Genomic DNA, 50,784 nt, shown 5'->3' with positions numbered 1-50,784 from the left:
AAGCGGCAAGGACGACCGCAACCTACCGCGCAATGAGTCTATACCCCCGCGAGGGTTGCGAGAAGTGCGGGCTGTGAAGCGGCAAGGACGACGAGGGAGTAAAATGTTTTTATTGTACGAATACGTAAGGTGAGATCATGGAAGACAGAAAAGTAATATTTTTGGTTCTGATTACCGGTCTTGCAGCGGGAGTCATCGGTTCTTTTTATATTCATTTAATGCATTTTGTACAGCATCTTGTATATGCCTATTCTACGGCTGATGGGTTGGATTTCGGACAGGCTGTGGCGCGAGTATCTCCCGAACACAGACTGGCGGCTCTCTTCGGGTGCGGTCTGGTTGTCGGCATAGGGTGGGTGCTTATTCATCGTTACGGTTCACCGCTGGTGGATATTAAAACGGCTATTCAAGATGAAAAGAAGACCATGCCCTTAGTGACGACTCTGGTTCATGCGACCTTACAAATTATTACCGTCGGTGCCGGCTCACCGCTGGGACGAGAAGTGGCCCCGCGGGAAGCCAGTGCCTGTATTATGAGTGCGCTTGTAAAGCACAATAATCTAACGAGGGATAATCGGGCCTTGATTATTGCCTGTGCAGCCGGGGCCGGTTTGGCTGCCGTATATAATGCCCCTTTGTCGGCTGCCGTATTCATTTTGGAAACTCTCGTTATGACTTGCAATGTAAAGGCTGTCGGTACAGCCTTGTTATCGTGCGGATTGGCGGCAGGTATTGTACGCTTTGTCGTAGGAGATGCGGTTCAATATGCCTTACCTATGCCGGATGTAACGGGAAGTTACCAAACCTTTGCCGTTATCTTGGGAATCTTTACGGCTGTAACTGTTCGGCTCTTTAATCAGACCGTAACCGCTTTACCGAAGTTTGACAGAAAAAGTCCGAAAATGATCGTTATTGCCGTAGGGGCATTTGTTTTCATCGGTCTCATGGCCGTGTATTTTCCTGAAATTTTAGGGAACGGTAAGGCGGGAAATGAGCTGACCTTTACGGATGCCATCGATTGGAAGTATGCGGCAGGGTTGTTCCTGACGAAGTGGTTGGCTGTTTTGGCAGCTCTTGCGGCAGGTGCCTACGGTGGCCGCATTACTCCGTCTATGATGCTGGGGAGTACGTCGGCCCTTGTCTTAGCTGCTTTGTGGGGTGTTTGTATCAGTCCCGTATCTTTGTCTTTTGCAGCCTTTGTAGGAGCTGTCGTATTTTTGGGATTGGCACAGAAAATGCCTCTGACAGCCTGCGTATTTATGTTGGAAATATCTCGATTTTCAACTGAACTTTTTTATCCTATGGCTCTGGCTATGGGAACGGCCTTGATAACGCAACGATTTTTACAAAGAAAATATTAATGCAGTCGACCGGAACAGATAGAAGTCATATATGACTATGGCTTCTATCTGTTTTTTATTTAATGCCCGTTGGTTATGGGGTAACTTAAACGTTTGATTTATGTAGACCGCCATACTATACTATTACTAAATAGAAATATTAAAATCTAATTTAATCATCTTAGGATTGAGGCGGCAGAAAGAAAACGGAAAGACAAGTGATGCAAGCAGCTTGTCGGAAAGGAGTCAAAATGCCGAAGGGATCTCCGGAGTTAACACGGGCGCGTAGGGAAGAAATTATTAATGCATGTGAGAAGCTATATGAGGTAATGAGCTTTAAAGAGGTAACAATTAAGGAAATTTCCAAGTATACATCTTTTACGAGGCCTTCCATATACAATTATTTCAGCACGAGAGAAGATATTTTTCTGGCCTTATTACAGCGCGAATACGAAGCGTGGATTCGTTATCTGGAAGCGGTAAAGCCGACGTCAGACGAAAAGACAGCGTCCGGTTTTGCCGGCATGCTGGCTGAATCGCTCTCGACACGACCGATCTTATTGAAGCTTTTGGCCATGAATCAATTCGATATGGAAGAGCATAGCGACGTTCGTTGCTTGGCCGAGTTTAAAAGCGTCTGTATGGCGGCCAGAAAGGCTGTGTGCAGCTGTTTGGCACGATATATCCCCTACATGGGGATTGCCGAAGCGGAAGCTTTTGCTTATGCTTTTTTTCCTTTTATGTTCGGAATTTATCCGTATACAACGGGTACAAAAAAACAGGCGGAAGCCTTGGAGTTGGCTAATGTTGCTGCCATGCAAATGAGTGTATATGAATTGGTTTATAATTGTGCCGCCCGTCTTTTAAAATAGACGAAATCCGGAATTTCTGTTGTAGCAATAATATAGAAAATGACGAAAGTCGCATCATTTATGGATGCGACTTTTTGTTATGGCCGTGATGTTTGTTCGAGACGATGCTTTGTGGTACACTCATGTGGATGAAAGCGGGCGATAATAGTGGAAATCAGACGTGCAGTTATTGTAGACTTGGCATCTATGGAACAGATATATGCAAGGGCCAGGAAGTTTATGATTACTACGGGAAATCCTGACCAATGGGAGCCTTCTTACCCCGGCCGAGAACTTTTGGTGAAAAATATTACCGATGGCCAAGCTTATGTATTGGAAGAAAAAGGAAGGGTTCACGGTGCTTTTGCATTTATTGTAGGAGAAGAACCTACGTATACGAAGATTTGTGACGGACAGTGGCGTAAGAATGAAACGTACGGAACGGTTCATCGCTTAGCTTCGGACGGGACTGTAAAGGGAGCCGGTCGGGCCTGTCTTACCTATTGTTCAGACCGGAAGCCTTATTTGCGGATTGATACGCATAAGAATAATCTTCCTATGCAAAAGGTCATAGAGTCGTTCGGGTTTAAACGGTGCGGAATCATAACTGTAAGAGGCGGAGAACTGATAGCTTATGACTATATTCGTTCGGAAAATAGGTAAGACGTCTATGTCTGTACAAGCAAGGCGTCTTATTTTACAATAAAATGATGAGCAAATAGACCGCATAAGGCATAAGGACGGTGGAAAGTATGAAGTTGTCGGACATAGGAGAGTTCGGGTTTATAGACAGAATAAAAAAAGACACGATTGTAAATCCCGCATCAGTCGTTGTCGGTATAGGCGATGACGGGGCCGTATATAAGACAACGGAAGGCAAGGAACAAGTGGCCGTTATAGATACGATGATTGAAGGTCGACATTTTATTATCGGTAAGACGGCTACCTGGTACGAAGCGGGATATAAGGCCGTGGCGTCCAATTTAAGTGATATTGCGGCAATGGGGGCTGAACCGACGCACCTGGTTCTGTCCGTGGCTCTGACACCGCAGATGGATGCGGCGCAAACGGATGAATTGTATAGGGGAATGAAGGATATTTGCCGTCATTACGGTGTTAATATTCTCGGTGGAGACACGGTAGTGTCATCTGAAGGTGCCGTGCTTACGGTGGCGGCTTTCGGTGAAATTGAGGCGGGTAAGGCCGTCTTACGAAGCGGCGCCGTACCGGGTGATATTGTGGCTGTTTCCAATACGTTGGGAAATTCTGGAGCCGGGTTGGATGTCCTCTTGGCAGGAGATGCAGGGTACGCGGCCATGAAGAAGGCACATGCTATGCCCGTGCCGCAAGTAGAACTGGGACGATTGGCCGTAAAATACGGGTGTCACAGTTTAAATGATATTAGCGACGGCTTAGCCAGTGAAAGCAATGAAATTGCAGCGGCCAGTCATGTAGATCTGATACTGGACAAGTTGCAAATCCCCCTGTCTGATGAACTCCGCCGATGGTGCGAAGTGTCGGGAAAGGATCCGTATGCCTACGCTCTTGCGGGCGGTGAAGATTATGAGCTCGTGCTGACTATGGCACCCGACGATTTTTATTTACTGAAAGAGGAGTTTTCCTCTCTTACGGTAATCGGAAAGGTTCAAGCAGGGAGCGGTAACGTATATTTGAAAGACGGACACCATACGCAGGTATTGGCACCGTCGGGATGGAATCATTTCAGCGGAGGCGAATAAGGTGATTACTCTATATACCCGTAGTGAAGCCGAAACTATAGCCTTCGGCGAATGTGTGGGCAAGGTTTTAAAACAAGGGGATGTCATCGCTCTCAAGGGGGATTTGGGGGCCGGTAAGACGCATTTGGTCCAAGGAGCGGCTAAGCAAATGGGAATTACTTCACCCGTTGTCAGCCCCACCTTTTCTCTTATGAATGTATATGACCATGTACCGCCTTTGCATCATTTCGATTTCTATCGTCTTGAAGAAGAATATGAGCTGGATTCTATCGATCCGGAAGAATATTGGGAGACGGGGATTTCTTTTGTAGAATGGTCGGAAAAGTTTCCTCATCGACTTCCTGATGATGCGGCAGTGATTACCATCAAAAAAACAGGTGATACTCAGCGGGAGATTACAGTAGAAGCAGATGCATCCCGTTGGAAAGATTTATTGAAAGAGGTAGAAGGATATGCTCTTGGCCATTGAGACATCTTGTCTCGTTTCAAGTGTCGCACTTTTGCACGAAGGCGTATTAAAGGCGGAAGTAACCGTTCAGGCACGATTAACTCATTCGGAACAGCTTATGCCGCATATTGCGGATATGCTTACCAAGGCGGCTGTCAGTAAGAAGGATATTGACGGAGTAGCCGTATCCGTCGGGCCCGGGTCTTTTACGGGTTTACGCATCGGTCTGGCTACGGCCAAGGGACTGGCTTTTGCTTGGAAGGTACCCCTTGTGGGGGTTGAAACGCCGCGTAGTCTGGCGTGGAATTTTGTCGATTCGGCTTATGCCGTATGTCCGCTTATTGACGCACAGAAGGGGAATGTATATGTATCCGTGTATTCGTGGCGGCAGGGAAAGCTGTATGAAGATGAAGCCGTTACGGTTATGGCGGTAGCGGATATTATTAACCGCGTATCTGAAGGAAATCAAAAGGTTGTGTTTTGCGGTGACGGAGCCTCTAAGTTTGCCGATTTGATTGCATCCGGCGGAGACAAGTGTTTGCTTGCTCGACCGCACCAAATTATTCCCAGAGCCGGAGCTTTGGCAGTAGCGGCACAGGAACGTTTTGACAAGGGCGATACGGATGATTGTATGACCTTGACACCGGCTTATAAGCGGCGCAGTGAGGCGGAAGTTCTCTGGGAGAAACGGCACGGTGATCCAATATGTCCGTAATTGTTCGTAAAGCCGTACGGACCGACGACAAGGGAATTTTTGAAGTGGAACAGGATTCTTTTTCCATTCCCTGGTCGTTACAGGCTGTGCAACGGGAATTGGAGTCCGAACGGGCTCTTTACTATGTACTGGAGCAAGAAGACGGTACGATCGTCGGGTATGCCGGGTTGTGGCAGGTTCTTGATGAAGGGCAGATTACCAATATTGCCTTGCGCAAGGAATTTCGTCAACAAGGGTACGGCGAATTGCTGGTGCGTGTTTTGATGGAAGCCGCATGGGAAGCAGGTTGTACTGAAATATTTTTGGAAGTGCGCATTTCCAATCAGGGAGCCATTCACCTATATCGAAAATTGGGCTACGAGGTATTAAGTGTACGAAAGCATTATTATTCCGACCCCGTAGAAGATGCCTATGTTATGGATTGTAAAAAAGAAGCCTACCCTTGGGTACGCTGATGAAGGATAGAGATAATGTATACATTAGCTTTGGAAACGAGTTGTGATGAAACCTCCGTGGCTGTCATTGAAGACGGTCGTCGGATTTTATCCAATATTATATCTACGCAAGTACCGATTCATCGTAAGTTCGGCGGCGTCGTGCCGGAAATCGCTTCACGACAGCACATTGAATATGTTATGCCTGTTGTAAAAGAAGCGTTGGAAGAGGCTGAAATCACGTTGAACGATGTCGACCATATCGGAGTAACCTACGGCCCCGGTCTGGTAGGGGCCCTTTTAGTCGGGGTGGCTACGGCTAAGGCCTTGAGCTTTGCCGCCGACAAACCCTTGGTAGGGGTCAATCATATGGAAGGGCATATATTTGCCAACTTTCTCAGTCATACAGAATTGGAACCGCCCTTTTTGGCTCTTGTCGTGTCGGGCGGCCATACTCAGCTTGTAAAGGTGCTGGGCTATAATCGATTTGAACTCATGGGACAGACGCGGGATGATGCGGCGGGAGAGGCTTTTGATAAGATAGCCCGCGTCATGGGGTATCCCTATCCGGGAGGTCCGCAAATTGATAAACTGGCAGCCCTCGGAAATGCCGATGCCGTTGTTTTTCCTAAGGCCTTGCATGAGAGAAACAACTTTGAATTCAGCTTCAGCGGCTTGAAGTCGGCAGTACTCAATTATTTGCACACGCAGGAGCAACGCGGTGAAACGTATAGTCCCGAGGATGTTGCGGCGTCGTTTCAAAAGACGGTTGTAGAAACACTCGTTGAAAAGACTGTCAATGCGGCGGAATTATCGGGGCTTCGCACCGTCGTCCTGGCCGGCGGCGTAGCGGCTAATCACGGCTTGACACAGGCTATGGAAACGGTGTGTAAAGAAAAAGGATATACTTTTTATAAGCCTGAGCCGATTTTATGCACGGATAACGGGGCTATGATCGGCTGTCGTGCGTATTACATGGCTCAAGACGGCCGTTTCGCAGATATGACTTTGAATGCGAAACCGGCATTGTCTCTAACGGGAACGGAGACATAGGAACGTATGCCTACTATAGCGGATATCTGTCATAGTGACAGTCACTTATCGGACGTACAAATTCATATTTTGGAAAAAAGTGAGCCTTTCCTTCAGTTTGCCGCCGATTTGGCGCAACGAAGGTTGGCTCTTTTCGTACCGTCATCCAAAGAGGGGTTTCTCGTGTCGGCAGCTGTGCGTAAACCCTTATTTGCAGCGGAAGGTAAGGCGGATACATCGGTCGGTGCTATCGTAGCTTGCGGGGATGAGCCGGTTATTGCCGATGTGTTTACGCAAAGGCGAAGCTTGACAGCACACAAGGAAGTGGATTACGGTCGTACGGAATCCATGACGGTCTATCCTTTTGTCGATAACGGCGGCAAGGTCATTGCCGTACTGTCTTTTACGGGGGAGGTGGCGGCCGATAAACAGCTGTTGACGGAAACGGCTTTCAGTATCTTACAAGTGCCCGCTTCGGCCGATGAAGCGGGATTATACGGTCGCCTGTCCGTTCAGGACGGAGTCATCATTGTGGATAAAGGCGGACGGATTATTTATGCCGATGACACGGCGGAAAAAATCATGAGATTACGGGGGCGTACGTCGCCGCTTAAGGGAGAAAGCGTTTTTACGGATTTTGCTGATCTAAGTGCTGCACGCCACGCCCTGGTAACACGGCAGGGAACGACGGAAGAGATTAACAGCCCCGAATCGTCGTTGACTTTAAGGGCTATTCCTCTTGTGCGAGGCGGAAAACTCTTTCAGCTGGTTCTCGTCTTAACGGAACGGACGGAAATAAGAAGAAAAGAAGAAGAACTGCAAGTAAAGCATTCGGTTATTAAAGAAATTCATCATCGTGTGAAAAATAATTTGCAAACCGTTGCCGGTATTTTACGCATGCAAATGCGGCGTGTCGAGCATGAAGAAGCACGGAACGCATTGCAGGAAGCTTTAAATCGTATCCTCGGTATCGCGTTGGTTCACGATACGTTGGCATACGGGGAAGAAGAACGAATAGATTTGGCTAAGTTAGGGGAGAGTTTATTGGGATTGACCGTTTCCAGTCTCACGGAAATCCGAGAACGAATAAGGACACACTTTAACGGTGAAGTGATTTTCGTGTCATCAGGCGTAGGCGTGTCGGCGGCTTTGATTTTAAATGAGCTGCTTACCAATTCCGTGTTACACGGATTTTCAGACGACGGTTGCGGTGATATTTATCTTTCCGTCAAGAGGCGAAACGGGCAGTGTATACTTGTCGTTACGGATACGGGGAAAGGTATGGAACCCGGAATAGACGGTAAAAAACGCTTGGGTCTGGAAATCGTGAAAACTGTGGCGGAAAAAGATTTACACGGCAGTTTTTCTATCTGCGCCAATCAACCGTGCGGGACAACGGCGACCGTAACTTTTCCTTACATAGAGGAGTGATGAAAATGTCTTATCGCATAGTCATTGCCGATGATGAAGCCCTTATTTGCATGGATTTGAAAGAAATGCTGGAAGAAAGGGGTCATGTCGTCGTTGCGGAAGCGGCTGACGGAGTGCAGGCGTTGGAAGCGGTGCGCAGAGAACGACCCGATTTGGTTTTTCTGGATGTGAAGATGCCGCGGCTTGACGGAATTCATACTGCAAAGTTGATTCATGGTGAAAAATTGGCTCCCGTTATCTTACTGACCGCCTATAGTCAGCCGGATATTGTAGATGAAGCGGCTAAGTCGGGTGTATTCGCCTATTTGGTGAAACCTGTAAATCCCGCCAATTTGTATCCGGCCATGGAAGTGGCCGTATCTCAGTTCAGGAGCCAACGTCAAAAGGATGAGGAGTCATTTCGGCTGAGAGAAGAGAAACAGCTGCTGAAACTGTCGGCGAGGGCCAAAGAAATTTTGGTAAAAAGATACGGTATTACGGAAGGAGAGGCACAACGGCGTCTTCAACAGTATTGCATGAAGCACGGCATCTCTATGAAAAAGGCGGCGACCGATTTAATTCGTGCAGAAACGAATAAAAATAAATCTTGACTTTTTCACCTTTAATGGGTAATATAAGTCTTGTGGTTAGCACTCATAAAACTTGAGTGCTAACAATGAAGATGGAAATGAATGATATGAGGAGGAACATACAATGATTAAACCGTTAGGAGATCGTGTAGTAATTCGTGTATTAGAACAGGAAGAAAAGACGGCGAGCGGTATTTTCCTGCCCGATACGGCTAAAGAAAAACCGAGCCAGGGGGAAGTTATTGCCGTAGGCACAGGTAAATTACAGGACAACGGTACGCGTACTCCCTTGGAAGTAAGCGTAGGCGATAAAATTATTTTCTCGAAATATGCAGGTACGGAAGTTAAATATGACGGTGTTGATTATTTAATTGTCAGTGAACGTGATATTTTAGCGACTATATAATATAGCATTTCTTATAAGGAGTGACTCATAATGGCAAAACAGATTTTGTTTAACGAAGAAGCACGCCGTGCGCTGGGCAACGGTGTAGATGCATTGGCAAATGCAGTAAAAGTAACGTTGGGACCTAAGGGTCGTAACGTAGTATTGGATAAGAAATTCGGCGCACCTACCATTACGAATGACGGTGTTACGATTGCTCGTGATATTGAATTGGAAGATCCCTTTGAAAATATGGGTGCACAGCTCGTAAAAGAAGTAGCTACGAAGACAAATGACGTGGCAGGCGACGGTACGACGACAGCTACCTTATTGGCACAGGCTATGATTCAGGAAGGCATGCGTAATGTTGCAGCCGGTGCTAATCCTATGATTTTGAAACGCGGTGTAGAAAAGGCTGTCAAACGCTTGGTAGAAGAAATTCAAAAGCGTGCTATTGAAGTCAACGATAAAGAAGCCATTGCACAGGTCGCTTCCATTTCCGCGGGAGATGAAGAAGTAGGCGGCTTGATTGCCGATGCTATGGAAAAGGTCGGTAAAGACGGCGTTATTACGGTTGAAGAATCGAAAACTATGGGTACGCAGTTGTCCGTTGTAGAAGGTATGCAGTTCGATCGCGGGTATATTTCTCCGTACATGGTAACGGATCCGGATAAGATGGAAGCCGTTATGTCCGAACCGTATATTATGGTAACGGATCGTAAAATCGCATCCATTCAGGAAATGTTGCCGACCTTGGAAAAAGTAGTACAGGCAGGTAAGGAACTTCTGATTATTGCCGAAGATGTAGAAGGCGAAGCTTTGGCAACTCTCGTAGTCAACAAGTTGCGCGGTACATTTAAAGCCGTTGCTGTAAAGGCTCCCGGATTCGGGGATCGTCGCAAGGCTATGTTGCAGGATATTGCAACCTTGACAGGTGCTACGGTTATTACGGAAGAAGTAGGCCGTAAGTTGGACAGCATCGGCATTGAAGACCTCGGTACGGCACGTCAGGTACGTGTAACGAAGGACGAAACGACTATTGTCGAAGGTCATGGCGATGCTGCGGCTATTAAGGATCGTGTAGCACAGATTAAAGCACAGATTGCCGAAACGACGTCCGACTTTGACAAAGAAAAATTACAGGAACGCTTGGCTAAGATGTCCGGCGGTGTAGCCGTTATCGAAGTAGGTGCTGCTACGGAAGTTGAATTGAAAGATAAGAAGCTTCGTTTGGAAGATGCTTTGAACGCAACTCGTGCAGCCGTTGAAGAAGGTATTGTTGCCGGCGGCGGTACGACCTTTATCGATATTCTTCCCGTGTTGGATGAATTCAAAGAAGAAGGGGACGTACAGACGGGTATTAATCTCGTTAAGCGAGCTGTTGAAGAACCGGTTCGCCAGATTGCGCATAACGCCGGGTTGGAAGGCTCGGTCATTGTTGCCAAGGTTATGGATTCTCCCGACGGTGTGGGCTTTAATGCACTCAAGGAAGAATATGTGGATATGGTTAAGGCCGGCATTGTCGACCCTGCTAAAGTAACGCGTACGGCTTTACAGAACGCCGCTTCTATTGCGTCTCTCGTACTTACGACGGAAACGCTTGTTTCGGATAAACCCGAACCGGCAAGTGCGGCTCCCGCAATGCCCGGAGGTATGCCCGGCGGCATGCCCGGTATGATGTAAGCCGACATATATAGCCTATAAATTGTCTGCTCACAGGCGATGTGAAATCAGGAAGGCCGAGTCCTCTTTCGAGGGATTCGGCCTTCTTTTGTGTTTTGCCCGTAAGCATTCAATTTTGGTGTTGCTTTTTGTACGGTTCTTTGTTATAATTCTTATTGTTCCGTATGGAACACGTTGTTCCTCAATAGCTCAGTCGGTAGAGCAATCGGCTGTTAACCGATTTGTCGTAGGTTCGAGTCCTACTTGAGGAGCCATGGCCCCTTGGTCAAGCGGTTAAGACACCGCCCTTTCACGGCGATAACATGGGTTCGAATCCCGTAGGGGTCACCACACTCGGGCGATTAGCTCAGCTGGGAGAGCGCTTGCCTTACAAGCAAGATGTCGGCAGTTCGATCCTGTCATCGCCCACCACAGCGAACAAAATCGAACTATTTATTCTTACCGGATTGGTGAGGATAGGTAGTTCTTTTTTGTAGTTGTACTGAATTTCAATATAATCATCATAAATGACCACACAGCGGACCATAGTCGAGAGTAGCAAGCTCTTGAACTTGGTCTCTTTTTTTGTGCGCTGAACAAGCCGCTCAAAGAAGAACCGGATCATATCTTCGTCGACTTTAAGGTCGTTGTCTTTTTCGAGTTCGTCAGAAAGCTCCGAATTTAGCTCTACAAGGCGTTTTTCATACATGGGTATATTCTCGGCTATGGTTTGCGACATAATACCGTTTTCAACGGCCTGAACGCAGTTTTTGAGCTTCTTGGATAACTCTTTTATTTCTTCTTTAATAGCCGGGATAGAGGATTGCGCTCGATTCTCTTCTTGTGCCGCAATGGCTTGCTTGGCAATGTATTCTATGGCTGTATCATCAGACAGGATATTAATTGTCGTATCGACAACCAATTCTTCGAGTTTATCGGCACGGATATTTTTCGTATGGCATTTTCCGATGCGGTTACGCCGATTACTGCAAGCATAGTAATAATAGGGAAGGCCTGTCACAGACCGCCCTGACATACCTATCATTTTTTCGTGACAGAGCCCGCAGAATAAACGGCCTGATATAAGATAGTTATCACTACATACTCGGCTGCGAGTTTTCTTGCGATTTTTTAAAATCTTCTGAACTGCGTTGAACATGTCGTTGGTGATAATGGCCGGAATGGCATTTTCTTTGTGAATGTCCTTCCAGACGAACGTACCCGTGTAGCGTTCGTTTTTAAGGATTTTTTCCAAGCTGTTCTTGCGAAACGGTTTGCCGGCTGCGGTTTTCAAATGTCGGGCATTTAATTCATCAATAATAGTAGATGTACGCTTGCCGTCGATAATGGACTGGAATATTTCACGTACAATGAACGCCTTGTCATCGTCTATAACAAGGTGCTTGTCCTTATCGAGCTTAAATCCAAGTGGTACGATGCCACCGGGCCATTTGCATTCGAGGGCATTTTCCGTCATGCCTCGTAAAACATTTTCAGCAAGTTCAGCACTATAGTATTCGGCTAAGCCTTCAATCACAGACTCTAATAAAATGCCGCTAGAGTCTTCGGCTATATTTTCCATAGCTGAGATGACACGGATCCCGTGTTGCTTTAGCACGTTTTTATACCTAGCGCTGTCATAACGACTGCGTGCGAAGCGGTTTAATTTGTAGACTAAGACGTAATCGAAGTCCTGCTTTTTAGCATCTTTAATCATGGCCTGAAATTCAGGTCTCTTATCGGTTTTGCCGGTCATGGCACGGTCGCAATAGACCCTAATTACGGTAATGCCGTTTTTCTTGGCATATGCCTTGCATTCTCGGATTTGTCCTTCTATAGACTCTTCTCGCTGACGGTCCGAAGAATAGCGGGCGTAGATTACTGCAATTTTCGACATAAAAAAATCAGTCCTTTCTGTTGTAAAAAGGGCCGATGTGATATACTTATAGCGTAATCGACCCTTTTGGGAGGGGATTATGGATTGCCCTCGATGTGCTGCAACACATCGGGGGATTTTTTTGTTTAACGATTTGTTAATTTAGAAACATCTTTTATGATCTCAATAATGTGGGCCGAGTCATCTGATGAGCCGTCTTCTTTTAAATATCCGCTTTGGGGATTAGAGAAAATTGCTTTTGTGGTTTGCAATAACACCGCATTACGAATTTCTTCGTTGCTACTAGCATTTACAAAGGTCTCAAATGTACTTAGTGCGTTTTGTTTGTTTTTATTTATGATATAGTTATGTGCTTGGGCTCTGTAATTTCTACTGCAAATTGTTAGTCCATAAAACAATACTACCAATCCAGTGAACCTAGGCAAGGCTGCTTGCAAAAAGTGGTATAAGTAAGGTTCTTCTAACTGTATCGGGCAATACCAAAAAGATACTAGCGAATATGCTACAATCACGATACTAAGCCAAAGTATCCGTCTAGCCCAATAGCCCTTTTCCATCTCAAAAGAAGTGGCAGCCTCTTGGAAATTTACGGTGTGATTCGTTACACCGACAGAATGAGCGGCTTTTTGTACAGCGGCTATTATTTCATCTGTCTGTTGTTTTGTTTCTTCACGCTCTGTCTTTGCTTGCTTTAATTCGGCAACAATATCATCCCTCGCCTGTTGTGCCTGTCGCTTTAAAGCATCATAATCAGTGTCTGCCTTTATGCAATATGCAATGACGGGTGAGATATCGTTAAACCATCCATTGTAACTATTGATAATATCGTTTATCAAGCTTTGTCTTGTATCGACGCCTTGAGTAGACGAGAAGTCCTTTATGGCTTGAATGCAACTAATAAAGTTGTCCATATCACTAATTAGAACCATAACTCTTGACGGAGGAATCCGGGTTATATCAATGTCGAGCAATCCTTTGAAAAGTCCGATAGCAGATTCAAAGTCATCCTCGGCGTCAGCAAAGCTCATTTCCGCTCCCAACTCATCACGTCGGACGAGATCCTTTGCGTTAAATTCTTTTATAGTTGAGAGCGAATTATTGTATGCAGCTAATGTATCATCAGATAATTTTATAGACATAATGAGAACACCTCCGGCAGACCATTTTATATTTTAAGTGACCCTATAATTTCCAACGATGCCCACACTTCAAGCATACGCCAACTCGTCTGTTCCGGTTATGCCAACCGGCAGCAATACCGATCCCACCGGTTAACAACCCACCAACAATAGCCTTGCCGGCTTGGAATCCTTTCTTGTCGAACTCAATATGTTTTGAGTGGCATTTAGGGCAACGCAACTCACCATCTATAGGCTCCTTGGGTTCGTCCGAGGTATTAAATGATACCGACATACCCGATTTATATGCGGTTACCATTGCCTTCAATGTTTCGTCAGTGCGAACTTGTTCCGTGATTTTGGCGGCCTTAAAAATTCCGCACCCTGTCAGCTTCCGGACAGCTTGGCTAAAAGCGAGAGTGCCGGCACTTCCTTTTTGCCAGGGATCCGTTTCTAAAGCAACCTCAAAGGCATTGAAAGTAACGCCGTTTACTTCCTTGTTGTAAACAGGCAACGTTTTTTCAGCACTCGGTTGTTCAACGAGGGCATTTTCGGAATTAGCAGAAGAAGATAGCGTTGAGTCTATGGGGTGTTCAATCTGCACCTCTTCACACATCTGTTCACGAGCTACAGGGGCTCCGCAATTAGAGCAAAATTTAGCCGTTTCTGATACTTGTTTACCACATTGTTCACAAAACATTTGAATACCTCCTAAAATATTTTTATATTTTAAAGTTTTCCTCTTAACTCAACGACTTTTCCTGATATTTGTACAGGCAATGCTTCTATCTCTTCGTTTGAGTAAAAGTGCGGCTCGTTATGTATGCTTGGCTCCATACTTGGCCTGCACTTCCGGAGAGAAATACATGTTGTATGCCTTGTTGAAGATGTAATTGGCTATCCACCAGTTGGCTTGATTTTTACTAACGTCGTCTATCCTTGTATATTTAATAGGATTACTCCAAGGGGAATCTTCTTTTCTTGCTTTCATGCTAACATATCGTTTTTTAATAATCTGATTATCATAGTCATAGAGATATTGGCTCGTTATTTGAGCCCATTTTCCCATTGTAAAACTGTGAATTCGTTCATCACATTGAATAACATAATATGGTGGTGCATAGCGGATTACAGAAATGCTATCATTGTCGACAAAGACAGCTGAGTCTATATTCTTTGAGATCTGGACGTAATTAACGGCGTTAACCGCAAGGGGACAAATGAGTACACATAAAATAGTTAATAGCAATTTTTTCATAAAACCCTCCCGTTAAAAGTTTTCTTCTTTCATAAACCCTGTCATTTATACTACATGATAGTAAAACTCGACGTTTTCGGCGACTTTATCGGGAACAATATTACTCCGGCGAATCATCTCTTCGATCATACTGGCATGCATATCTTTTCCGAAATCGTCACCAACAATGTGACCAAGCTCATGCAGGACTTCCCTTTTTGCCTGTTCTCGAGATAGCGATTTACTAACGACGATGGAATAGCTACCGTCGACGTTTGACGTTACGGAAGCCTTGGCGTGCGGGATAGAAGCGAAAATTATATTAATCGTCATGTACTTTATTTTCTTCCTTCATTTTTAAGAATTTGATGAAATTATATGCTTCTTGCATTTGTTCCCTCGTCAAATTACGGCTGCTGCTAAAGAGAACTCTTAAATCCGGGTTTGTTCGCAACTCTTCGGCAAGTTCAGCAACTTCCGGGTCCGCATAGTAGCCTGGTTGTTCCGATTCAGCCTCCAAGAAGTAAGTTTTACCAACATTAAAATAATCGGCCAACTTCTGAATTACACCCATTCTAGGGATAGCTTTTAATAGCAACCATTTGCCTACGGTTGACTCACTTACTCCGACGACTTGTGCTATTTCACGTTGATTAATATTTCTTTCCGACATTAGGGATGACAGTCTGCGACTGAACAATCTTTTTATATCATCTTCAGTGGGCATATAAAAGCTCCTTTATTACAATAAATATTTTAAATCTACGGGGTAATAATAGAATAATTTTCTAAAATTGTCAATTGTCCATCTAAAAACATAGAATATTTTTCTTGACAATAGAAATAAATTCTAGTAATATTTGACATATAAAATATACATTTGGAAAGGAGGTGATGATATGCAAATTTCTCTTAGAGCGGCTCGAGTTAATGCTGAACTCACTCTTATAGAAGCGGCAAAGAAAATTGGAATTGGAAAGGATACTTTAATGAAATGGGAAAAGAACTCTGGACTCGTTAATCCCATATTTCAAGAAAGAATTTCTGCTGCATACGACATGCCGATTGATTATATTTTTTTTGGCCCTAAAACTAGAATTTAATTCTAAACAAGGAGGTGAACAAATGCATTACTTAACTTGGTACATACTTCAGGTGATTCGAGAGAACAGTGATGAATATTGGGCATGGAAGGCAGAAAGGAGCAAATCACATGGAAGTCTTGGCAATCGGAACGAGTGCGGTAGTAGTGATACTGACATTAATATTAGCCATTCAAGAATTTAGGAAGGGAGCGTAAGCGATGCGGAAACAAATAGAACTCACAGCTCCGGCTGCATGGATCAATCGGAGATATTACGAACTACAGGCAGCTGAGCCGATGCCGGTTATTGAGGAAGAATCGGAGGATTTTAAAGTCACGCTAAAAGAAGGCATAAAGATTGGCATCGGAGCCTTCACGGTATACCTAATCATTGCGATGGCAATCATCATCCTATGAGGCCGCTACGAAAGACGACAAAGAAAAAACCGCATCTGCGGCAACAGGTGCGGTTTCAACAGAAAAACAAATACTTAAATTGCTACTAGTTTAGCAGAAATGGAGAAAAAACACAATGAATGCAAAACTCATCATGACAGTAGAGGAAATGAAAGACAGAAAGGCCTGGGAAAAACTTCGAAACATCGGGATCGGCGGTAGTGATGCTTCAATCATAGCCGGGCTTAACCGTTGGAAATCACCGTTCAAGTTATGGCAGGAAAAGACCGGACAGGTAGAGCCTGAAGACCTCTCAGACAATGAGTGCGTATATTGGGGGAATGTTCACGAACAAGCGGTTGCGAACCGGTTTACTGAGCTTACGGGATTAAAAGTAAAAAAATGTGGGACCCTTCAATCGCTTGATTACCCGTTCATGATAGCCAACGTCGACCGCCTGGTCGTAGGCGAAAACGCCGGCCTGGAATGCAAGACGGCTAACGGATTCAAGGCCAAAGAGTGGGAAGGCGACAACGTACCCGATTCGTACTACCTTCAATGCCAACACTATATGGCAGTAACCGGTTGCGAAAAGTGGTATATAGCGTGCCTCATCGGCGGTAATCACTTCGTGCAGAAGGAGATACCCAGGAACGAGGAAGATATAACGGCACTCATCGAGGCCGAGAAGGCGTTTTGGGAAGACAACGTCAAAGGCGGCATCATGCCGGACGTAGACGGTAGCAAGAGTTGTTCCCAGGCCTTGGCCGAACGATTCCCGGGAGGTGTGACCGACAGCATTACATTACCGAAGGAAGCGGACGAACTGTTGGCCGAAATTGACGAATTGAACGAGGCGGCCGACAGAATCAAGGACCAAATCGAAAGCAAGAAGAACGGCATCAAGTTAATGCTTGGCGACCACGAAATCGCCTATGCCGGTGAGCGTAAAGTCACATGGAAGACGCAAGCCGGACGAGTCACGGTAGACAGCAAGAAGCTGAAAGCCGAAATGCCGGACGTATACGAGAAATACAGCAAGCAAGGCAACCCTATTAGAGTATTCAAAATTTAGGAGGTAATCAATTATGGCAACAACAAAAGGCGGCATCATGACAACGAAAGCAAACAACAAACCGGACGGAGTAAAGAGCATGAAAGACCTCGTCGTCAGCATGGGCGACCAAATCCAGAAGGCCCTGCCGACAGTCATCACGGGTGAGAGATTCACCCGTATGGTGCTCACGGCGATGAGCAGCAATCCTCAATTACAACAATGCACTCCGAAATCGTTCCTGGGGGCGATGATGCAAGCGGCACAGTTGGGTGTAGAGCCGAACACACCGCTTGGCCAGGCGTATCTCATTCCGTATAAGAATAAAGGCACGCTCGAGTGCCAATTCCAACTTGGCTAAACCTTTTGGTCAAGTAAAACCGTGTGAACCCTATTACTCAGGGGTGTCCTCTTGCAGGGGCTAACGGTGAAGCCCGTCACTAAAGAGGGTAATACCGTGCTTTGAAAGGAGCGACATGATATGAAATGTGTTTACAAAATTACTAATGTGTTAAACGGGAAATTCTATATCGGCAGTACAACACGATTTAAAAAACGTGTACAGCAATGGCGAGATTACACATCAAACGTTAACTCGGCCGTCAAGAAAGACATTCTAAGATATGGCAGAGATAATTTCACGATTGAGCCTATTGAAATTTTCCCGGAAGAAACAAGTAAACAAGAGATAGCAGCAAAGGAACTGGATTTTATCCATAAATTACAACCCGAATATAACACCATTGGAAAGCCGAGGCCTATGGAAACAAGGGAAAAACTTTCCAAGGCACTGGCAGGTAAAAAGATGCCGCCGGAAGTCGGCAAAAAAATTAGTGTAGGACAAAAGGCACGACACAAAATATTTCCTCAAACGAATGCAGGACACTTAAAAAAGGCACTAATTATAGAAACCGGAGAAGTCGTTATCGGAATTAAAAACGTTGCTGTAAAACTTGGTGTAAACGCATCGACCGTGACGAAGGCTATTAAAAGAAGTGGAACGGTCAAAGGATATCATATAAAGCTCTTAACGGAGTGTAGAGACTAGCTGCGATGAATGTAGCAGCGTAGGGCAGACGATGAGTTACTGCTCGAAGTGCATGGCACGCATAAGCGTGAAGAGATAGTCCGTGCTTACGGGATGATAAACCGTAAGGATAACAGATAAAGGATTAATCGACCTGGCATACCGGAGCGGCGAGGTCCGGGATATACAAGCACACGAGGTACACGAGAACGACGAATTTGAATACGAATTAGGACTCGAACCGAAGCTCCGACACGTACCGGCCACAAGCAATCGGGGTGCGGTCATTGCCTACTATGCCGTATTCCATACCAAGGACGGCGGTTACGGATTCGAGGTTATGAGTGCCGAGGACGTAAAGAATCACGCCAAGAAGTACAGCCAGGCATATGGAAGCAATTACAGTCCTTGGGCTAAGAACTTCGACGAAATGGCGAAAAAGACCGTTCTCAAGAAGTGCTTAAAATATGCACCGCTTAAAACCGAATTCGTTCGTGAAATGAGTGCAGACGGCACTATCAAGAAGAACATTACGCCGGATATGACAGCCGAACCGGATGAAACGGATTATATCGATGCCGAGGCCGAAACAGTGCCGGACAATGTAGACCCGACAACGGGCGAAATCAAGACGGAGCAAGAACAGAAAGACGATGCAATATTAGCGGCATCAATGAACTAAGAAAGGAAGCGGAGGAAGGGCCGGGAATCACTCCGGCCCGAACCCGTTACAGGGCAAAAGAATGGCAGAACGGCGAATGATAGCCAAAAGCATTATTAAATCAGATCAGTTTCTAGACATGCCGGCAACAACGCAGTGCTTGTACTTCCACTTATTGCTAGAGGCCGACGATGACGGCTTTATCAACGCACCCAAATCAATAATGCGAGTGATTGGGGCTAAAGATGATGACATGCGTGTGTTACAGGCAAAAGGATACACCATTCCCTTTGAAAGTGGCGTAATTGTTATTAAGCACTGGAGATTGCACAACAGCTTGCGGAAAGACAGGTACAATCCCAATCCGCAGCTAGAGAATGAACGTAAACAACTGGTTGTTGCGGACAATAAAGAATACCAATTGGCAACCAACTGGCAACCGAATGGCAACCAATTGGCAACCAGTGGTATACCGTTGGTTGCCACAGGTAAGGATAGGTTAGGTAAGGATAGGTTAGGTAAGGATAGAGAAGAAGAAGAAAAGGAGGACCCTCCGTCGTCTTCTGACATCTTGAAAATGTACGGGGATAACATTCACCCTGTAAGTTCACCGGTAGAAGCGGAAAAGTTAAAGGCACTCGTTGACACTCACGGCGAAACCTTCGTGGCAAAGGCCATTGAAAGAGCTGTTATGCGGAACAAAAGAAGCCTGGCGTATATCACCGGGATTCTGAATAACTGGGAAGCGAACGGATATGACGAGGGCATCGAAGGAAAAAGAACGGAAAAACAGTCAGATCCGGAACGTTCCGCAGACCTTGAACGGTTTATGCGTGAGCGGGAAGAACACAAGAAGAAGCAAAGGAGGTTCTAAAGTATGTTCACGAACGGCAGCATGGACTTCATAGAGAATTTAATCGTCGGCTCGTATCCGAACGGGCTTAGAGATAAAGACGAACGGCAACGGTACTTTGACAACTTCGTCCGAATGTTCAACCGATATGATGAGCAGGACGTTGCAGACGTAGTCGAAGAAGTGATAAGCCGAGAACGCTTTTTACCGTCCTTGGCGACCTTCAAAGAAGCGTTGGATAAGAAGGCACAGGCCAGGGCCGAAAGCGAGCGGACAGCGTTAAAAATCGCCGAATACAGAAAGCCTCGAGGCCGGGTCAACGTTCAGGCACTTATGGAACAGGCAGAAAAAATGAAAAAAGGCGAATTCGAGCGACCTATCCCAAACCGGTTACGAGAGTTTGCCAAACGGCTATGGCCGGATATTACGGACAGCGTCATTCGCCGAAACTTTCCGCTGTTAATTCACTATCAGCAGAACGGATTCACGATTGACGAGAAGGGCAATGCGGTGCAGCTGTACTTATCGAAGACCGGCGAGGTCGTAGAACGGATTGTATTAACACAGGAGGCGTAAGCAATGCGAATCATAAGGTTTGGAAAAGAACGACCGGCAGATGTACTGTACAGACGGTCACAAGTAGGAATTATCGGACGGTACGGATTAGAAGAGTTTATCGTGTATGACGGTGATTGCCAATGGAAGGACAGGGCCGTTATGAGGGGCATCATAGACGATGTCAAATTCAGGGCGAGCGGAGAGTTTAACGAACACGGAGAATTACGGACAGATGCGGTTATTGACGTTGATAAAATCGTCGATGAGGTTATTAACAGGACGGTGTAGGAAAAGGAGAATAGGCATGAAAAAGACAGAAAAGCGGTACATGACAATGAAAGAAGCAATGGAGTATACGGGCATGGGCGAGGTGACACTTTGTGAAATGTTAAGGGTTATCGACGCATACCCTATACAGCCTAATGGCGAGTATACACGGCGATTTATCGATAAGACAGACATTGATGAAGCGTTCCGAGTGCTGAAAGACCAGGAACGAGTAAAACGACATGTCGAAACAGGACGGCACCCGTTCTAATGGAATGCGTCGGATGCGGTAAGGAATACGAAGGGCATAGCAAGTTATGCCCTTCATGCCGAAAAAGGTACACGGAACAGATAAAGCGGCAGCACGATTACTGGACATGCCCTATATGCGGAGGCTCGGTGCAGTTCAGCTACTGGAAACGGCGGGAAGACATTAAAGCCAAAACGATATGTTGCAGTACACGATGCCGAAGAATATATAAAGCGTTAACGGAGGGAAAGCATGGAACACGGAACGATTCACAGAAGCCCGGTCAACGGACAACCGGAATTCGGGCAAGATGAGATTAAGCAGCCGAATCACTACACGTGGCGAGGTAAGGAATGCGAGCAGATAATCGGGGATATTACACAAGGCTCCGAGGGAAAGGAAGCGTATTACCTGGGGGCGGCCGTGAAGTATCTGTACCGATACCCGGCCAAAGGTACGGCGATTAAGGACTTGAAGAAAGCGAAACAGTATATCGACATGTTAATCGAATTGAAGGAGGAGCAGAATCAAGGCACTAAGCAGTATATAGAAATGCTTGTTGAATTGAAGGAGGAACAGAATCGTGGCACTAGATAAGACAGCGATAGACGACGTGACATTTAGTATCTCCGGAGCTATTGACGCAGTCGAATCCGCACTAGACCGAATCGAGGATTGCGGACTCGATGATTATGAACAGGAAGCGGCAAAAGAATACTTACAAGAAGGCATAAAGCGGCTTGATATGGCTTACGATATTGTCGACTTTGCCGAAGATTAAGGAGGAACAACATGAATAACGTACAGCTCGAAGGAAATCTCGCACGAGATATTGAAATATCGTTCAGTAAAAACGGAATGGCGGTAGCACGGGGAACAGTGGCGTGCAACAGACGCATCAAAGACGGCGACGAGTGGAAGGACACAGCCGATTTTGTACCGTTTACGGCATTCGGAGCGTTAGCCGAAGGCATGGACCAGTGGTCGAAGGGGCAACGGGTATGGGTATTCGGGCGATTCTCAACGTCTAAGTACGAAAAAGACGGCGAAACGAGATATTCAAGCAACGTCATTGCAACTGCCGCCGGCACGGCCTTATTCCCGTACAAGAAGAAATCCGAAGACGGAATCCCGGCATCACAGGGTAACGGATTCGAGGACTTGGGAACGCCTGTCGATGAAGAATTGCCGTTCTGATAGCCGATAAATTAAAAATTTGGTATCTGTAGCGAGTTTTTATATATCTTGTGATAATTTTATCACGGAGCAATTAAAAACTCGTTACAGGTCAAAATAGGAAGGTTTTCGAGGAGATGAGTAAATGCCGGTGAAGTATTACAAAGATGAGAATCAAATAGAGTTAATCGTATACGGGAATCCGGTTGCACAAGGCCGGCCGAGATTTTCACGGCAAGGCGGATTCGTCAAGGCGTATGACCCGATTCAGTCGAAGTCTTATAAGCAACTTATACGACTGGAGCTGCAGCCGTTGCTGTCGGATCCGAACTTTAAACCGATTGACTGGGCGTGTTGTTTGAAATTAAAAGTTTTCCGGTCAATGCCGAAAAGTTTCAGCAAGAAAAAACGGGAAGAAGCGGTACTCGGATATATACGGCCGACAACGAAGCCGGACACAGATAATTACGTAAAAGGCGTACTCGATGCCCTTAACGGTACGGTACTGAAAGATGATAGCGTTGTATGCGAGATATTCGCATGGAAATTCTATAGCGAACGGCCGAGAATCGAGGTCGTTCTGCAAGCGAAAATATGATGAAGTTCGTACACAAGCCGAAAGGCAAAGAAGGAGCGGGAAAATGCAAAAATTCAGACATAAGCCGACGGAGATAATTGTTCAGCGGTTTTATAACAATAACGGCGAAGTCGATAAATTCTTAACTGAAAACAACGAAACTTATTGCAGAGAATATGAATGGAGATTCGGGAAAGTTAAGGGAAGCCCTTTGTTACAAATCCGTGAGCATTGTCCCGAAGGGGGAGTTTACCGGAACATCGAAGTCGAACATGGCGATTATATCGGAAGAGATGAGTACGGGAATATAACAACCTACTTGCAAGACGAAATAGAAGAATTTTACAACGAGGTAAAAGAATGATACCCGAACGACGTAAACAGTAAGAAGGAGGACGCACACAGTGTTTCATAACGATTACATAAATGCGGTACGGGAGTACTTGCATCGATACCACGAATTTAATACGTACATTAAGAATATCAAGGCCGACTTAGAAGACTTAAACGCCACGCAAGCACTGTGTGCCGCTCCGAAAGTGCCGACGTTGTCACACACGCCTGGAGGCAACGGGATTATGATAAGCCCGGAAGAGCGGGCCGTATATGAGAATGACCGCATCGAAGAACGACGGCAAAAGCTATATTCCGACCTGGAGAAAGTAGAGCCGCTAATCAAGCGACTAAACCGTTCTATCGAGGCATTGGAGTATTCGGACCGAGTAATTACCGAAGAACGATTCATTAACGGAGCGTCGTGGATGAGAATCGCCGACAGGCTACACATGAGCGAAACGGCCGTGCGTAAGCGTTCGAGTAAAGTCCTAGAACAAATAGCGACGATGATGTTCGGACCGTCCGTCATCCCGGTACAGACGCATTTCGTGTTTTTTGATGAGTGGAAGAAATCGTAACAGTCACAAATGGTGCGGATTTGTGCCGATATAGTGCGGAAAATGCTGGTATAGTAATAGTGTGAACACCTCCTAAAACATATAGAGTGGTAATGCGAGACGTCCAAATGGTGGGGCGTCTCGTTTTATGTTGTGAGGGTTACTTTATTTTTCTAATGCAAATAGTATATAATGCATTATATAAGGAGGTGTTTAAGATGGCGAAAGCAATTGATGTTGCGCGTTTTTTTATTAATATCGTAAATTCATTGCCTACAGATGATTTGATGACGAATCTGCGCGTGAATAAACTTCTTTATTTTGCGCAGGGAGAATGTTTGAAGAAATTAGGCCATCCGCTGTTCACTGATGATATTGAGGCTTGGAAATATGGGCCTGTTGTTCCCTCTGTATATGAACAATATAAGTCATTAGAGAAAAACCCTATTCAAGAAAGCATTCCGTATAGCAAAGGTGCATTTAGCGAAGAAGAGAGAGAACTATTGTTTGACGTTGCTAGTTATTATGGGCAAATATCTTCGTCGGCATTAGTTAAAATGTCACATCAGAAGGGGTCGCCGTGGCAACAAGTTTACGACCCCAACCGAAAGCATGTGAAAATAGATATAGACTCTATATATAGTTATTTTTCTCAACAAAATCCGATCCCCACATTCTCAGAAGTAATTAATAAAATCGAAACCGTAGGGCGACGGGACGATGAAGGATATTTAGTACTGCCTGCCGAGTGGAATGACGATGAATAATTGGGAGATTTGGTGGGCAAATGTAAAGTTTGAAGATTGCGAACAAGTTGAATGCAGGCCAGTTCTAGTTGTAGACCAAAGAATTTCTTACATATTATCTTTTAAGATAACGTCACATTCAGCTAGGAAACGCTATTTTGGTGAATACGAAATAGTTCAATGGCAAGCGGCCGGATTAGAAAAACCATCTGTTGTTAGATTGTCTAAAAGATTAGAGCTACAAGAGTCAGATTTTGTTGGCCGTATGGGCTCACTATCTGATTCTGATATTATGGCGATTCGTTCGCTATTGTCTTTTTATAATATAGAGTAGAATGGCTATCACAAACCTTGGTAATGGTGGTTGCCAAGGTTAAATATCACAAAAGTGATTTTTCAAGGACGTCCTAATGGGACGTCCTTTTTATATATGCTAAGAGAGGCGGCATCGTGAGATGTCGCCTTTGCCATTTCATTAACCGTATCGAGGAGATTCATGGAGACGAAGACAAAGGTCATATGCTACCGCAGGAGCTGCCTGAATAATAAAAAATGTCGTTGCTCTGCTAACTGTATTACCATCGGCAGCACGGGTAGGTGCAAGGCCTTCGTCGCAGCCACGTCTGTTATGAACACTTCTCGATACGGGCAAAGGGGGTAGCTGCCAATATGGCGATATTGCGAATAATCATGCAAAAGCTTAATATCAGGGAGCAATACGAAATACCGGAAGCGTTGATGACGGCCTTACTTGACGATATCAAGCGGCAAGAACTGATGGAAGCCTTAAAAGACGTATATTCTTACGGCGGCATTTTAGCCGAATTTGAAGAACAAAGTGCCGACCGCAAAAACTATATGCAGGACTACACGCCGCAATGCGTACTGGATATAGTAGCAAGAATTGCCCCCGGTGGTAATGTCCGTGACGTATGCGCCGGTATAGGCGGCCTGTCGCTGACAAAATATAACACCGATAAGACAATCGACCTACATCTCGAAGAATATTCCCAAAACGCCATCGCTTTTCTGCTGCTTAACCTATTGATGGCAGAAGCGCCGGCAACCGTCGTAGAAAAGAACGTATTAACCGGAGAAAAATTAAATGCCTACAGAGTGGAAAACGGGAGTATTGCGCAAGTTCCCGTCCCCCCGCTGGAAGACTGGAAGTACGATACCGTAATCAGTAATCCGCCGTATTCGATGCCATGGGATCCCGTTATGGATGAACGCTTTGAGGGATATAAATTAGCCCCCAAAAGCAAGGCGGATTACGCCTTCGTATTAGACGGCATCCATTCATTGGAAGATAACGGTACAGCGGTTTATATTTTGCCGCACGGCGTACTGTTCCGTGGACAGGCCGAGGAAGACATAAGACGGGAGCTAATCGACCGTAACCTGTTGGATGCAGTTGTAGGACTACCTGGAAAGCTTTTCGCCAACACGGATATACCCGTCTGCGTTCTTGTTTTCAAAAAGAATAGGGACCGTAAAGACATTCTGTTTATTGACGCACAAAAAGAGTTTAAAAAACTCAAAAATAAAAACCAAATGACCGTCGAACACGTGACAAGGGTCATTAACACATACGCCACAAGGTCGGAGCAGGACAAGTATTCACGGTGTGTATCAATCGAGGAAATCAGGGACAACGACTACAACCTAAACATTCCCAGATATATTGACAATTTTGAGCTGGAGCCTATCCCCGATGCTTTGGAGATGGCCAAAGCATTAAACCAAATTAACGAAGAGGCGGAGCAGGTGGGACGGGAAGTTGCGGTAATGCTACGGCAACTCGTATGCACCAACCCGGAAGACGAGAAGGAGTTTAAAGCGTTTATCGTCGAGATGGAAAAGTTCTTAACCTCATCAACCGGAGCAGTTACCGTCCAGGAAGAAGAAGCCGTTATTGCAAAGCTCCAAGACCTTAAAAAATACATGCTGGCCGAGATGTTTGTATGACCTTAAAAAATTACAAAACGGCCAAAATTACAGAAGTCGCCGACATTTTAGGCAGGCCGAAAAAGGGCACCATATACCCCGAAGGCTGCATAGGTATACAGGTATCCGCTAGCAAGGGAGAAACGATATACCTGGACTACGACCAAGAAGTCGACAGTAAATACGTAGTCGTAAGGCCAAGGGGGATTATTCCGTATTACCTGCACTTAATAGTACAGCGGTCAATGCCCGTATTTTTACATCGGTATCGTCAGGGCTTGAATATCTCAGCCCATGACATACGTCACATGGATATAACCTATCACCTAGACAATGAGATACAGGCACACATTGCCTTGTTGATGCGAACGATGGAAGGGAAAAAAGAATGAAACAGCAAACAGCCAATGAACTAATGGACTAAAGGAGGTGAGTCTGTAATGGCAAAAGGTAAATATGTACAGTGGCTTCAGCCTGATAATCTTTTGCGGTTACAGGCTTGGACTCGTGACGGAGCGACTGACGCCGAAATAGCGGCTCATATCGGCATTAGTCGAGACACTTTATATTCCTGGAAGAAGAAATACCCTGACTTTTCTGACGCCTTAAAAAGAGGTAAGGAAGTCGTTGATATTGAGGTTGAAAATGCGCTGCTTAAACGAGCTATGGGGTATGAGTATAACGAGATTACGAAAGAAATGACGTATGCCCCTAACGGTGAACCGCTAGGCCTTGCAGTGACGAAGGTTGTAACTAAGCGGGAAAGGCCTGATGTAACAGCGCAAATCTTCTGGCTGAAGAACAGACGGCCTGACTTATGGAGAGACGTCAAGAACGTCGATATGCAAGCAAAGATTGAGAATAATCCCTTTGATGGCGTTAAGTCGGAAGATATAAAGAAGCTGATTGCCGATGATTGACGAACGCATTAAACGGCAAGCAAAACGAGAACTCGCACGGCGTGAGTTCTTTTATTTTTGCAATTTAATGGCCTCAGACTTTTATAAGCCTGAACGGCGGTATCTTGTTGAGCTATGTGAAGCGTTACAAGCGTTCTATGAAGATGAGAAGGCCAAAGTGCTTATTATTAATGAACCGCCACGGCATGGAAAAAGCAGAACGGCGAGTTTATTTGTCGAATGGGTATTAGGCCGCAATCCGGCTGAAAAGATAATGACCGGTTCGTATAATAATATTCTTTCGGCGACGTTTGCTAAGAATGTTCGAAATGCGATCCAAGAGGTTAAGGCTGATGATAATATCACGGTTTACTCCGATATCTTTCCGAACGTCCGTATAAAACGTGGTGATGCAGCCATGGATATGTGGTCGCTTGACGGTGGCTACAATTCATACTTGGCCACGTCTCCGTCAGGGACGGCAACCGGCTTTGGCTGTTCACTTCTTATTATCGACGATATTATAAAGAACGCCGAAGAAGCTTACAACGAAACAGCGAAAGAAAAATCCTGGCTGTGGTTTACAAACACAATGCTAAGCCGTCTTGAAGAGGGCGGTAAGATACTCATCATCATGACGAGATGGGCGAGCGACGACCTTGCCGGTCGAGCCATTGAACATTTTGGTAAGGCGGCCAAGGTGATTACGATGCAGGCGTTGCAGCCGGACGGTACCATGCTCTGCGATGAGATATTATCCCGACGCAGTTATGAAGAAAAAGTACGTGCTATGGGTGCCGACATCGCCAGTGCCAACTATCAGCAGGAGCCGATAGACCTCAAAGGCCAGCTATATTCGAGCTTTAAAACGTATGACCGCATCCCGACGGATGCAAACGGCAATCCGTTATTTACGGCCATTCGGAATTATACGGATACGGCTGATACAGGATCCGATTACCTTTGCTCGATTGTGTACGGCGTGTATAACGGCGAAGCTTATGTGCTTGACCTTCTGTATACGAAAGACGCTATGGAAGAGACGGAGCCGGCAACGGCCGCCATGTTATATAAGAATGGCGTGAACGTTGTTGACTTCGAATCAAACAACGGTGGCCGAGGCTTTGCACGGCAAGTACGAAGAATCCTACAAGACACATACAAGTCGAACAAGACGGTCATCAATACGTTCGCACAGACGAAAAATAAGACGGCACGAATACTTTCTAATTCAACATGGGTCATGGAGCATATTTATTTCCCGACCAACTGGAAAGACCGATGGCCTGAATATCACAGAGCGATGACCCGTTATCAACGTGAGGGCAAGAATGCTCACGATGACGCACCTGATGCCACGACGGGCATTGCCGAGAAGATAAACGCACCGCAAATTAAAGCGGCACACGTCAATATTTATTAAGGAGTAAAAATATGGACTCTGAAAAACTGTATGGATATAAGTTACTAAAAGACGCATATTACGGTACAGGCCTGTTTTCTGTTGGCCGTGGCTTGGTTCGTCATCCGAGGGAAAGTACGCCGAATTACGCCTTTCGTAAGAAGCTTGCGTATTATTTGAATTACACCGGTCCTATCGTCAATGCGTCGGTAGATCCGATATTCCGAGATACAATCAAGCGTGAATATAAAGATACGGAGAAGTTCAAGGTGTTCTTGGAAGACGTAGACCGCAAAGGCACGAGCTTACAGGAATATATACGTCAGCAAGCGACCCTAGCCAAGCTATACGGAGTTATGTATATCATCGTGAATAACGTTGTGGAGTTCGGCGAATCGGTGGCTGATAACGTCAAGAATCGAGCTTTACCGTATCTCACGGCTGTTGAGCCGCATCACATTACGGACTGGCAGTTTGATGAGAAGGGAATATTAATCAAGTTCGCATACAAGGACGTTATTTACGACGCTGACCGAAAGAAACAAACACGATATTACATATGGACTCCGACGAATTGGCAGGTCTTGGACGAAAACGGGAACCAAATTAAAAATGGTACACATAACATTGGCCGTATTCCTGTTGTTCAGTGGTTCGGTAGAAGCTCTAAAAAGACGGACATTTTACCGCCTGCCGAATTTTTGAGTATTGCACAGACAAACTACCATGTGTACCACCTGTGCAGCCTCTTAACGCAAATATTGAACAATCAGACGTTCTCCGTATTGACGATGCCTGCAGACGGCAGCACTCCCGACGTAACGCTCGGGACAAATAACATGCTGCTGTATCCGCAAGAGTCGTCTCACGCACCGGCATTTATTGCTCCGGATAAAGGGCCAGCTGAGGTGCTGATGGCACAAATTGACCGACTCATTAAGGAAATGTATCGCATGAGCGGCATTGATTCAGTAGTTGGCGTAGAGCAGTCAAAGAGTGGTGTGGCCAAACAATGGGATTTTGAACGAACCAACCAACGCCTGGCGGACTTTTCCGTTCAGTGTGAAGAGGCTGAAAAGGATATCATTGGGCTGTACGAATTGTGGGCGAAGGAAACCGTTAGCTATGAAGTTGAATATCCTCGAGATTTTCAGATTAACGACGTTACCGAATCGCTGTCTCAGGCACAACAGGCACTGGACCTTGGGTTTAGATCTGATACGTTCTCCGCTGAAGTAAGTAAGAAAGTCCTGGAGGCGTATATGCCAAATATTGAGCCTGATACGTATGATGACATCGTAAGCGAGATAGAAGAAGGCTTTGATGAGGCTGAACGGGATAGGGACTTAATGAAGCAATGGTTTGAGCCGATGCCGGGTGATAAGGGTGATGTAAATGCCGAAGGACAGAACGCAGAACAACCTGGAGAATAATTTAGACGGTTTCGAGCGAGTTCTTCGGGCCTTAATCTTAGCCGGTATGGACCCTAAAGAAGCCGTAAAAGTGGCGTATCACCGTTATCCGGTTATGCGGCACCTTTACAAGGATTTGCTCGACGACCTTGTAGGCGATTTTGCTGAAGGGTACGGGAAGAAACAAGCGGCGGCCAAGTTTGAGCGAGAAGCTATATCGGAAGCCATGGGCAAGGCATGGACCGATGACGGCGTAAATCTTTCTGAACGCATGTATAAGAACAGCAAGAAGGTCCAGGCCGAATCGGCCGAGGTCATCGGCAAGGCTATTAAGGAAGGCGAGTCGGCAGCCAAGACGGCCAAGAAGCTATTTGACGGATACGGCAAAGGCGGCATTATTCCTGAGCAAGATATACCCGAATTCATTCAAGAGGTGAAGGACTTCCCTGTTCCCGATTGGCTTGACGAAGAAGCGGTCGCTGAATGGAAGGCAGCCATACGTCACGCACGAAAGCTTATTGAGCAAGGAACAACGCCGGGGCTAAGAGCAGCGTATAGTGAAGTCATGGACGCCATCGAAAACGGGGCAAAGCAAAACGTAAGCAAGGCTATCGATACCGCAGTACAAGAAAAGACCAGGTATACCGCTGAACGGATTGCACGTACGGAACGAGCGAGAGCCTATGCTGATGGAGTCATGGCTAAATATATGGATGACCCGGACATTGTGGCGTTTCAATGGAAACTCTCCGATAGACATCCGAAGTGCGATATTTGCGACGTATACGCACACGCCGATTTGTACGGACTTGGCAAGGGTATATTCCCGAAGGATAAATTCCCGAAGCTCCCTGCACATCCTCACTGCTTATGTCGAATCAAGCCAATTGTTGACGGCATGATTGACATAAGCAAGCAAAAGGATAATGTTGATAAGGGTGGAAAGGCATACATCGATACGCTTCCGAAACGAGAGCAAGAGCGGCTACTTGGTGTCCATGGTAGAAATTTAGTAAATAAAGGTTTTTTGTCGTGGTCTGAAAAAGTAAGAGGAATAAGCCACGATGGATTCAACGCACGAGTTCCTGTTCCTGAAAGTTTGAAAGCATATGTTAAGAATGGCAAAGTAAACGTAGGGAAATTAGGGAAACGCCTTGAGGGAGAAGCGGTTGATGATGTTATAAAACGGGTTAAGGATTATATTAATTCACCATTCTTTATGAGCGAATACGTTCCACGGCAAGGAATGCACACAAAAGGGCATGAACTATACAAGCCCGAAGATAATAAAAGCTATTATGAGTATGAAATCCCTAATGCAGATGTAATCAAAGCCATAAAGGATGCCATTGATGCTAGTGGAATACAAATGACAAAAAACGGAAATTGGAGTCATAAAGTGCTTATTGATATATCACCGCATATTGGCTATACTGTGAATAAAGAAACGGGAGAGATGACTAGGACTAGTCTTGCAACCGTACATATTTCAAATAAAGGAATTCACATAGTACCTAGAAAGGAGCGGTAAAATGACTGAAGATGCAGTATTTGGGTTTGTTAAGAATGCCAAGTCTTGCACTTTTGAGGTTACTGATGTTGACGGTAGTCTTTTTACAGGTAGACTCGTATCCTGTACGTCTGGTGCGGATAATGAGCCGGATCCGGCATCCATATCGTTACAACAGAAGGGGTACTCGGTTGAACTGTTTGTAAACGAAATTCAATCAATCAAAGAAATTTAGACCCAACGGGTAATGCCGAGGGTCTTTTTTCATGCCTTGCGCAGTGGTGCGTAGGGCATTTTTTATTGGTGAAAAGCGGAGGAGACCGCATCACATATATTTAATGTGTTCGAAAAGGAGAATGAGAACCATGACAATGGCAGAATTGTATGCAGCACTGGAAAAGCTCGACGGCGGTGCGGCGATGGTGGAGACCATTAAAGCGGAAGTCGGGAAATTGAACGGCGAGTCGAAAGAGCAACGAGAAGCCAAAGAAAAGGCTGAAGCTTTGGTTAAGACGTTAACCGAAGCAAAGGAAACGTTGGCCAATCAAATTGCGGAACTTCAAAAGCCGGGAGCAGGAGAGCAAACGACAGAATATAAGACTCTGCTGAAGAAATTCGATGACCTTTCCAAATCGTTCGAGACCGAAAAGGCTGCAAGGCAAGAAGCCGAGCAAAAACGAATCCAAACAGACATCATGGCACAGACGGTCGATGCGTTAACGAAACATAACGCAATGGATCCGAAAGAGTTCGCCAAGCTTATTGTTGGCGGCATTGAAGTCGGCGATGATGGCAAGTACGGATTCAAAAAAGAAGACGGCACTGTCGGGACGATTGAAGACGCAGCCACTACATGGCTTAAGGGTAAGCCTTGGGCGGTAAAGGATAACCAAAACGGCGGCAGCGGACAAGGAAGCTCCGGGCAGAATGCCGGCAATGATGTAAAAGCACAGTTTGAAGCGGCACTGGGGATATCTCAGGCAACGAAAGGAGACTAAATAATGGCGATTAATACGTTAGAATGTGCAAAAATTTTCCAAGACGGGCTTGACGCACAAATGCTCGCAACAGCAACATCGGCATGGATGGAAGCCAACGCAACACAGGTAATTTATAACGGTGGCGATGAAGTAAAAATGCCCGAAATCTCGACGGCAGGACTTGCGACATACGACCGTGATAGCGGCTTCGTACAGGGTGCAGTTACGCTGAAATTCGGTACCTATAAGCTTACACAGGACCGTGGTAGAAGCTTTTCGCTCGACGCAATGAGTGTTGATGAAACGAACTTTGTGGCTTCTTCGGGTAATGTTATGGGTGAGTTCCAACGTTTACAGGTCGTTCCTGAAGTAGACGCATATCGTTATAGCCGTATTGCGGCGTTGGCTAAAGCAGCAAGCCAAGAAAAGGCAACGTTTACGCCGACGGCTGATAATATCCTGGCACAGCTCGACGATGACATTACGGCAGTGCAGGATATTGTAGGCGATGACGAACCGCTTGTTATCGTGATGAATCGCAAGGTACGCACGATTCTTAACAATGCAAAGGGTATTCAGAAGTTCATCGATACGGGCGACTTTACAGCTGGTACGGTAACGACAAAAGTACGGACGTACAATGAAATTCCTATCATTGGCGTACCGTCTGCTCGAATGAAGACGCAGTACGTATTTAACAACGGTACTACAAGCGGACAGGAAGCGGGCGGCTTTAAGGCTGATACTCAAGCGAAGGATATTAACTGGATTGTCATTGCCCAGCGCGCACCGATTGCCGTATCTAAGACAGACAAGGTCCGCATCTTCACTCCGGACGAAAACCAAAAGGCGGACGCTTGGAAGCTTGATTACAGAAAATTCCATGACCTGTGGATTCCGAGCAACAAGCTTAAGGGTGTATTCGTTAATACTGGAGCATAAGGAGGTACCGTATGAATACTCGAGTAACTCGGCTTAACGAAGTTCAGTACGCCGATTCTGAATACCGTCTTCAGCAGTTAATTGCCGAAGGGTTTGTGGCGGACGAACAGCCGACCGAAGAAACGGAGTCGGTCGAAGAAAAGCCGAAAAAGACAAAGGCGAAGAAGGCTGAAGCCGTAGAACAACCGGCTGAAGAAACAGAACAGGTAGGCGAGTAGTATGGGCGTCAGTCGGGATGTGTTCGATAAGAGAATACGACAGGCCGTAAAGGCATCGGCCATTGAAGTCCAGGACGAAGCACAAACGCATCACAATTACACGTCACGAACGGGCGATTTGACTCGCTCTATTGACATGCGAATGTTAACCGACAAGAGTGCCGTTGTATATCTTGATGAGGGATTGGCCGATTATGGGCCGTTCGTTCACGAAGGCACACGGCCGCACATGATACGGCCTAAGAATCGTAAGGCTTTGCGATGGGTCCCGACTGGCGGTAACTCGTTTTTGTTCGCAAAAAACGTTCTTCATCCCGGTAATCGCATGGATCCGTTCTTGTATAGAGCGCTAGATACGAAAAGGCCGGACATCATTAAGATATTCGGCCAGTATACCAAGCTTGCCACTAAAGACATATGTGATGCCATTGAACAAAAGTATAGTAATGGCCAAGCATGTGAGATTGAATTCAAATTTTAAAGGGAGTGAATGCACATGTTATATGACTTGGCCGAAATGGCATTTACGGACGAGTTACTTGGAAAAAACGTCACCAAGAACGACCTTGCCATTGCCGAAAAGTGGCTGTATTTGTTCGCACAGCGTCTTGGAGTTGAGCAAGCAAAGGTTATCCGTAGTTTTGTGGCAGATGAGCTTGTAACACTGTATACGTATCGTGAGACATGTGTGCGAAAGGCGTACAGCTTGCCCGGGGCTTATGGCCGTGGCGGCGAAACGGACGACTTTTACGGAAAGAAACTTGCATATATCCAGGGACGAATAAAAGAGCTTGAAGGCTCGATCACACCTGAAGACCTTACGGGTGACCCGACGCAGTATTCCGGTTATCGGTCGTGCGAAATCTTCAGGGGGTAGCCGATATGATAATGTGGTTTGAGCTTTTAAAGCGGATTCAGGATGTTCTTATTGTGTGTAAAGTATCCGCACCTGTACAGCTTGGTGCGGTTATACCGCAACATGCCAACGTCGACGAAATCGGAAAAATCATGCTTGTTCGAGGATCCGAAACGGTAAATGATGAAAGTATCGAAAACGAGCTTCTCGTTACGATTTATCTTGAAGCCTGGGTACGAAATGACGACCCGGATTTATCCGTTGGATACGCTCGAATTAGTGAGCTTGAGTGGCAAATCGACGCAGCCTTAAAGCAAATGCGGCAAGCCGTCGGTTCACTAAATGAGGATATATGCGTACTTAATGGCAGTAACTATCAGATTTTAGATTTAAAAGTTAAACAAAAAACGGGCGACCTCGACGCATTGCGACCGTTACTCGGTTCGCAGTATACGATTGAGTGTCGCCTTTTTGATTTAACTCGTGAAGGAGGAATATACTAATGCCGACATCAACACCGAAAAAAGCACTGGCACCGTCTGCAGCTAATTCTTTAGCGACGGTGGGTAAAAATTATTTTATTTATTTAAATACAGGTACTGATGAAACAACGGGTGCGGTATGGACTAAAATCGGCGGTCAGAAAGGTGGCTCTATTAGCCGTAAAGCCGATTCTATCGATGCATCGCACAAAGACTCTGGCGGTTGGAAGTCTACATTGCCCGGTCTTAAGGAATGGAGCATTGAATTAGATACTTTGCTCATGGCTAACGATGATGGATTGGAAGCGTTGAATGATGCCTTCCTTAAAGACCAACCTGTACACCTTAAATTCGAGTACCCTGACAAGTCTTATGTAACCGGTTGGGCATCTATTACGGAACTTTCCATTGAAGCTCCGCATGATGATGTGGCGTCTTATAAGGGCACCTTGGCAGGTATCGGGCCTTTATCTGAATTAAAGAAATCCTAGAGAGGGGAATATATAAACCATGAAACAAATTAAATGCGACTTCTTCGGCAAGGGTGAACGCTTATACTTTAATATCCAACGCCTGGCTGAATTTGAATCGGCAGTCGGTAAGCCGATTTACAACGCTATTCAGCAATTGTCCTTATCGGATATCATAACCGCATATGAGATTGGCCTTCGTCAGTATGGCCGTCGCAGTGTTCAGTTTTATTCTGATCGCTTGCAGGAGCTGTTCGATAATGGAGAAGTTGAGTTACAGGATATTATTATGCCGATTATGAAGGCCATTACAGGCAGTGGCATTCTCGGTAAGAAGGCGTACTTCATGGCATTTCCTGAAGAAAAGACACCCGAAGATGATGCCGAAATCGAAGCCGAAGAAGACGAAGCAGTAAAAAACTAAACGGGGGGCATAATGCCCCCTCTTCTTTTGCATTATGGGTACGAAAAGCCGAAAAAGTGGCTTATAGTATCTTGGCTTTAAAGCCGTCAGAATTCTATGAGCTTACGCCTATGGAGTTTGAGAAGATGGTTCAAGGGTATGACCTTCGGACTCGAATTGAAGACGCCAGAACGGCGTATATGACGTCACTTATTGTTAATGTTCAGCTTGATAAGAAGAACCAAATTAAAGTGAAGGATATCATGAAAGATTTACATCCTCCGACACGACTGGATCGTAAAAAAGAGGAAATGGAATTTATGAGAGAATGGCTTGAAGAAGGGGGTGAGTTGTAATGGCAAACGCAAATATTCACGTCAAGATAAAAGGCGATAGCTCAAGTGCCGAGGCGGCGATTGACCGAGTCGGTAGTAAGCTCGAAAATGCCCTGGGCGAAAAAATGGGCGGCATTGCCAAGAAGGCACTAGAGAAGATGCCCATGGCAGCGGCGGCAGCAGGTGTAGCTTTGGTTGCCCAAGAGGTTGCTCAGCTTGCCGGGAAAGTATCCGATACGGCTGACCAAATGGCACAGCTTAAGTCCCGTATCAATCTTATTAACGACGGCACTCAGACGACGACCGAAATCATGGACAAGGTCTATGCGGCAGCACAGCGGTCTCGAGGCGGGTACGTTGAAATGGCCGACAGCGTAGCTAAACTGAACATGCTTGCTAAGGACGCCTTCAGCTCGAATGATGAAGCGATAGCCTTCGTTGAACAGCTAAATAAACAATTTAAAATCTCCGGAGCAAGCGTCCAGGAATCGACGGCAGCCATGTACCAGTTAACTCAGGCTATGGCAGCAGGCAAATTGCAGGGTGATGAATTCCATTCAATCATGGAAAATGCTCCCATGCTTGCACAGGCGATTGCTCAGCAAATGGGCATGACTGTCGGACAATTAAAGGAGATGTCATCACAAGGTCTTATTACGGCCGATGTCATTAAAGAAGCCTTGTTCAACAGTGCCGAAGAAACGAACGCCAAGTTCGCAGAAATACCGATGACGTTCGCCGAAATCGGACAACAGCTCTCTAATCAAGCTTTACAGGCGTTTCAGCCGGTTCTCGAACAGCTTAGCTCTATTACCGCTTCGAGTGATTTCCAGGCTATTGTCGAGGGTATCGGAATATCCTTTAAGGTGATGTCGGCGGCTGCACAAGTTGCCATTGCGGCCATAAAGGCGGCTTTCTCGGCGTTAAGCGTAATTGTGAGGACCGTGGCTTCGGTTATTAAATCAGCCTTTTCGGTCATCATTGGAATGGGTAATCAGATTAAGCCTATAATTGCCGGGGTTGCGGTAGCGTTCACGACTTGGAAAACGGCCATATTAGCCGTATCGGTAGCAACCAAGGCAGCGGCCACAGCGCAGGCCTTATATAAGGGGCAAATGGTAGCGTCCAGGATTGCGACCATAGGCGTTACGCTTGCGTCCATTCAGCTTAAGGCGGCCATGATAGCCAGTGCTATTGCAACAGCCGGAGTAAGAGGCGTTATGATGGCCTTATCCGGTACTCTTAACCTGGCGAAAGTCGGAACAATGGCCTTGGGTGCAGCCACTAAGGTTATGAACGCAATCATGAGGGCCAATCCCGTCGGTATTGTTATTACGATATTGTCCGTTTTGGCCGGAGTTCTCGGCACATGTGCCGCAGCGACTCAGGGATTCGGAGAAACCGCATCGGCAGTGTGGGAAACTCTTGTTCACACTGTAGCCTGGGCGATTAATCAGATTATCGCTCTCATTAATAAGCTGATTAACGCTGTAAACGGCGTTGGGGCTAAGCTTGCATCGGTATTCGATTTTGATTTCTCAGCTATTAATAATATTGAAGGCATTAGTCCTGAAGAAGCACAGGCTGCTGGCGATACTATTAAATCTGCAGCCGGAGATCTGTTTAACGCACTGTCTGGCGGTGGTGGCGGTGAAATTGACGGTGGCGGCTATGACGGCGGCGGTTACGATGCCGGAGGAGCCGGTGGCGGCGGTGGGTCAGGTGGCTCAGGCGGCGGTGGCGGTGGTGGTGCAGGTAGCGCCGGTAACCAATTAGCCGAAGAAGCCAAACGGATCCATGAGCAAATTCAACAGAACTATCTCGAGATGTTCGGCAAGCAGAGCGAGTTAGTTGAGCTTCAGTATAAAAAGGAACTGGAAGAACTAAATAAGTCCAAGGACGCTAACGAACACTACCAGGAAGACCTGACGAGTCTTCAGGCTATTTACGCTGAAAAGCGTATCCAGGCCGAACACGAAGAGCAAGAAGCAATTCGTGAAGTGTGGAATAAAGTCCGGGATATGGCCAAGGATTTTAACTTCTCGATTAGTACGAAGGACTCGACAGGTAGTGCTTCACCGCTTACACAGCTCGAAAAAGACCACGAAGAAGCGGTAAACAGTATTACGGATAAGTGGCAAGGCTTCTCTGATGAATATATCAAGATGACCAAGCAACAACAGGCTGAATATAAAGCGGCTCTTGACGCTAACGGCATTGCGTATGAAATCGTCGGGAAGAATGAAATTACATTCGAGGCCGAGAAGAATAAAGAACTCCTTGCACAGGAACAGGAATATCTGTTAAAACGTAACGACCTGTACCGACAGATGTCCGAAGAGAAGTGGGCTATTGATGAAGCCTTACGGACACAAAACTTTGCGTCTCTACAGCAAGCCTTGACTGACGAATACGTCATGACTCAAGACAATTACAACCTCCGTAAAGAAATGTTGGACGAATATCAGCAGGCTGTGATGGATTCATACTTCAACACACAAGAAATGTGGATGGGGGCCATGATGTCCGGGATTGACGCACTTCAAGAGGGGTTATCCGGACTTCTTCAAGGAACGACAAGCCTGGGTAAGGCGTTTGAGAATATCGGCAAGGCCCTTATCAAATCTCTGGCCGATTATGTTGCCAATTGGGCGGCGGCAAGGCTTAAACAAGCCATTCTCGGGAAGACACTTCAACAGCAAGAAACGGCTGCAAGCGTCGCAGCAGCCAACGCTCAAATACCGCCTTGGACAACACTTGCGCAGCAGGTGGCAATGGCAACTGGTGGCGTGTCGGCAACAACGGGTATGGCGGCATGGACGGCACAGTCCGCAATCGGTGCGGCCGCAGGACTTGCCATGCAGGCTAAAAACACGCTTATGGGAAGCGCTCCGAATTTACACATGGCAAGTGGTGGCGTGGCAGTAGGACGTACATACGCAGAAATTGGCGAGGGTAAATACCCCGAAGCGGTCATCCCGTTATCGACGCAGACATATGATGAAATGGGCGCAGGCATCGCACGGGCAAACGGTGGTGCGGCCGGTGGCATAACGTTGAATGTATCGGCTCTTGATGCCGAGTCCTTCGGCAATTGGCTTGAATCGAAAGGCGGCAGAGTATTGCGTCAGTTTACCGTTAACCAAGACCGTGAATTTATTGGTACGTCGGGAGTGTGGTAACCATGGAAAAATTGAAGAAATTCCCTCGTATTAAGTCGCTTGCGTGGAAGTCGTCTAAAATGCAGCACTGGGATACAAAATCCAAACGTAGCGGATCCGGAAGGGTACGAACCATGACGACGTGGCGGTATCCGCAGTACACGATTACGACGGAATTCGCATACCTCAAACCTGAAGAGTACAAAAAAATGATGGGCTTTGTGTCGCAAATCCAAGGCGGCACAGAGCCTTTCTTGTGGCTCGACCCTGAAGATAACGAAGAAAAAGGTATTATCCTAGGAAAGGGTAGTCAAGGCGAATGGCAAGCAGTGAGGCGTTTTGGCGATTATACAGAACCTGTTGCATACGTTGATAATGTAAAGCTCTATGCTGACGGTGTTCCTGTTGAGAACGTGACTGTAGACGGTGGCACGATTCGGACTAGTGATGCCGTATCGCCTGACGCTGTCATCACGGCCGATTACACGTACTATTGGAAGGTGCTGCTTAGTGGTGACTTTACGGCAGAGCTTGAATATAAAGACGTTTACAAATCAAAATCCTTTAAGTTGGTGACCGTGCAATGAAACAGGCAGGAGAAGCATTAACTCAACACTTAAATACGGCAAAGTCGTTCCGCAGTTGCGACTTGTATGCCCTTCGACTTCAAAGCGGCATGGCGTATTACTGGACGGATACGGACTCAAACGTAAGTCACGGTGGACATGTCTACCGTGCAGACGGGCCTGTCATTACTCGTAACAAGACCTCGACACATTCCGATGTGGCGGTTGATAAGCTTTCCGTTTCGGTATCGTGTGATAAGTACGACCAAATAGGCGGCGTGCCGATATTGGCAGTCGCTCATAACGGCGGATTGGATGGAGCTACCATGGAGCTAAAACGTGCGTTCTTTAAGCAAGATGGAACGCTGATTGACGCTGTGGATATCTTCACCGGAACAGTCGAGGTAAAACAAGGCGGAGGTTTCACGATAACGCTTGATGTAAAGTCTGTCGTACAGAAGTTAAATACAGAGTTTCCTAGTAAGCGGTACTATCCGCAATGCCCTTATTGCGTGTATTCCAAGGAGTGCGGTGTCGACATTAAAAAGTACCGTAAGCGAATGAAAGTAACGGCACTTACAGGCGTGAACACTGTCGGAATAGACGTGCCGTTTGAAGACGGTTATTACAATGCAGGCGGTATCGAATGGGTATCAGGTCCCCTTGCAGGACAATCGACTCAGATAATGAGCAGCTCGAACGGTACCGTTATGTACATGAGTCCGAGTGATACGCAAGCGGCCGTTGGAAGCGAAGCTTATATTTATCCCGGTTGCGATAAAACGCCTGAAACGTGCAAGAAGAAGTTCGATAATTTCGCGCGAAATAGAGCCACTCCGTATGTTCCGTTGAAGGAGACGATACGATGAGAAAGACTACAGGGCAAAAAATCGCAAACGCAGCTCTTGAGTGGCTCGGTACTCCGTACGTTAATAACGCCATGGCCAAAGGTCACGGAGTCGATTGTGCATACCTTCTTGTTGCGTCACTTGTCGGATCGGGTTTGATAGCAAAAGGCAAGTTACAGATAGAAAACTACTCGAACGAATGGCATTTACATCGTTCTGAAGAAAAATATTTAAAGTACATACAGCAAGTCGCCGACGAAGTTCAGGGAGAACCTCAAATCGGCGACTTTTTGCTATATCAATACGGGCGGTGTGTAAGTCATGGGGCGGTATATATCGGCAATGACAAAGTTATTCACGCCTTCGTTGACATTGGCGTTATTATCTCGAATGTCGACGATATTCTGTTTTACGATAATCGAGGGAAATCAAGGCTCCGTGCCGTGTATCGCTTCAATCCGAAGAAAGGGGGCGCAGCTTAATGGGTTTTCTGTTTAAGAAAAACAATACAACGAATCGAGCCGATATTATCGGCGATTTCCAAATAAATAGTGCGTCATACGGCGAAACGGTACCTGAAGTCCTTGGGACAACCAGGGTATCGGGCAATATCATCTATTGGGATGATTTTACGGCACACGAACATAAGCACACAAGCCGCACCGGTAAAGGCGGCGGCTCAAAGCATACGGAAATAGACTATACGTATACCGTAGCCGCAGCCATTGCTTTATGTGAAGGGCCTATACAAGGTATCGGTAAGGTGTGGAAGGATAAGGAAGTCTACGAGTACCCTCAAGCCGACATCCAATTATCCCTTTATAAAGGCGAATACGGGCAAGAGCCGTGGCCGTACGTTACTAGCAAGCACCCTGAAAAGGCACTGCCGTACAGCGGATTAGCGTATATGGCAGGCGTTGTCGACCTCGGCAATCGTGGCAGCCTTCCGACGTATAATTTTGAAGTTAAAGGAAAACTTCTCGAGACAGGCGACGGGATCGACGTGAATCCGGCTGATTATATTCTGTATGTGCTGAAAGCGGCAGGGATTGAAGATGTCAAAATCGAGGGGATTGAGAACTTCCGTAAGTACTGTGCAGCAGCCGATATTCTTATCTCGACACCGACTGACGAATCGGCGAAAAAGGCACAGCAAATCATTAACGATATCGCTGAAATCACCAATTGTTACCTTTTCTGGTCCGATGACCGGCTGAAGATTGTACCCTTGGCCGACAAAGCGGTCGGAGATTGGAATCCTAAAAAAGAAATCCAATACAACCTTACGGCCGACGACCTTATTCCTGGCAGTGACGGGCAACTCGTTATCTATAAGCGTAAAGACAGCTCGGAGACGTATAACCAAGCTACTGTTGAATTTATCAATCGTGCCAACGGGTACGAAAAAGAAACGGTGTCCTTCGAAGTGGTAGCTGACGTTCAGAAGAACGGTATGAAGCCTGCAAGCAAAAAGACTGCACACTACTTATATACGAAAAAGAGAGCGCAGTATTACGCTGAACAATTAGCTATGAAGCGGCTGTATAGCAAGAATCAGTACACGTTTCATCTTGACTGGGCCTTTTGTAGATTAGAGCCTGGAGACCTTGTAACTCTTACCGATGAATTATGTCAACTCGACAGGCAAGTCGTTGTTATTACGGCTGTTAACGAAGCGGCTGACGGTGAGCTTGAAATCACAGCAGAAGGCAAGCCGCCTGGTACATACGCACCGGCACGGTACGACGTACATGAGAACGAACGGCCGTTTACGGACTATAATGTTCCGGCTCCGGCTATTAACCATTATTCCATTGTACAGACACCTGGAGATGTATCAGGAAACGAGCTGCTATTAGGTGTAACGGCTCCGTCGGGATGGGGTGGCTGTACGGTGTGGGTATCAGACACAGGCGACTCATATAAAGAAGCCGGTAAGATTACGGCACAGGCACGTATTGGACGATTGGCTGCAGCCATGACAGCCGAATCAACAAGCTGCATAGTCGAACTATTCTCAGGTGAGCTTCGAGGCGGATCGGCTATCGACGCTCAGCGAGGGAACACGCTCATTTGGATTGACGGCGAGTGCCTGAGTTACGAAGGTGCGACTCTTCAGCCTGACGGGCGGTATTTACTAACAGGCTTAGTGCGTGGCCAATACGCCACGACAGCTAATAACCACGCCGAAGGTTCGCAGTGCGTGCGAATCGATGAAGCACTATTTCACGCTCCGTACCGCACGGAAGATATCGGCAAGAAGATATGGATTAAGTGTGCTTCGGTGAATATGTTCGGGTCCAATGAGCAGGACCTTTCCGAAGTGCAGGCCATTGAGTATACGATACAGCCGTATTACATTCCTGAAGTTCGAGACCTTGCCGTATATACGAAATATTACGACTTAGGCGACGGCGTTTCGTCTTTTGATGTTATCGCAACCTTTGCACCGCCTCAAATTACAAGCTTCGATACAGCCGAAGGGTGGTATAAAGAAGGCTCAGGTGACTGGAAATATGGCGGTAACGGTGACGGCCAAATCGTCATCAGTGGGTGTGAGCTTGGTCATACGTATGACATTCGAATCAGGGTTAAAGACCGACACGGTAACTATTCACAAGGCCTTATTAAGAGGTTTACTGTCGAAATGAAATCAGAAGTCCCGAATACACCACAAGGCTTTGCCGTTACCTTCGGAAATGCGGCCACATTTAATTGGCTCGAGGTGCGAAACGCCGATATTGACTTCTATGAGATTCGACATGACTTGAATCCGGGTCAAGAGGTCGGCCGTATCGGTAAAAGCACGAATACGACATACGTCGGAACACTGACGGAACGAAGCGGGCGAGTGTACTTGTACGCTCACAATCCGATGAAGGGATACAGCGCTCCGGCTATGCTTGAGTATAGTGTTAAAGCACCGAAAGTACCGACGCATATAACGGCTAAAGGCGGCATGTCGGGAATCGGCGTTACGTTTGACCCTGTTCCGCTTGGTTGCCGAGGGGCCAACGTATATGTCGACGATGCGGTTTACTTCACTCCGACTAATTCGTTCTCTCTGATTCTTACGCCTGGCATCTACCGAGTACGAGTTGCTTATACGGATATCTTCGGAGAAGGCGAAAAGAGCGGTGAACAGCTTGCCACAGTGAAGCTCGAGATAGATAAGTCAATCATCAGTCGTGAAGCACTAGGCCTGGATGAAATAGACCGGGCGATTGCCAAGATTGAGGGTGATGTTGGGGTTGTGAAGTCAGAAGTAACCGGAACGTCGACTCGTATTACTCAGCTCTCAAACAGCGTTGATTTACGGCTTAACAGCCTAGACGGCAAGGAGCTGATATCTCGTATTAATCTGTCACCAACAGGAACACGAATCGACGGCAAGCTGCTACATGTCACTGGCCAAGCACTCTTCGATGACAACATTGTCACTCCGAAGATGATTCAAGCCGGTGCGGTGACCGCCGACAAAATGCATGTGGAAAGCTTATCGGCTATTTCGGCGACTATCGGCACACTTCGTACTGCAACGAGTGGCGCTCGGACGGAGATACGAGACAATCTCATCGAAGTTTACGATTCTAATGATAGGCTACGAGTCAGAATGGGGGTATGGTAACCGTGGTAATCGGAATTGCTTTAGTGGTTGTAGTGGCAGCCGTTATATTGCTAAAAAATAAAAGCAAGAAACCGCCTGATACTGCACAGAAGGAAGAAAGCGTACAGACCGCAACTAAACATGGAAACAATAAAGGTGAAGCGGTAACAATCATAAACAACGGCAAAGAAACGAAAGGAACGGTGATATATATGGCAGAAGGTATGCAGGTCTTTGATGAGGACGGAAATATCGTCATTAATACGACTGACACGATATGTAATTCATTAGGATATATCAACATCGACGGAAAAACGCCGGGCGAAATTACAAACCCGCTTATTAAAAAGAACCGAACATGGGCGGCCGTGGTATTTCCTAGAAGCTCAGGAGATGAGTATATGATGTGGGAGCACTATATTAATCCTGTCATTACTATTGATGACGGCAAAATTTCGTATTCATATAAAATGGCGTGGGCCGGTTCGCCTGGGATATTATACTGGGGGTTATATTAATGGCAGAGACAGGATTGAGAGTATATACAGATGACGGCGAGATTGTAATTAATGAATCATATGTGAATTTTTGGTATGACAAGGAAAAAAGCAAAGATGAAAGCTTTGCATACGGAATAAATTGCCTGACTGCATATGGCTGCAGCCCTTCCAATGAAGGGCGCCGATACGTATTTTCAGCAGACTCTCAACAGCCTTCTGAACACGGCATGGGGCTACAAGTTATTAACGAAGTTGGCCGAGTTGTATATGACAGTAACTGGCTTCCTCTTAAAGTGCTTCACTATTCAGATAAGCCTGGATATACTATTCCGACGGATAAAGAATGTGCCATTGTACAGTGTAACGATGAATTCGTTTATTATTATGCAGTTTATGAGGATGCCGCTTGGGACGCATGGGGCGTATTAAGTGGAGTTCACTTAAGAGTAAAAGATGGGGTAGTTGTTTTTGAATCGTACAAGAACAACATCGGGGCATCGGAAGAGCGATGGTTTACGATGAGGTGCCTTGTGGACAAACGGTCTATATGGTTGTCGATGTATCTCATATAAAGTAGGTGAGCGAATGACGATATTCAACGATGAACTGCACTGCGGATCTGACTTCGTTCGGCGGTACGTTGCTGACGGCCACGACTTCACAGGAGCGACGGCGGTAATGAAGGTCCGCACAGAAAACGACATCGAGCTTGTAGCAGCCGACTGCACCGTTGACGGGGAATCCGTTACAGTGAAGATACCTGGCGAGCGTAGTCGAGAGATACCGAGACGGTACCGTGTCGGTAAGTACGACGTATTCGTAACAAAGGAAAACGACTACAGCTACAAGCTCATTATGGGCGATATGAGAATCGTATATGATGAATCAATGCATTAGAGGGGGAACAAAAAATGGAAGAAAAACAAAAAGTAGAACTCACATTACCGAATCCGCTTAACATTGCCGTACAAGTCCCGGGCTTACCGGGCAAGGACGGCAAGAGTGCTTACGAAGTAGCTGTCGAACAGGGCTTTGTTGGCACGGTTGACGAATGGCTCGAAAGCCTTCACGGGCAGAACGGCAGCAGCTCCGAGCCGGTCAGCATGAACTTTCTGACAGTATACAGAATGATGAAGGATAGAGCGATGAAGGTCGACAGCGACAGCCTGGAGGACGTTCTCAAAGCGTTGTTACGGGAAGTCATTCCCGACGGTCGCTATACCTCGGATCTTGCCGAATTCAAGCTTGTTGACGGTACGTCGGTTGCAGTCGGAGACACGGTCGTACATGTGGAAGGTCAGCCCGGATTTTATGTTGTGGACACGACGGGCAATCGTCAGATGATACCCGACAGCGGACGGCTTGACTTTGCCCTCATGCAACCTTTTGACGGCAACGAAAAGATTCTTACAATGGAGTACCCGAACAGCAGCGAAGGTACGGCCGCTTCGCTTACAATCCCGGCAGTGCAGACGGGCGGGGGCAATGAAGAGCTGTTCAACGAGAACGGCGTGAAGATTTATCGGCGTGCAGACGGTCAAGCTGTTATCGAATTTCCGGCATACGCTATGCTCGACCCGATATATAATAATCCGAATCTTGACTCGCTTCACTTCGACAGCCTGGAGCTTAACGAACTTTCGGGCGGCGGCGATGACATTACGATTACAGGCATGATGTTGCTTGCAAGATTGACGAGTAAAGCGTATTTCCCGAGAGATAAAGAAATGCCCAGGCATATTCAGTTGCCTAGTCAGTCCGAGCGGCTTAACCTCGAATTCAGGCGAAAAGGCCGAGCAGAAGGGTACGCCGATGACGTGTTCAGTTGGGCGAACATCGACTGCGACGGCTCTACGTGGGACCACGGCGTAGGGGTTAGCTATGCTAAGCAAGACAGACTGTAAGGGGGCGGCCTATGTGGACATGGAGTTTTGAGTTGGCAGACGTATTGACAACCCTAACGATTATAAGTACGCTCGGCGGCATGGCTTATTACTTGGTGATTCGCCCGTTCTTACAGCGGCTCGAAGAAGATAGAATCAACGACCGCACATTTTTTTCTTCTAAATACGATACACTCATCGAAACCTTGCGTGAGTTAAAGGAAGAAATCAAGCTATCTCGTCAAGACCGCATACAACAGGCACAGCGTCACCTTCAGCTTGTTGGACGTGTTGACGTCCTCGAGGCTCGTGTAAATGATTTGAGGAATGAAATGCACGGAGATAAGCGATGAGAGAGAAGGTTATTAACTCACTCAAGCGAGCGTTCCAGTCGGCAAGGATTGCGAGAATCAGTCCGATAGGGATTATTGCGACTCGATTCCTCGTATCGATTATGATTACGCCGATTGTACTGATGTCGATTACGTATCTGTTGTCGTTCTTACAAGGATACGTAAGCGAAGAACACGGGCGACTAATTACGGTGGGCTCGGGCATCGTGGACCATGTGTTCACGCCGCCCGTGGTTGTCGCCTTTTCTGGGTTTCTGGCATTGTTCATTGACCGAAACGGCAACGGAATCCCGGACAGACTGGAAGAACAGCAACGGCCGCAAGTGCCGATGAACAACGAAAGAGGTGAAGGAAAGCGATGAAATACGGTATAGACGTATCCACTTGGCAAGAAGGCTTAGACTTCGAGCGTGCGAGGATACTCGGTTATGATTTCTGTATCTGCCGTATCGGTTATACCTGCTATGTCGGATATACAGCAAGTTGCTATAATCTCGATGACCTGTTCGTACATAATATTAACGAAGCCAAAGCGAACGGCATGGAGTTAGGCGTATATTATTACTCGATGGCAACTACTACCGAAGAAGCCGAAGCCGAAGCGGACTGGTTACTCAACCAACTGAATACATACCTCGACGGGGTAGACCTGTCGGCAGGTATATGGCTTGATGTCGAAACCGAAGCACAAAGGAATCTCGGAGCTGATGAACTGACAACCGTCGTTATGGCTTGGGTCAACCGAATGAACGCCGCAGGCAAGTACGTAGGCGTATACGGAAGCTATGATATGTTCATGAACGGAATGAATATCGACAGCTTGCCGAATTATGTTCCGCTTTGGGTTGCACAATATTCTAGCCGAAATGACTTACAACTTGATAAGCCGAATGCGAACATAAAAATATGGCAATATTCAGAATCCGGCAACGTCGACGGCGTGAATGTAGACGAAAACGTCATGTACGACTAGGCGAAGGCGGTGAATTGATGAACTTTCAACCCTTTCACGACGAAAAAACAGGCAAATGGCTAAAACTTGGCTTATTTTGCGTTCTGACTGGTTTTTGTTTGTTTGGCATATACTTTGCTGTACACCACGTGAAACAGCCGTCAGACGAGCCTACACGAATGCAATTTTCGGACACAACGGACAAAAATTCGGTAAAGAAAGATTTACACGTTACGGACCGTGAAGCAACTGAAATTGTAACGAAAATCGAACGCATTCACGACGGGAAGACTGCTCCGAACGTGTCATATTATGTGACCGCTCCGAATTTGAACGCAGCCGCCGATAGAACGGAGCAAGCAATACGGAAGAACGATAGTCAGATCCCGTCTGCGGCACGAGCGAAATCAGATAGAACGGTTGTAACTGTTGACGAAGAAAAACAAAAAGTTGACGTTTATAAAATCAACTTACGGAACAACCACAAGATTAAAGCAGGCGGCACGTACATCGACGGCAAGCCGTACTTATCGATTGGCTACCAAGCGGGGCGAGTTGAAGGAATTATACACACTGACGGCACGGGCGTTCAGGGTGGTACAGTAATGTACACAATAAAAGAATGGTGATGCAAAAAGGCCTCCGAATAATCGGGGGCCTTGTTTTTTTATGCTGAGGCTCAGGGCTTGAATCGGTCGGAAGTTATTCGGAAGTTAATTAATGAGGCTTGGTTAGGAACGCTTACATTCTACTAAGCGACTCGACGAACGATATACGAGAACCCTTCAGGGTAGAAGATGAAGTTCGATTGTAGGTCGCTACATTCCACCAGAGAATGCAAAAGCGAACTACTTATTCTTATTAATTGATAAGGATGGGTAGTTCGCTTTTGTCGTTATACCGGATTTTTATATATTCATCGTATACAACTACATAAATGCCGATAGACATCCGAAGTGCGATATTTGCGACGTATACGCACATGCCGACCTGTACGGACTCGGCAAGGGTATATTACCGAAGGATAAATTCCCGAAGCTCCCGGCACATCCTCACTGCTTATGTAGAATAAAGCCGATTGTCGACGGCATGATTGACATGAGTAGGCAAAAGGATAATGTCGATAAAGGTGGAAAAGCATACATCGATACGCTTCCGAAACGAGAGCAAGAGCGGCTACTTGGTATCCATGGCAGAAAAGATGTAATGAACGGCAAAAAAGAATGGTTTGCTAATGCTAGGAGCGTCTCTAAAGAGGGTTTTGAGGTTAGAAAGCCTGCAGGCAAAGACAATGTATTGCAAGAGCCAGCTTATAGGGTATACTTAAGTCAGAAATCATTGATAGAACGAATGAGGTTCATCACAAAATCCCTATGCGAGGAGAACCTAATACGGCAATTCGCCATTTATCAAAATGTGGCCCCGAACAAATGCAAGAAAATATCACTTTTTATGATGAAAATGGAAACATGTGCTTACAAATACACTTTGGGCATCATGGATATCCGAAAAAACATAACATGGAGACGGATGATAAGCCTGATTATTGGCATAAGCATGAATATAAAATCGTGAAGAATGAAAAAACGGGGAAAGACGAAGTGCGAAAAAGTAAGCCACAAGCACTTACAGATGTAGAAAGGAGCCTTAAGTCATGACAATTGAAGAGTTTAAAGATATGGTTGCTACGACCGATACAACATACGAATATAACGGAAAAACGTTTTTGGCTTGTGGAACAGATAAAGGTTATGAGTTTTTAAGTAATGAAGAGCGAGCTTACTATGATACGATTGATGATTTGGTAAACAATCAGATGTTTGACGGAAAGCCTCTTAAGGACTGCTTGCCTCAAGTTGACTGGTAACGGAGAAATATCTTTTAGCACTCACGAATGTGGGTGCTTTTTTCATGCCTTGCGCAGTGGTGCGTAGGGCATTTTTTATTGGTGAAAAGCGGAGGAGACCGCATCACATATATTTAATGTGTTCGAAAAGGAGAATGAGAACCATGACAATGGCAGAATTGTATGCAGCACCGGAAAAGCTCAACGGCAGTGCGGCAATGGTGGAGACCATTAAGGCAGAAGTCGGGAAATTGAACGGCGAGTCGAAAGAGCAACGAGAAGCCAAAGAAAAGGCTGCAAGACAAGAAACCGAACCGAGCAGAAATCGAAATGACTCAATCGGTGTGGGCGAAGATTAGAAATCGAATTTATCTGCGAGGTATTCATTCTACAATAGATAATATCATACAGACAATTCAAGACGGATTTACCGAATTGTCGAAGAAATAAGCAAAAGGCCTTCCGGAATATTCCGGAAGGCCTAATTTCTTGTAGAAATTACAACAAAGAGGTGAAAACATGATAACGGATATAGAAAAAGCCGTTAGCCTTATATCTCAGGTAATTAATCACTCTAGTAGGACTGATAAGCATCTGGGACAGGCTTAACGGCAAGAAGTAAGAAGGATGAGGGCAACGCCCTCATTCTCTTATCTATATCCTATCATGGAAAGACATGAAAAGAAAGCACATGTTAGTATTATTTATCGGGAGCCAAGTTGCAAACTACGGTATCACCGAAAAGATATTGTGTATTAATATTCAACATAGCGCCCCGATTGTAAGAGAACAGGACATATGTGACAAAGAAA

General features: G+C 46.1%; 67 protein-coding genes and 3 tRNA genes. 64 read left to right on the top strand and 6 right to left on the bottom strand.

The genetic code is table 11. The annotated features are described in order from the left end of the window. Nucleotides 1–137 precede the first annotated feature (137 nt). The 15 genes from HMPREF9429_RS02750 to HMPREF9429_RS02680 all read left to right on the top strand — a co-directional run bounded on the left by HMPREF9429_RS02750 (nucleotide 138) and on the right by HMPREF9429_RS02680 (nucleotide 11,038). Nucleotides 138–1,361: a chloride channel protein gene (locus HMPREF9429_RS02750; RefSeq protein ID WP_006941427.1), complete on the top strand. Its 1,224-nt coding sequence runs from the start codon at nucleotides 138–140 to the stop codon at nucleotides 1,359–1,361. Nucleotides 1,362–1,561: 200 nt separating this feature from the next. Further along, nucleotides 1,562–2,212, top strand: a complete 651-nt coding sequence (locus HMPREF9429_RS02745; protein WP_006941426.1) for a TetR family transcriptional regulator — start codon at nucleotides 1,562–1,564, stop codon at nucleotides 2,210–2,212. A gap of 147 nt (nucleotides 2,213–2,359) precedes the next feature. Then, nucleotides 2,360–2,854, top strand: coding sequence for a GNAT family N-acetyltransferase (locus tag HMPREF9429_RS02740; protein ID WP_040773461.1), 495 nt, complete (start codon nucleotides 2,360–2,362; stop codon nucleotides 2,852–2,854). Between the two features lie 89 nt (nucleotides 2,855–2,943). Beyond that, a complete protein-coding gene (gene thiL, locus HMPREF9429_RS02735) occupies nucleotides 2,944–3,930 on the top strand; it encodes a thiamine-phosphate kinase (protein ID WP_006941424.1) in 987 nt (328 codons plus the stop codon). Between the two features lies 1 nt (nucleotide 3,931). Then, the gene (locus tag HMPREF9429_RS02730; protein ID WP_006941423.1) at nucleotides 3,932–4,399 is read left to right on the top strand and encodes a bifunctional tRNA (adenosine(37)-N6)-threonylcarbamoyltransferase complex ATPase subunit type 1 TsaE/phosphotransferase; all 468 of its coding nucleotides are present in this window, start codon (nucleotides 3,932–3,934) and stop codon (nucleotides 4,397–4,399) included. Beyond that, entirely contained in the window at nucleotides 4,383–5,093 is a 711-nt protein-coding gene (gene tsaB / locus HMPREF9429_RS02725; protein WP_006941422.1) for a tRNA (adenosine(37)-N6)-threonylcarbamoyltransferase complex dimerization subunit type 1 TsaB, read from the top strand. Before HMPREF9429_RS02730 ends, tsaB begins: the two co-directional genes overlap by 17 nt. Beyond that, on the top strand, nucleotides 5,084–5,548 hold the full coding sequence (gene rimI / locus HMPREF9429_RS02720; RefSeq protein WP_006941421.1) for a ribosomal protein S18-alanine N-acetyltransferase: 465 nt from the start codon (nucleotides 5,084–5,086) through the stop codon (nucleotides 5,546–5,548). The genes tsaB and rimI overlap by 10 nt, the downstream gene beginning before the upstream one ends. Nucleotides 5,549–5,563: 15 nt before the next feature. Then, the gene (gene tsaD, locus HMPREF9429_RS02715; protein ID WP_006941420.1) at nucleotides 5,564–6,580 is read left to right on the top strand and encodes a tRNA (adenosine(37)-N6)-threonylcarbamoyltransferase complex transferase subunit TsaD; all 1,017 of its coding nucleotides are present in this window, start codon (nucleotides 5,564–5,566) and stop codon (nucleotides 6,578–6,580) included. 6 nt (nucleotides 6,581–6,586) lie between these two features. Beyond that, the gene (locus tag HMPREF9429_RS02710) at nucleotides 6,587–7,990 is read left to right on the top strand and encodes a sensor histidine kinase (RefSeq protein ID WP_006941419.1); all 1,404 of its coding nucleotides are present in this window, start codon (nucleotides 6,587–6,589) and stop codon (nucleotides 7,988–7,990) included. A gap of 5 nt (nucleotides 7,991–7,995) precedes the next feature. Continuing rightward, nucleotides 7,996–8,580 (top strand): ANTAR domain-containing response regulator, encoded by a 585-nt coding sequence (locus HMPREF9429_RS02705; protein WP_040773458.1) that lies wholly within the window; start codon nucleotides 7,996–7,998, stop codon nucleotides 8,578–8,580. Between the two features lie 103 nt (nucleotides 8,581–8,683). Continuing rightward, nucleotides 8,684–8,965, top strand: coding sequence for a co-chaperone GroES (groES, locus tag HMPREF9429_RS02700; protein WP_006941417.1), 282 nt, complete (start codon nucleotides 8,684–8,686; stop codon nucleotides 8,963–8,965). 30 nt (nucleotides 8,966–8,995) lie between these two features. Further along, entirely contained in the window at nucleotides 8,996–10,627 is a 1,632-nt protein-coding gene (gene groL / locus HMPREF9429_RS02695; protein WP_006941416.1) for a chaperonin GroEL, read from the top strand. Between the two features lie 178 nt (nucleotides 10,628–10,805). Beyond that, nucleotides 10,806–10,881 (top strand) — tRNA-Asn (locus HMPREF9429_RS02690). 1 nt (nucleotide 10,882) lies between these two features. Continuing rightward, nucleotides 10,883–10,957 (top strand) — tRNA-Glu (locus tag HMPREF9429_RS02685). A gap of 5 nt (nucleotides 10,958–10,962) precedes the next feature. Further along, nucleotides 10,963–11,038, top strand: a tRNA-Val gene (locus HMPREF9429_RS02680). On the opposite strand, the gene HMPREF9429_RS09415 is transcribed toward HMPREF9429_RS02680, so the two are convergent. From HMPREF9429_RS09415 to HMPREF9429_RS02655, 6 genes are all read right to left on the bottom strand, one after another. Beyond that, nucleotides 10,995–12,503 (bottom strand): recombinase family protein, encoded by a 1,509-nt coding sequence (locus HMPREF9429_RS09415; RefSeq protein WP_006941415.1) that lies wholly within the window; start codon nucleotides 12,501–12,503, stop codon nucleotides 10,995–10,997. The two genes, HMPREF9429_RS02680 and HMPREF9429_RS09415, sit on opposite strands and share 44 nt — an antisense overlap. Nucleotides 12,504–12,628: 125 nt before the next feature. Beyond that, nucleotides 12,629–13,642 (bottom strand): hypothetical protein, encoded by a 1,014-nt coding sequence (locus HMPREF9429_RS02675; RefSeq protein ID WP_006941414.1) that lies wholly within the window; start codon nucleotides 13,640–13,642, stop codon nucleotides 12,629–12,631. A gap of 43 nt (nucleotides 13,643–13,685) precedes the next feature. Further along, a complete protein-coding gene (locus tag HMPREF9429_RS08875) occupies nucleotides 13,686–14,321 on the bottom strand; it encodes a zinc ribbon domain-containing protein (protein WP_006941413.1) in 636 nt (211 codons plus the stop codon). Between the two features lie 117 nt (nucleotides 14,322–14,438). Further along, nucleotides 14,439–14,879: a hypothetical protein gene (locus HMPREF9429_RS02665; protein ID WP_006941412.1), complete on the bottom strand. Its 441-nt coding sequence runs from the start codon at nucleotides 14,877–14,879 to the stop codon at nucleotides 14,439–14,441. Nucleotides 14,880–14,924: 45 nt separating this feature from the next. Then, nucleotides 14,925–15,191 carry an ImmA/IrrE family metallo-endopeptidase gene (locus HMPREF9429_RS02660; protein ID WP_006941411.1) on the bottom strand — a complete coding sequence of 89 codons (267 nt, stop codon included), beginning with the start codon at nucleotides 15,189–15,191 and terminating at the stop codon, nucleotides 14,925–14,927. Continuing rightward, complete coding sequence (locus HMPREF9429_RS02655) at nucleotides 15,181–15,585, bottom strand: helix-turn-helix domain-containing protein (RefSeq protein ID WP_006941410.1); 405 nt, start codon at nucleotides 15,583–15,585, stop codon at nucleotides 15,181–15,183. The genes HMPREF9429_RS02660 and HMPREF9429_RS02655 overlap by 11 nt, the downstream gene beginning before the upstream one ends. A gap of 172 nt (nucleotides 15,586–15,757) precedes the next feature. On the opposite strand from HMPREF9429_RS02655, the gene HMPREF9429_RS02650 reads away from it, so the two are divergent. From HMPREF9429_RS02650 to HMPREF9429_RS02405, 49 genes are all read left to right on the top strand, one after another. After that, nucleotides 15,758–15,961: a helix-turn-helix domain-containing protein gene (locus HMPREF9429_RS02650; RefSeq protein WP_040773455.1), complete on the top strand. Its 204-nt coding sequence runs from the start codon at nucleotides 15,758–15,760 to the stop codon at nucleotides 15,959–15,961. 200 nt (nucleotides 15,962–16,161) lie between these two features. Further along, nucleotides 16,162–16,359, top strand: coding sequence for a hypothetical protein (locus HMPREF9429_RS02645; RefSeq protein ID WP_006941407.1), 198 nt, complete (start codon nucleotides 16,162–16,164; stop codon nucleotides 16,357–16,359). A 115-nt stretch (nucleotides 16,360–16,474) separates the two neighbouring features. After that, the gene (locus HMPREF9429_RS02640; protein WP_006941406.1) at nucleotides 16,475–17,413 is read left to right on the top strand and encodes a YqaJ viral recombinase family nuclease; all 939 of its coding nucleotides are present in this window, start codon (nucleotides 16,475–16,477) and stop codon (nucleotides 17,411–17,413) included. Between the two features lie 13 nt (nucleotides 17,414–17,426). After that, nucleotides 17,427–17,753 carry a recombinase RecT gene (locus tag HMPREF9429_RS02635; RefSeq protein WP_006941405.1) on the top strand — a complete coding sequence of 109 codons (327 nt, stop codon included), beginning with the start codon at nucleotides 17,427–17,429 and terminating at the stop codon, nucleotides 17,751–17,753. 120 nt (nucleotides 17,754–17,873) lie between these two features. Next, entirely contained in the window at nucleotides 17,874–18,440 is a 567-nt protein-coding gene (locus HMPREF9429_RS02630) for a GIY-YIG nuclease family protein (protein WP_006941404.1), read from the top strand. A gap of 109 nt (nucleotides 18,441–18,549) precedes the next feature. Further along, the gene (locus tag HMPREF9429_RS02625; RefSeq protein ID WP_269479168.1) at nucleotides 18,550–19,101 is read left to right on the top strand and encodes a recombinase RecT; all 552 of its coding nucleotides are present in this window, start codon (nucleotides 18,550–18,552) and stop codon (nucleotides 19,099–19,101) included. Between the two features lie 61 nt (nucleotides 19,102–19,162). Further along, complete coding sequence (locus HMPREF9429_RS08870) at nucleotides 19,163–19,954, top strand: DnaD domain-containing protein (protein WP_006941402.1); 792 nt, start codon at nucleotides 19,163–19,165, stop codon at nucleotides 19,952–19,954. 3 nt (nucleotides 19,955–19,957) lie between these two features. Beyond that, a complete protein-coding gene (locus HMPREF9429_RS02615; protein ID WP_006941401.1) occupies nucleotides 19,958–20,509 on the top strand; it encodes a hypothetical protein in 552 nt (183 codons plus the stop codon). A 3-nt stretch (nucleotides 20,510–20,512) separates the two neighbouring features. Continuing rightward, nucleotides 20,513–20,779, top strand: coding sequence for a hypothetical protein (locus tag HMPREF9429_RS02610; RefSeq protein ID WP_006941400.1), 267 nt, complete (start codon nucleotides 20,513–20,515; stop codon nucleotides 20,777–20,779). A 16-nt stretch (nucleotides 20,780–20,795) separates the two neighbouring features. Then, the gene (locus HMPREF9429_RS02605) at nucleotides 20,796–21,029 is read left to right on the top strand and encodes a hypothetical protein (protein WP_006941399.1); all 234 of its coding nucleotides are present in this window, start codon (nucleotides 20,796–20,798) and stop codon (nucleotides 21,027–21,029) included. Between the two features lie 231 nt (nucleotides 21,030–21,260). Next, on the top strand, nucleotides 21,261–21,605 hold the full coding sequence (locus HMPREF9429_RS02600) for a DUF3310 domain-containing protein (protein WP_006941397.1): 345 nt from the start codon (nucleotides 21,261–21,263) through the stop codon (nucleotides 21,603–21,605). After that, a complete protein-coding gene (locus HMPREF9429_RS02595; protein WP_006941396.1) occupies nucleotides 21,592–21,789 on the top strand; it encodes a hypothetical protein in 198 nt (65 codons plus the stop codon). Before HMPREF9429_RS02600 ends, HMPREF9429_RS02595 begins: the two co-directional genes overlap by 14 nt. An 11-nt stretch (nucleotides 21,790–21,800) precedes the next feature. Continuing rightward, entirely contained in the window at nucleotides 21,801–22,205 is a 405-nt protein-coding gene (locus tag HMPREF9429_RS02590; protein WP_006941395.1) for a single-stranded DNA-binding protein, read from the top strand. Between the two features lie 124 nt (nucleotides 22,206–22,329). After that, a complete protein-coding gene (locus HMPREF9429_RS02585) occupies nucleotides 22,330–22,782 on the top strand; it encodes a RusA family crossover junction endodeoxyribonuclease (RefSeq protein ID WP_006941394.1) in 453 nt (150 codons plus the stop codon). A 43-nt stretch (nucleotides 22,783–22,825) separates the two neighbouring features. After that, nucleotides 22,826–23,125 carry a hypothetical protein gene (locus HMPREF9429_RS02580; RefSeq protein WP_006941392.1) on the top strand — a complete coding sequence of 100 codons (300 nt, stop codon included), beginning with the start codon at nucleotides 22,826–22,828 and terminating at the stop codon, nucleotides 23,123–23,125. A 40-nt stretch (nucleotides 23,126–23,165) separates the two neighbouring features. Beyond that, nucleotides 23,166–23,675 (top strand): hypothetical protein, encoded by a 510-nt coding sequence (locus tag HMPREF9429_RS02575; RefSeq protein WP_006941390.1) that lies wholly within the window; start codon nucleotides 23,166–23,168, stop codon nucleotides 23,673–23,675. Between the two features lie 197 nt (nucleotides 23,676–23,872). Further along, a complete protein-coding gene (locus HMPREF9429_RS02570) occupies nucleotides 23,873–24,421 on the top strand; it encodes a Panacea domain-containing protein (RefSeq protein ID WP_232216636.1) in 549 nt (182 codons plus the stop codon). Continuing rightward, on the top strand, nucleotides 24,414–24,734 hold the full coding sequence (locus HMPREF9429_RS02565; protein WP_006941388.1) for a type II toxin-antitoxin system PemK/MazF family toxin: 321 nt from the start codon (nucleotides 24,414–24,416) through the stop codon (nucleotides 24,732–24,734). Before HMPREF9429_RS02570 ends, HMPREF9429_RS02565 begins: the two co-directional genes overlap by 8 nt. 335 nt (nucleotides 24,735–25,069) lie before the next feature. Further along, the gene (locus tag HMPREF9429_RS08865) at nucleotides 25,070–26,368 is read left to right on the top strand and encodes an N-6 DNA methylase (RefSeq protein ID WP_006941386.1); all 1,299 of its coding nucleotides are present in this window, start codon (nucleotides 25,070–25,072) and stop codon (nucleotides 26,366–26,368) included. Then, complete coding sequence (locus HMPREF9429_RS02555; protein WP_006941384.1) at nucleotides 26,365–26,739, top strand: hypothetical protein; 375 nt, start codon at nucleotides 26,365–26,367, stop codon at nucleotides 26,737–26,739. Before HMPREF9429_RS08865 ends, HMPREF9429_RS02555 begins: the two co-directional genes overlap by 4 nt. A 48-nt stretch (nucleotides 26,740–26,787) precedes the next feature. Beyond that, nucleotides 26,788–27,267, top strand: coding sequence for a helix-turn-helix domain-containing protein (locus HMPREF9429_RS02550; RefSeq protein WP_006941382.1), 480 nt, complete (start codon nucleotides 26,788–26,790; stop codon nucleotides 27,265–27,267). After that, entirely contained in the window at nucleotides 27,260–28,669 is a 1,410-nt protein-coding gene (gene terL / locus HMPREF9429_RS02545; protein ID WP_006941380.1) for a phage terminase large subunit, read from the top strand. The genes HMPREF9429_RS02550 and terL overlap by 8 nt, the downstream gene beginning before the upstream one ends. An 11-nt stretch (nucleotides 28,670–28,680) precedes the next feature. Then, complete coding sequence (locus tag HMPREF9429_RS02540) at nucleotides 28,681–30,081, top strand: hypothetical protein (protein WP_006941378.1); 1,401 nt, start codon at nucleotides 28,681–28,683, stop codon at nucleotides 30,079–30,081. After that, nucleotides 30,044–31,591 (top strand): polymorphic toxin type 50 domain-containing protein, encoded by a 1,548-nt coding sequence (locus HMPREF9429_RS02535; protein ID WP_006941376.1) that lies wholly within the window; start codon nucleotides 30,044–30,046, stop codon nucleotides 31,589–31,591. The genes HMPREF9429_RS02540 and HMPREF9429_RS02535 overlap by 38 nt, the downstream gene beginning before the upstream one ends. Before the next feature lies 1 nt (nucleotide 31,592). After that, the gene (locus tag HMPREF9429_RS02530; protein WP_006941375.1) at nucleotides 31,593–31,805 is read left to right on the top strand and encodes a hypothetical protein; all 213 of its coding nucleotides are present in this window, start codon (nucleotides 31,593–31,595) and stop codon (nucleotides 31,803–31,805) included. A gap of 130 nt (nucleotides 31,806–31,935) precedes the next feature. After that, entirely contained in the window at nucleotides 31,936–32,568 is a 633-nt protein-coding gene (locus HMPREF9429_RS02525; protein WP_040773452.1) for a hypothetical protein, read from the top strand. 3 nt (nucleotides 32,569–32,571) lie between these two features. Further along, nucleotides 32,572–33,492, top strand: a complete 921-nt coding sequence (locus HMPREF9429_RS02520) for a hypothetical protein (RefSeq protein WP_006941373.1) — start codon at nucleotides 32,572–32,574, stop codon at nucleotides 33,490–33,492. A gap of 11 nt (nucleotides 33,493–33,503) precedes the next feature. Next, nucleotides 33,504–33,710 carry a hypothetical protein gene (locus tag HMPREF9429_RS02515; RefSeq protein ID WP_006941372.1) on the top strand — a complete coding sequence of 69 codons (207 nt, stop codon included), beginning with the start codon at nucleotides 33,504–33,506 and terminating at the stop codon, nucleotides 33,708–33,710. 1 nt (nucleotide 33,711) lies between these two features. Then, nucleotides 33,712–34,191, top strand: coding sequence for an HK97-gp10 family putative phage morphogenesis protein (locus HMPREF9429_RS08860; RefSeq protein ID WP_006941371.1), 480 nt, complete (start codon nucleotides 33,712–33,714; stop codon nucleotides 34,189–34,191). Nucleotides 34,192–34,206: 15 nt separating this feature from the next. Next, a complete protein-coding gene (locus HMPREF9429_RS02505) occupies nucleotides 34,207–34,587 on the top strand; it encodes a hypothetical protein (RefSeq protein WP_156780700.1) in 381 nt (126 codons plus the stop codon). Nucleotides 34,588–34,592: 5 nt separating this feature from the next. Beyond that, nucleotides 34,593–35,069, top strand: coding sequence for a hypothetical protein (locus HMPREF9429_RS02500; protein WP_006941369.1), 477 nt, complete (start codon nucleotides 34,593–34,595; stop codon nucleotides 35,067–35,069). Then, nucleotides 35,069–35,539: a phage tail tube protein gene (locus tag HMPREF9429_RS02495; protein WP_006941368.1), complete on the top strand. Its 471-nt coding sequence runs from the start codon at nucleotides 35,069–35,071 to the stop codon at nucleotides 35,537–35,539. The genes HMPREF9429_RS02500 and HMPREF9429_RS02495 overlap by 1 nt, the downstream gene beginning before the upstream one ends. Before the next feature lie 19 nt (nucleotides 35,540–35,558). Beyond that, complete coding sequence (locus HMPREF9429_RS02490; RefSeq protein ID WP_006941367.1) at nucleotides 35,559–35,942, top strand: hypothetical protein; 384 nt, start codon at nucleotides 35,559–35,561, stop codon at nucleotides 35,940–35,942. 56 nt (nucleotides 35,943–35,998) lie between these two features. Next, nucleotides 35,999–36,277, top strand: a complete 279-nt coding sequence (locus tag HMPREF9429_RS02485; protein WP_006941366.1) for a hypothetical protein — start codon at nucleotides 35,999–36,001, stop codon at nucleotides 36,275–36,277. Then, a complete protein-coding gene (locus tag HMPREF9429_RS09225; RefSeq protein WP_006941365.1) occupies nucleotides 36,277–39,438 on the top strand; it encodes a tape measure protein in 3,162 nt (1,053 codons plus the stop codon). The genes HMPREF9429_RS02485 and HMPREF9429_RS09225 overlap by 1 nt, the downstream gene beginning before the upstream one ends. Before the next feature lie 2 nt (nucleotides 39,439–39,440). Then, on the top strand, nucleotides 39,441–40,004 hold the full coding sequence (locus tag HMPREF9429_RS02475; RefSeq protein ID WP_006941364.1) for a DUF2460 domain-containing protein: 564 nt from the start codon (nucleotides 39,441–39,443) through the stop codon (nucleotides 40,002–40,004). Next, complete coding sequence (locus HMPREF9429_RS02470) at nucleotides 40,001–40,852, top strand: DUF2163 domain-containing protein (protein WP_006941363.1); 852 nt, start codon at nucleotides 40,001–40,003, stop codon at nucleotides 40,850–40,852. Before HMPREF9429_RS02475 ends, HMPREF9429_RS02470 begins: the two co-directional genes overlap by 4 nt. Continuing rightward, nucleotides 40,849–41,313: an NlpC/P60 family protein gene (locus tag HMPREF9429_RS02465; RefSeq protein WP_006941362.1), complete on the top strand. Its 465-nt coding sequence runs from the start codon at nucleotides 40,849–40,851 to the stop codon at nucleotides 41,311–41,313. Before HMPREF9429_RS02470 ends, HMPREF9429_RS02465 begins: the two co-directional genes overlap by 4 nt. After that, the gene (locus HMPREF9429_RS02460) at nucleotides 41,313–44,459 is read left to right on the top strand and encodes a phage tail protein (RefSeq protein WP_006941361.1); all 3,147 of its coding nucleotides are present in this window, start codon (nucleotides 41,313–41,315) and stop codon (nucleotides 44,457–44,459) included. Before HMPREF9429_RS02465 ends, HMPREF9429_RS02460 begins: the two co-directional genes overlap by 1 nt. Before the next feature lie 32 nt (nucleotides 44,460–44,491). Beyond that, a complete protein-coding gene (locus HMPREF9429_RS02455) occupies nucleotides 44,492–44,956 on the top strand; it encodes a hypothetical protein (RefSeq protein ID WP_198005674.1) in 465 nt (154 codons plus the stop codon). After that, complete coding sequence (locus HMPREF9429_RS02450; RefSeq protein WP_006941358.1) at nucleotides 44,956–45,510, top strand: hypothetical protein; 555 nt, start codon at nucleotides 44,956–44,958, stop codon at nucleotides 45,508–45,510. The genes HMPREF9429_RS02455 and HMPREF9429_RS02450 overlap by 1 nt, the downstream gene beginning before the upstream one ends. A gap of 13 nt (nucleotides 45,511–45,523) precedes the next feature. After that, nucleotides 45,524–45,835, top strand: a complete 312-nt coding sequence (locus HMPREF9429_RS02445) for a hypothetical protein (protein ID WP_006941356.1) — start codon at nucleotides 45,524–45,526, stop codon at nucleotides 45,833–45,835. 14 nt (nucleotides 45,836–45,849) lie between these two features. After that, nucleotides 45,850–46,842 carry a hypothetical protein gene (locus HMPREF9429_RS02440; RefSeq protein WP_006941355.1) on the top strand — a complete coding sequence of 331 codons (993 nt, stop codon included), beginning with the start codon at nucleotides 45,850–45,852 and terminating at the stop codon, nucleotides 46,840–46,842. Nucleotides 46,843–46,853: 11 nt separating this feature from the next. After that, a complete protein-coding gene (locus HMPREF9429_RS02435; RefSeq protein ID WP_006941354.1) occupies nucleotides 46,854–47,174 on the top strand; it encodes a hypothetical protein in 321 nt (106 codons plus the stop codon). Continuing rightward, complete coding sequence (locus HMPREF9429_RS02430; protein ID WP_006941353.1) at nucleotides 47,171–47,536, top strand: hypothetical protein; 366 nt, start codon at nucleotides 47,171–47,173, stop codon at nucleotides 47,534–47,536. The genes HMPREF9429_RS02435 and HMPREF9429_RS02430 overlap by 4 nt, the downstream gene beginning before the upstream one ends. Continuing rightward, entirely contained in the window at nucleotides 47,533–48,147 is a 615-nt protein-coding gene (locus HMPREF9429_RS02425) for a GH25 family lysozyme (protein ID WP_006941349.1), read from the top strand. Before HMPREF9429_RS02430 ends, HMPREF9429_RS02425 begins: the two co-directional genes overlap by 4 nt. A gap of 158 nt (nucleotides 48,148–48,305) precedes the next feature. Beyond that, nucleotides 48,306–48,755 carry a hypothetical protein gene (locus tag HMPREF9429_RS02420; protein ID WP_232216635.1) on the top strand — a complete coding sequence of 150 codons (450 nt, stop codon included), beginning with the start codon at nucleotides 48,306–48,308 and terminating at the stop codon, nucleotides 48,753–48,755. Between the two features lie 1,025 nt (nucleotides 48,756–49,780). Continuing rightward, nucleotides 49,781–49,993, top strand: a complete 213-nt coding sequence (locus HMPREF9429_RS02410; RefSeq protein ID WP_006941342.1) for a hypothetical protein — start codon at nucleotides 49,781–49,783, stop codon at nucleotides 49,991–49,993. 143 nt (nucleotides 49,994–50,136) lie between these two features. Continuing rightward, nucleotides 50,137–50,331, top strand: a complete 195-nt coding sequence (locus HMPREF9429_RS02405; protein ID WP_040773448.1) for a hypothetical protein — start codon at nucleotides 50,137–50,139, stop codon at nucleotides 50,329–50,331. Nucleotides 50,332–50,784: the final 453 nt, after the last annotated feature.

It is taken from the genome of Megasphaera micronuciformis F0359 (assembly GCF_000165735.1).
Lineage (GTDB): Bacteria > Bacillota > Negativicutes > Veillonellales > Megasphaeraceae > Megasphaera > Megasphaera micronuciformis.
The sequence above is the reverse complement of the archived record's forward strand: the minus strand, read 5'-3'. Positions and strand labels throughout refer to the sequence as shown.

Coding starts and splice junctions, on each gene's coding strand:
- HMPREF9429_RS02435 (WP_006941354.1), top strand. CDS start 46,854: ATGTGGACATGGAGTTTTGAGTTGGCAGACGTATTGACAACCCTAACG.
- HMPREF9429_RS02410 (WP_006941342.1), top strand. CDS start 49,781: ATGACAATTGAAGAGTTTAAAGATATGGTTGCTACGACCGATACAACA.
- HMPREF9429_RS02660 (WP_006941411.1), bottom strand. CDS start 15,191: ATGACGATTAATATAATTTTCGCTTCTATCCCGCACGCCAAGGCTTCC.
- HMPREF9429_RS02745 (WP_006941426.1), top strand. CDS start 1,562: ATGCAAGCAGCTTGTCGGAAAGGAGTCAAAATGCCGAAGGGATCTCCG.
- HMPREF9429_RS02470 (WP_006941363.1), top strand. CDS start 40,001: ATGAAACAGGCAGGAGAAGCATTAACTCAACACTTAAATACGGCAAAG.
- tsaD (WP_006941420.1), top strand. CDS start 5,564: ATGTATACATTAGCTTTGGAAACGAGTTGTGATGAAACCTCCGTGGCT.
- HMPREF9429_RS02565 (WP_006941388.1), top strand. CDS start 24,414: ATGAATAATTGGGAGATTTGGTGGGCAAATGTAAAGTTTGAAGATTGC.
- HMPREF9429_RS02550 (WP_006941382.1), top strand. CDS start 26,788: ATGGCAAAAGGTAAATATGTACAGTGGCTTCAGCCTGATAATCTTTTG.
- HMPREF9429_RS02555 (WP_006941384.1), top strand. CDS start 26,365: ATGACCTTAAAAAATTACAAAACGGCCAAAATTACAGAAGTCGCCGAC.
- HMPREF9429_RS02750 (WP_006941427.1), top strand. CDS start 138: ATGGAAGACAGAAAAGTAATATTTTTGGTTCTGATTACCGGTCTTGCA.
- HMPREF9429_RS09415 (WP_006941415.1), bottom strand. CDS start 12,503: ATGTCGAAAATTGCAGTAATCTACGCCCGCTATTCTTCGGACCGTCAG.
- HMPREF9429_RS02665 (WP_006941412.1), bottom strand. CDS start 14,879: ATGAAAAAATTGCTATTAACTATTTTATGTGTACTCATTTGTCCCCTT.
- HMPREF9429_RS02530 (WP_006941375.1), top strand. CDS start 31,593: ATGACTGAAGATGCAGTATTTGGGTTTGTTAAGAATGCCAAGTCTTGC.
- HMPREF9429_RS02445 (WP_006941356.1), top strand. CDS start 45,524: ATGACGATATTCAACGATGAACTGCACTGCGGATCTGACTTCGTTCGG.
- groES (WP_006941417.1), top strand. CDS start 8,684: ATGATTAAACCGTTAGGAGATCGTGTAGTAATTCGTGTATTAGAACAG.
- HMPREF9429_RS02570 (WP_232216636.1), top strand. CDS start 23,873: ATGGCGAAAGCAATTGATGTTGCGCGTTTTTTTATTAATATCGTAAAT.
- HMPREF9429_RS08870 (WP_006941402.1), top strand. CDS start 19,163: ATGGCAGAACGGCGAATGATAGCCAAAAGCATTATTAAATCAGATCAG.
- HMPREF9429_RS02585 (WP_006941394.1), top strand. CDS start 22,330: ATGCCGGTGAAGTATTACAAAGATGAGAATCAAATAGAGTTAATCGTA.
- HMPREF9429_RS02605 (WP_006941399.1), top strand. CDS start 20,796: ATGAAAAAGACAGAAAAGCGGTACATGACAATGAAAGAAGCAATGGAG.
- HMPREF9429_RS02610 (WP_006941400.1), top strand. CDS start 20,513: ATGCGAATCATAAGGTTTGGAAAAGAACGACCGGCAGATGTACTGTAC.
- HMPREF9429_RS02655 (WP_006941410.1), bottom strand. CDS start 15,585: ATGCCCACTGAAGATGATATAAAAAGATTGTTCAGTCGCAGACTGTCA.
- rimI (WP_006941421.1), top strand. CDS start 5,084: ATGTCCGTAATTGTTCGTAAAGCCGTACGGACCGACGACAAGGGAATT.
- HMPREF9429_RS02580 (WP_006941392.1), top strand. CDS start 22,826: ATGCAAAAATTCAGACATAAGCCGACGGAGATAATTGTTCAGCGGTTT.
- HMPREF9429_RS02520 (WP_006941373.1), top strand. CDS start 32,572: ATGGCGATTAATACGTTAGAATGTGCAAAAATTTTCCAAGACGGGCTT.
- terL (WP_006941380.1), top strand. CDS start 27,260: ATGATTGACGAACGCATTAAACGGCAAGCAAAACGAGAACTCGCACGG.
- HMPREF9429_RS02405 (WP_040773448.1), top strand. CDS start 50,137: ATGACAATGGCAGAATTGTATGCAGCACCGGAAAAGCTCAACGGCAGT.
- HMPREF9429_RS02450 (WP_006941358.1), top strand. CDS start 44,956: ATGGCAGAGACAGGATTGAGAGTATATACAGATGACGGCGAGATTGTA.
- HMPREF9429_RS02515 (WP_006941372.1), top strand. CDS start 33,504: ATGAATACTCGAGTAACTCGGCTTAACGAAGTTCAGTACGCCGATTCT.
- HMPREF9429_RS02675 (WP_006941414.1), bottom strand. CDS start 13,642: ATGTCTATAAAATTATCTGATGATACATTAGCTGCATACAATAATTCG.
- HMPREF9429_RS02635 (WP_006941405.1), top strand. CDS start 17,427: ATGGCAACAACAAAAGGCGGCATCATGACAACGAAAGCAAACAACAAA.
- HMPREF9429_RS02475 (WP_006941364.1), top strand. CDS start 39,441: ATGGAAAAATTGAAGAAATTCCCTCGTATTAAGTCGCTTGCGTGGAAG.
- HMPREF9429_RS02630 (WP_006941404.1), top strand. CDS start 17,874: ATGAAATGTGTTTACAAAATTACTAATGTGTTAAACGGGAAATTCTAT.
- HMPREF9429_RS02505 (WP_156780700.1), top strand. CDS start 34,207: ATGTTATATGACTTGGCCGAAATGGCATTTACGGACGAGTTACTTGGA.
- HMPREF9429_RS02650 (WP_040773455.1), top strand. CDS start 15,758: ATGCAAATTTCTCTTAGAGCGGCTCGAGTTAATGCTGAACTCACTCTT.
- HMPREF9429_RS02535 (WP_006941376.1), top strand. CDS start 30,044: ATGCCGAAGGACAGAACGCAGAACAACCTGGAGAATAATTTAGACGGT.
- HMPREF9429_RS02460 (WP_006941361.1), top strand. CDS start 41,313: ATGGGTTTTCTGTTTAAGAAAAACAATACAACGAATCGAGCCGATATT.
- tsaB (WP_006941422.1), top strand. CDS start 4,383: ATGCTCTTGGCCATTGAGACATCTTGTCTCGTTTCAAGTGTCGCACTT.
- HMPREF9429_RS02490 (WP_006941367.1), top strand. CDS start 35,559: ATGAAACAAATTAAATGCGACTTCTTCGGCAAGGGTGAACGCTTATAC.
- HMPREF9429_RS02645 (WP_006941407.1), top strand. CDS start 16,162: ATGCGGAAACAAATAGAACTCACAGCTCCGGCTGCATGGATCAATCGG.
- HMPREF9429_RS02495 (WP_006941368.1), top strand. CDS start 35,069: ATGCCGACATCAACACCGAAAAAAGCACTGGCACCGTCTGCAGCTAAT.
- HMPREF9429_RS02420 (WP_232216635.1), top strand. CDS start 48,306: ATGCAATTTTCGGACACAACGGACAAAAATTCGGTAAAGAAAGATTTA.
- HMPREF9429_RS02430 (WP_006941353.1), top strand. CDS start 47,171: ATGAGAGAGAAGGTTATTAACTCACTCAAGCGAGCGTTCCAGTCGGCA.
- HMPREF9429_RS02590 (WP_006941395.1), top strand. CDS start 21,801: ATGAATAACGTACAGCTCGAAGGAAATCTCGCACGAGATATTGAAATA.
- HMPREF9429_RS02615 (WP_006941401.1), top strand. CDS start 19,958: ATGTTCACGAACGGCAGCATGGACTTCATAGAGAATTTAATCGTCGGC.
- HMPREF9429_RS02640 (WP_006941406.1), top strand. CDS start 16,475: ATGAATGCAAAACTCATCATGACAGTAGAGGAAATGAAAGACAGAAAG.
- HMPREF9429_RS02440 (WP_006941355.1), top strand. CDS start 45,850: ATGGAAGAAAAACAAAAAGTAGAACTCACATTACCGAATCCGCTTAAC.
- thiL (WP_006941424.1), top strand. CDS start 2,944: ATGAAGTTGTCGGACATAGGAGAGTTCGGGTTTATAGACAGAATAAAA.
- HMPREF9429_RS02525 (WP_040773452.1), top strand. CDS start 31,936: ATGACAATGGCAGAATTGTATGCAGCACTGGAAAAGCTCGACGGCGGT.
- HMPREF9429_RS02600 (WP_006941397.1), top strand. CDS start 21,261: ATGGAACACGGAACGATTCACAGAAGCCCGGTCAACGGACAACCGGAA.
- groL (WP_006941416.1), top strand. CDS start 8,996: ATGGCAAAACAGATTTTGTTTAACGAAGAAGCACGCCGTGCGCTGGGC.
- HMPREF9429_RS09225 (WP_006941365.1), top strand. CDS start 36,277: ATGGCAAACGCAAATATTCACGTCAAGATAAAAGGCGATAGCTCAAGT.
- HMPREF9429_RS02500 (WP_006941369.1), top strand. CDS start 34,593: ATGATAATGTGGTTTGAGCTTTTAAAGCGGATTCAGGATGTTCTTATT.
- HMPREF9429_RS02710 (WP_006941419.1), top strand. CDS start 6,587: ATGCCTACTATAGCGGATATCTGTCATAGTGACAGTCACTTATCGGAC.
- HMPREF9429_RS02425 (WP_006941349.1), top strand. CDS start 47,533: ATGAAATACGGTATAGACGTATCCACTTGGCAAGAAGGCTTAGACTTC.
- HMPREF9429_RS08865 (WP_006941386.1), top strand. CDS start 25,070: ATGGCGATATTGCGAATAATCATGCAAAAGCTTAATATCAGGGAGCAA.
- HMPREF9429_RS08875 (WP_006941413.1), bottom strand. CDS start 14,321: ATGTTTTGTGAACAATGTGGTAAACAAGTATCAGAAACGGCTAAATTT.
- HMPREF9429_RS08860 (WP_006941371.1), top strand. CDS start 33,712: ATGGGCGTCAGTCGGGATGTGTTCGATAAGAGAATACGACAGGCCGTA.
- HMPREF9429_RS02540 (WP_006941378.1), top strand. CDS start 28,681: ATGGACTCTGAAAAACTGTATGGATATAAGTTACTAAAAGACGCATAT.
- HMPREF9429_RS02465 (WP_006941362.1), top strand. CDS start 40,849: ATGAGAAAGACTACAGGGCAAAAAATCGCAAACGCAGCTCTTGAGTGG.
- HMPREF9429_RS02705 (WP_040773458.1), top strand. CDS start 7,996: ATGTCTTATCGCATAGTCATTGCCGATGATGAAGCCCTTATTTGCATG.